At 55.4% G+C, this 57,671-nt stretch carries 47 protein-coding genes, 1 pseudogene and 1 other annotated feature (2 of these 49 cut by a window edge); of the genes and pseudogenes, 30 read left to right on the top strand and 18 right to left on the bottom strand.

Going from position 1 to position 57,671, the window contains the following annotated elements:
• On the bottom strand, positions 1 to 7 hold the 5' portion of the coding sequence (gene yjjX / locus ACMGGE_RS13495; protein ID WP_008502058.1) for an inosine/xanthosine triphosphatase. It extends 509 nt beyond the left edge of the window; 7 of the gene's 516 nt are visible here — the first part of the coding sequence; it begins with the start codon at positions 5 to 7; its stop codon lies off the left edge, out of view.
• A gap of 50 nt (positions 8 to 57) precedes the next feature.
• On the opposite strand from yjjX, the gene gpmB reads away from it, so the two are divergent.
• On the top strand, positions 58 to 705 hold the full coding sequence (gene gpmB, locus ACMGGE_RS13490) for a 2,3-diphosphoglycerate-dependent phosphoglycerate mutase GpmB (protein ID WP_008502057.1): 648 nt from the start codon (positions 58 to 60) through the stop codon (positions 703 to 705).
• Here gpmB and robA read toward each other — a convergent pair.
• The gene (gene robA, locus ACMGGE_RS13485; RefSeq protein WP_045907752.1) at positions 702 to 1,571 is read right to left on the bottom strand and encodes an MDR efflux pump AcrAB transcriptional activator RobA; all 870 of its coding nucleotides are present in this window, start codon (positions 1,569 to 1,571) and stop codon (positions 702 to 704) included. The genes gpmB and robA overlap by 4 nt on opposite strands.
• A 211-nt stretch (positions 1,572 to 1,782) precedes the next feature.
• On the opposite strand from robA, the gene creA reads away from it, so the two are divergent.
• Positions 1,783 to 2,256: a protein CreA gene (gene creA / locus ACMGGE_RS13480; RefSeq protein WP_045907753.1), complete on the top strand. Its 474-nt coding sequence runs from the start codon at positions 1,783 to 1,785 to the stop codon at positions 2,254 to 2,256.
• A gap of 45 nt (positions 2,257 to 2,301) precedes the next feature.
• Here creA and arcA read toward each other — a convergent pair whose 3' ends face one another.
• Entirely contained in the window at positions 2,302 to 3,018 is a 717-nt protein-coding gene (gene arcA / locus ACMGGE_RS13475; RefSeq protein ID WP_003856501.1) for a two-component system response regulator ArcA, read from the bottom strand.
• Between the two features lie 95 nt (positions 3,019 to 3,113).
• Here arcA and yjjY point away from each other — a divergent pair, with 95 nt between their 5' ends.
• From yjjY to ACMGGE_RS13440, 7 genes are all read left to right on the top strand, one after another.
• Positions 3,114 to 3,254: a protein YjjY gene (gene yjjY / locus ACMGGE_RS13470; RefSeq protein WP_085928893.1), complete on the top strand. Its 141-nt coding sequence runs from the start codon at positions 3,114 to 3,116 to the stop codon at positions 3,252 to 3,254.
• 399 nt (positions 3,255 to 3,653) lie between these two features.
• Positions 3,654 to 4,340 carry a tRNA/rRNA methyltransferase gene (locus ACMGGE_RS13465; RefSeq protein ID WP_048028561.1) on the top strand — a complete coding sequence of 229 codons (687 nt, stop codon included), beginning with the start codon at positions 3,654 to 3,656 and terminating at the stop codon, positions 4,338 to 4,340.
• A 211-nt stretch (positions 4,341 to 4,551) separates the two neighbouring features.
• Positions 4,552 to 4,620, top strand: coding sequence for a thr operon leader peptide (thrL, locus tag ACMGGE_RS13460; RefSeq protein ID WP_015572623.1), 69 nt, complete (start codon positions 4,552 to 4,554; stop codon positions 4,618 to 4,620).
• Positions 4,559 to 4,676: a sequence feature (Thr leader region), on the top strand. It overlaps the preceding gene by 62 nt.
• Positions 4,677 to 4,700: 24 nt before the next feature.
• Positions 4,701 to 7,163, top strand: a complete 2,463-nt coding sequence (thrA, locus tag ACMGGE_RS13455) for a bifunctional aspartate kinase/homoserine dehydrogenase I (protein ID WP_111967206.1) — start codon at positions 4,701 to 4,703, stop codon at positions 7,161 to 7,163.
• A 1-nt stretch (position 7,164) separates the two neighbouring features.
• Positions 7,165 to 8,094: a homoserine kinase gene (gene thrB / locus ACMGGE_RS13450; protein WP_045907756.1), complete on the top strand. Its 930-nt coding sequence runs from the start codon at positions 7,165 to 7,167 to the stop codon at positions 8,092 to 8,094.
• A 3-nt stretch (positions 8,095 to 8,097) separates the two neighbouring features.
• On the top strand, positions 8,098 to 9,384 hold the full coding sequence (gene thrC, locus ACMGGE_RS13445; protein ID WP_109845600.1) for a threonine synthase: 1,287 nt from the start codon (positions 8,098 to 8,100) through the stop codon (positions 9,382 to 9,384).
• A 310-nt stretch (positions 9,385 to 9,694) separates the two neighbouring features.
• A complete protein-coding gene (locus tag ACMGGE_RS13440; RefSeq protein WP_420293854.1) occupies positions 9,695 to 9,997 on the top strand; it encodes a DUF2502 domain-containing protein in 303 nt (100 codons plus the stop codon).
• 32 nt (positions 9,998 to 10,029) lie between these two features.
• Here the strand turns inward: ACMGGE_RS13440 and yaaA are convergent, their stop codons facing one another.
• Both yaaA and ACMGGE_RS13430 read right to left on the bottom strand, forming a co-directional pair.
• Positions 10,030 to 10,803, bottom strand: coding sequence for a peroxide stress protein YaaA (yaaA, locus tag ACMGGE_RS13435; protein WP_008502047.1), 774 nt, complete (start codon positions 10,801 to 10,803; stop codon positions 10,030 to 10,032).
• Between the two features lie 66 nt (positions 10,804 to 10,869).
• Positions 10,870 to 12,300, bottom strand: coding sequence for an alanine/glycine:cation symporter family protein (locus tag ACMGGE_RS13430; RefSeq protein WP_045907759.1), 1,431 nt, complete (start codon positions 12,298 to 12,300; stop codon positions 10,870 to 10,872).
• Positions 12,301 to 12,562: 262 nt separating this feature from the next.
• Between ACMGGE_RS13430 and tal the strand changes: the two genes are divergently transcribed.
• From tal to ACMGGE_RS13415, 3 genes are all read left to right on the top strand, one after another.
• Positions 12,563 to 13,516 carry a transaldolase gene (gene tal, locus ACMGGE_RS13425; RefSeq protein ID WP_024907418.1) on the top strand — a complete coding sequence of 318 codons (954 nt, stop codon included), beginning with the start codon at positions 12,563 to 12,565 and terminating at the stop codon, positions 13,514 to 13,516.
• Between the two features lie 110 nt (positions 13,517 to 13,626).
• Positions 13,627 to 14,214: a molybdopterin adenylyltransferase gene (mog, locus tag ACMGGE_RS13420; protein ID WP_008502044.1), complete on the top strand. Its 588-nt coding sequence runs from the start codon at positions 13,627 to 13,629 to the stop codon at positions 14,212 to 14,214.
• A gap of 122 nt (positions 14,215 to 14,336) precedes the next feature.
• Positions 14,337 to 15,659, top strand: a complete 1,323-nt coding sequence (locus tag ACMGGE_RS13415) for an MFS transporter (RefSeq protein ID WP_063620736.1) — start codon at positions 14,337 to 14,339, stop codon at positions 15,657 to 15,659.
• Here the strand turns inward: ACMGGE_RS13415 and satP are convergent.
• Positions 15,636 to 16,202 carry an acetate uptake transporter gene (gene satP, locus ACMGGE_RS13410; protein ID WP_032649862.1) on the bottom strand — a complete coding sequence of 189 codons (567 nt, stop codon included), beginning with the start codon at positions 16,200 to 16,202 and terminating at the stop codon, positions 15,636 to 15,638. The two genes, ACMGGE_RS13415 and satP, sit on opposite strands and share 24 nt — an antisense overlap.
• A 296-nt stretch (positions 16,203 to 16,498) precedes the next feature.
• On the opposite strand from satP, the gene dnaK reads away from it, so the two are divergent.
• The 4 genes from dnaK (at position 16,499) to nhaR (ending at position 21,951) form a co-directional block, all read left to right on the top strand.
• The gene (gene dnaK / locus ACMGGE_RS13405) at positions 16,499 to 18,412 is read left to right on the top strand and encodes a molecular chaperone DnaK (RefSeq protein WP_048028553.1); all 1,914 of its coding nucleotides are present in this window, start codon (positions 16,499 to 16,501) and stop codon (positions 18,410 to 18,412) included.
• Positions 18,413 to 18,499: 87 nt separating this feature from the next.
• Positions 18,500 to 19,645, top strand: coding sequence for a molecular chaperone DnaJ (gene dnaJ, locus ACMGGE_RS13400; RefSeq protein ID WP_008502040.1), 1,146 nt, complete (start codon positions 18,500 to 18,502; stop codon positions 19,643 to 19,645).
• Between the two features lie 172 nt (positions 19,646 to 19,817).
• Positions 19,818 to 20,993 (top strand): Na+/H+ antiporter NhaA, encoded by a 1,176-nt coding sequence (gene nhaA / locus ACMGGE_RS13395; protein WP_047746184.1) that lies wholly within the window; start codon positions 19,818 to 19,820, stop codon positions 20,991 to 20,993.
• Between the two features lie 58 nt (positions 20,994 to 21,051).
• Positions 21,052 to 21,951 (top strand): transcriptional activator NhaR, encoded by a 900-nt coding sequence (nhaR, locus tag ACMGGE_RS13390; protein ID WP_032660752.1) that lies wholly within the window; start codon positions 21,052 to 21,054, stop codon positions 21,949 to 21,951.
• A 59-nt stretch (positions 21,952 to 22,010) separates the two neighbouring features.
• Here nhaR and rpsT read toward each other — a convergent pair whose 3' ends face one another.
• The gene (gene rpsT / locus ACMGGE_RS13385) at positions 22,011 to 22,274 is read right to left on the bottom strand and encodes a 30S ribosomal protein S20 (RefSeq protein ID WP_003856458.1); all 264 of its coding nucleotides are present in this window, start codon (positions 22,272 to 22,274) and stop codon (positions 22,011 to 22,013) included.
• Positions 22,275 to 22,389: 115 nt separating this feature from the next.
• Here rpsT and ACMGGE_RS13380 point away from each other — a divergent pair.
• The 10 genes and pseudogenes from ACMGGE_RS13380 to ACMGGE_RS13335 form a co-directional block, all read left to right on the top strand.
• Positions 22,390 to 22,596 (top strand): annotated as a pseudogene (locus tag ACMGGE_RS13380) (DUF2575 domain-containing protein); the annotation flags it as partial.
• Between the two features lie 7 nt (positions 22,597 to 22,603).
• Positions 22,604 to 23,530, top strand: coding sequence for a bifunctional riboflavin kinase/FAD synthetase (gene ribF, locus ACMGGE_RS13375; RefSeq protein ID WP_045907763.1), 927 nt, complete (start codon positions 22,604 to 22,606; stop codon positions 23,528 to 23,530).
• A 45-nt stretch (positions 23,531 to 23,575) separates the two neighbouring features.
• Positions 23,576 to 26,392, top strand: coding sequence for an isoleucine--tRNA ligase (gene ileS / locus ACMGGE_RS13370; protein ID WP_047746182.1), 2,817 nt, complete (start codon positions 23,576 to 23,578; stop codon positions 26,390 to 26,392).
• Entirely contained in the window at positions 26,392 to 26,892 is a 501-nt protein-coding gene (gene lspA / locus ACMGGE_RS13365) for a signal peptidase II (protein WP_008502034.1), read from the top strand. Before ileS ends, lspA begins: the two co-directional genes overlap by 1 nt.
• A 117-nt stretch (positions 26,893 to 27,009) precedes the next feature.
• Positions 27,010 to 27,459, top strand: a complete 450-nt coding sequence (gene fkpB, locus ACMGGE_RS13360; RefSeq protein WP_003856450.1) for an FKBP-type peptidyl-prolyl cis-trans isomerase — start codon at positions 27,010 to 27,012, stop codon at positions 27,457 to 27,459.
• Position 27,460: 1 nt separating this feature from the next.
• On the top strand, positions 27,461 to 28,411 hold the full coding sequence (gene ispH, locus ACMGGE_RS13355; protein WP_045415580.1) for a 4-hydroxy-3-methylbut-2-enyl diphosphate reductase: 951 nt from the start codon (positions 27,461 to 27,463) through the stop codon (positions 28,409 to 28,411).
• Positions 28,412 to 28,616: 205 nt separating this feature from the next.
• Positions 28,617 to 29,438: a 4-hydroxy-tetrahydrodipicolinate reductase gene (gene dapB, locus ACMGGE_RS13350; RefSeq protein WP_048028544.1), complete on the top strand. Its 822-nt coding sequence runs from the start codon at positions 28,617 to 28,619 to the stop codon at positions 29,436 to 29,438.
• A gap of 454 nt (positions 29,439 to 29,892) precedes the next feature.
• On the top strand, positions 29,893 to 31,041 hold the full coding sequence (carA, locus tag ACMGGE_RS13345) for a glutamine-hydrolyzing carbamoyl-phosphate synthase small subunit (protein ID WP_010427050.1): 1,149 nt from the start codon (positions 29,893 to 29,895) through the stop codon (positions 31,039 to 31,041).
• A gap of 18 nt (positions 31,042 to 31,059) precedes the next feature.
• Positions 31,060 to 34,284, top strand: a complete 3,225-nt coding sequence (carB, locus tag ACMGGE_RS13340) for a carbamoyl-phosphate synthase large subunit (protein ID WP_047072642.1) — start codon at positions 31,060 to 31,062, stop codon at positions 34,282 to 34,284.
• A gap of 181 nt (positions 34,285 to 34,465) precedes the next feature.
• Complete coding sequence (locus tag ACMGGE_RS13335) at positions 34,466 to 34,699, top strand: YgdI/YgdR family lipoprotein (protein ID WP_420293853.1); 234 nt, start codon at positions 34,466 to 34,468, stop codon at positions 34,697 to 34,699.
• A 47-nt stretch (positions 34,700 to 34,746) separates the two neighbouring features.
• On the opposite strand, the gene ACMGGE_RS13330 is transcribed toward ACMGGE_RS13335, so the two are convergent.
• Entirely contained in the window at positions 34,747 to 37,668 is a 2,922-nt protein-coding gene (locus tag ACMGGE_RS13330) for an autotransporter outer membrane beta-barrel domain-containing protein (RefSeq protein ID WP_420293852.1), read from the bottom strand.
• Positions 37,669 to 38,019: 351 nt separating this feature from the next.
• Between ACMGGE_RS13330 and kefF the strand changes: the two genes are divergently transcribed.
• The 3 genes from kefF to folA all read left to right on the top strand — a co-directional run bounded on the left by kefF (position 38,020) and on the right by folA (position 41,002).
• Complete coding sequence (gene kefF, locus ACMGGE_RS13325; protein ID WP_045907770.1) at positions 38,020 to 38,550, top strand: glutathione-regulated potassium-efflux system oxidoreductase KefF; 531 nt, start codon at positions 38,020 to 38,022, stop codon at positions 38,548 to 38,550.
• The gene (gene kefC / locus ACMGGE_RS13320; protein WP_045907771.1) at positions 38,543 to 40,408 is read left to right on the top strand and encodes a glutathione-regulated potassium-efflux system protein KefC; all 1,866 of its coding nucleotides are present in this window, start codon (positions 38,543 to 38,545) and stop codon (positions 40,406 to 40,408) included. The genes kefF and kefC overlap by 8 nt, the downstream gene beginning before the upstream one ends.
• Before the next feature lie 114 nt (positions 40,409 to 40,522).
• Positions 40,523 to 41,002 carry a type 3 dihydrofolate reductase gene (gene folA / locus ACMGGE_RS13315; RefSeq protein WP_008502023.1) on the top strand — a complete coding sequence of 160 codons (480 nt, stop codon included), beginning with the start codon at positions 40,523 to 40,525 and terminating at the stop codon, positions 41,000 to 41,002.
• Positions 41,003 to 41,038: 36 nt separating this feature from the next.
• Here folA and apaH read toward each other — a convergent pair whose 3' ends face one another.
• Genes apaH through lptD form a run of 6 tightly spaced genes read right to left on the bottom strand, consistent with a single transcriptional unit; the run spans position 41,039 to position 47,792 of the window.
• On the bottom strand, positions 41,039 to 41,887 hold the full coding sequence (gene apaH / locus ACMGGE_RS13310; RefSeq protein WP_045907773.1) for a bis(5'-nucleosyl)-tetraphosphatase (symmetrical) ApaH: 849 nt from the start codon (positions 41,885 to 41,887) through the stop codon (positions 41,039 to 41,041).
• Positions 41,888 to 41,891: 4 nt separating this feature from the next.
• Positions 41,892 to 42,269 carry a Co2+/Mg2+ efflux protein ApaG gene (apaG, locus tag ACMGGE_RS13305; protein WP_032644031.1) on the bottom strand — a complete coding sequence of 126 codons (378 nt, stop codon included), beginning with the start codon at positions 42,267 to 42,269 and terminating at the stop codon, positions 41,892 to 41,894.
• Positions 42,270 to 42,272: 3 nt separating this feature from the next.
• Positions 42,273 to 43,094: a 16S rRNA (adenine(1518)-N(6)/adenine(1519)-N(6))-dimethyltransferase RsmA gene (rsmA, locus tag ACMGGE_RS13300; RefSeq protein WP_008502020.1), complete on the bottom strand. Its 822-nt coding sequence runs from the start codon at positions 43,092 to 43,094 to the stop codon at positions 42,273 to 42,275.
• On the bottom strand, positions 43,091 to 44,077 hold the full coding sequence (gene pdxA, locus ACMGGE_RS13295; protein ID WP_420293851.1) for a 4-hydroxythreonine-4-phosphate dehydrogenase PdxA: 987 nt from the start codon (positions 44,075 to 44,077) through the stop codon (positions 43,091 to 43,093). Before pdxA ends, rsmA begins: the two co-directional genes overlap by 4 nt.
• Entirely contained in the window at positions 44,077 to 45,363 is a 1,287-nt protein-coding gene (surA, locus tag ACMGGE_RS13290) for a peptidylprolyl isomerase SurA (protein WP_045907775.1), read from the bottom strand. The genes pdxA and surA overlap by 1 nt, the downstream gene beginning before the upstream one ends.
• Positions 45,364 to 45,416: 53 nt before the next feature.
• Positions 45,417 to 47,792 (bottom strand): LPS assembly protein LptD, encoded by a 2,376-nt coding sequence (lptD, locus tag ACMGGE_RS13285; RefSeq protein WP_069720147.1) that lies wholly within the window; start codon positions 47,790 to 47,792, stop codon positions 45,417 to 45,419.
• Between the two features lie 239 nt (positions 47,793 to 48,031).
• Here lptD and djlA point away from each other — a divergent pair, with 239 nt between their 5' ends.
• Positions 48,032 to 48,847, top strand: coding sequence for a co-chaperone DjlA (djlA, locus tag ACMGGE_RS13280; protein WP_008502016.1), 816 nt, complete (start codon positions 48,032 to 48,034; stop codon positions 48,845 to 48,847).
• A gap of 60 nt (positions 48,848 to 48,907) precedes the next feature.
• On the opposite strand, the gene ACMGGE_RS13275 is transcribed toward djlA, so the two are convergent.
• From ACMGGE_RS13275 to polB, 4 genes are all read right to left on the bottom strand, one after another.
• The gene (locus ACMGGE_RS13275) at positions 48,908 to 52,192 is read right to left on the bottom strand and encodes an autotransporter outer membrane beta-barrel domain-containing protein (protein WP_420293850.1); all 3,285 of its coding nucleotides are present in this window, start codon (positions 52,190 to 52,192) and stop codon (positions 48,908 to 48,910) included.
• Between the two features lie 312 nt (positions 52,193 to 52,504).
• Complete coding sequence (rluA, locus tag ACMGGE_RS13270; RefSeq protein WP_008502014.1) at positions 52,505 to 53,164, bottom strand: bifunctional tRNA pseudouridine(32) synthase/23S rRNA pseudouridine(746) synthase RluA; 660 nt, start codon at positions 53,162 to 53,164, stop codon at positions 52,505 to 52,507.
• A gap of 12 nt (positions 53,165 to 53,176) precedes the next feature.
• Positions 53,177 to 56,083, bottom strand: coding sequence for an RNA polymerase-associated protein RapA (rapA, locus tag ACMGGE_RS13265; RefSeq protein WP_420293849.1), 2,907 nt, complete (start codon positions 56,081 to 56,083; stop codon positions 53,177 to 53,179).
• A 128-nt stretch (positions 56,084 to 56,211) separates the two neighbouring features.
• Positions 56,212 to 57,671 carry the 3' portion of a DNA polymerase II gene (gene polB, locus ACMGGE_RS13260; protein ID WP_248222939.1) on the bottom strand. It continues 898 nt past the right edge of the window, so the window shows 1,460 of its 2,358 coding nt (coding positions 899-2,358); its start codon lies off the right edge, out of view; its stop codon occupies positions 56,212 to 56,214.

Genomic DNA, 57,671 nt, shown 5'->3' with positions numbered 1-57,671 from the left:
GGTGCATAATTAAGCTCGATTCAAAAAAAACTCATCGCAGTATAACGGAAAAAAAGCATGTTACAGGTATACCTTGTTCGCCACGGTGAAACGCAGTGGAACGCCGAGCGACGTATTCAAGGCCAGTCAGACAGTCCTCTCACTGAGAAGGGTGTGCAGCAAGCGTGGCAGGTGGCAGAGCGTGCCAGAACGCTGGGCATTACCCACGTCATTACCAGCGATTTAGGTCGCACACAGCAGACGGCGCGCATCATCGCAGACGCCTGCGGCTGTGACGTCATGCTTGAGCCGCGCCTGCGCGAGCTGGATATGGGCGTGCTGGAAAAACGCCATATCGATACGCTGACGGAAACGGAAGAGGGCTGGCGCCGCACGCTGGTGAACGGTACCGAAGATGGCCGTATTCCTGAGGGCGAATCCATGCAGGAGCTCAGCGTACGTATGCATGCCGCCCTGGCGGAATGCCTGAAGCTTCCGGCGGGAAGCCGTCCGCTGCTGGTGAGTCATGGGATTGCGTTGGGTTGCCTGGTGAGCACCATTCTGGGGTTACCGGCTTACGCTGAGCGCCGTCTGCGTCTGCGTAACTGCTCCATTTCCCGAATTGATTATCAGGAAAGCGCGTGGCTGGCGTCAGGTTGGGTCGTGGAGATGGCAGGGGACATTTCGCATCTTGATGCCCCTGCGCTTGACGAACTGCAGCGTTAACGACGTATTGGAATCAAGAATTCCATACGCAGATTGATAGGGCCTTCTTCCGGTTTCGCATCCTGAGCCGGGTAGTAGAGCTCAATGTCCTGACCTTTACGGCGATTCAGATTCAGCATCGGCATGCAGGTTCCGTAAACGGTCAGGATAAACTCCTGCACCCCCGTTCCCAGCCCTTCATAGGCGAACATCACGTATTCGCCGCCTTCCAGCACGACAGGCTTCGAACCCTGAATGTAGCCATTGGCCATCTCTGGCGTCAGCGCGGTGGTGTAGAACACCTCCTGCTCGTCGTCTTTTTCCTGGCTTGGGTGCGTTTCGTTGAGACCATACAGGATCGGCGGGATCGCCGGCGCGTGGCTCAGGAAGTCGCGCCAGAACTGAACGCGCATCTGATGACGGAACTCGGAAATTTGTTCCAGTGAACAGGAGTAGCTCTGCGTTGTGCCGATCAGATGGGTTTCCGGCAAGGTAATAATTTCATACTTCGGCATCGCGAACTCGCCCAGACGCAGCGGCGGACGCATGCCAAACGAGCTCCAGTCAGGCGAGCGACGATACAGCGCTGGCGTCAACGAGAACTGTTTTTTAAAGGCGCGGGTGAAAGTCTGCTGCGAATCGAAACGATATTGCAGGGCAATATCCAGAATCGGGCGCGCGGTCAGGCGCAGAGCCACAGCAGATTTCGATAAACGACGTGCGCGAATATAGGCCCCGATAGCATGACCGGTGACATCCTTGAACATCCTTTGCAGATGCCACTTGGAATAGCCTGCTTTAGCCGCCACATTATCCAGTGACAAAGGCTGGTCGAGATGACCTTCCAGCCAGGTGAGCAGGTCGCGAATAATTCCAGCCTGATCCATATACTATCCTCATCCTTAAAACAGCAGGTGCCTGATAACAGGTTAGCGGATAATAGCATTTTTTGATGTTTTAGCATTCAGTGTTTTTTTTGCGCATTCATGCTTTTTGCAGGGCATTATGGGCAAATATATTCTAATCCTGTGATCTTGCTACATTTTTGTCTAAAGTGTTGAATAATCGCTCAGTGTAATTTTAAAGAATGGTAACAATATGAAATACAAGACTTTGCTCTTCACCGCGCTGATGTTGATGGTCGGACGCGCTGCACAGGCGGAACAGATTGGTTCCGTCGATACCGTGTTCAAAATGTTTGGCCCGGACCACAAAATTGTCGTTGAGGCGTTTGACGATCCAGACGTGAAAAACGTCACCTGCTATGTCAGCCGTGCGAAAACAGGCGGTATCAAAGGCGGCCTGGGACTGGCGGAGGACACCTCCGATGCGGCGATCTCCTGTCAGCAGGTGGGACCGGTTGAATTGAGCGATAAAATTAAAAACGGCAAAGCGCAGGGCGACGTGGTATTCCAGAAACGGACCTCGCTGGTGTTCAAAAAGCTGCAGGTTGTGCGTTTCTACGACGCCAAACGCAATACGCTGGCCTACCTTGCCTATTCTGACAAAGTGGTGGAAGGCTCGCCGAAAAACGCGATCAGCGCGGTGCCGATTATGCCGTGGCGGGAATAAAAAAACGGCGCAAATGCGCCGTTTTTTAATGCCTTAACTGCGGGATTACTCCTGCAGGTCACCGCAGAAACGGTACCCTTCGCCGTGGATCGTGGCGATGATTTCCGGCGTATCTGGCGTAGATTCGAAGTGCTTACGAATACGACGGATGGTGACGTCTACGGTACGGTCGTGCGGCTTCAGCTCACGGCCGGTCATTTTCTTCAGCAGCTCTGCACGGGACTGGATCTTGCCCGGGTTTTCGCAGAAGTGCAGCATCGCGCGGAATTCACTGCGCGGCAGTTTATACTGCTCGCCGTTCGGGCTAATCAGCGAACGGCTATTGATATCAAGTTCCCAGCCGTTGAATTTGTAGCTATCGACGCTACGACGCTCTTCGCTGACCGTGCCCAGGTTCATGGTACGGGACAGCAGGTTGCGTGCACGAATGGTTAACTCGCGAGGGTTGAACGGCTTGGTGATGTAATCATCCGCACCGATTTCCAGGCCAAGAATTTTATCAACTTCGTTATCACGGCCCGTCAGGAACATTAACGCGACGTTCGCCTGCTCGCGCAGTTCGCGCGCCAGAAGAAGACCGTTTTTGCCCGGCAGGTTAATGTCCATGATCACCAGGTTGATATCATTTTCAGAAAGGATCTGATGCATCTCTGCGCCATCGGTCGCTTCAAAGACATCGTAGCCTTCTGCTTCGAAAATGCTCTTTAACGTGTTGCGTGTTACCAACTCGTCTTCAACGATAAGAATGTGCGGGGTCTGCATGTTTGCTACCTAAATTGCCAACTAAATCGAAACAGGAAGTACAAAAGTCCCTGACCTGCCTGATGCATGTCGCAAATTAACATGATCGGCTTAACGTGACTAAAGTACGTAATTGCGTTCTTGATGCACTTTCCATCAACGTCAACAACATCATTAGCTTGGTCTTGGGTACTTTCCCTTTGGACCCGACAGTGTCAAAAACGGCTGTCATCCTAACCATTTTAACAGCAACATAACAGGCTAAGTGACACCAGACACCCAATAAAACTACGCTTCGTTGACATATATCAAGTTCAATTGTAGCACGTTAACAGTTTGATGAAATCATCGTAGCCGAATGCTAGCCTTTGTCACAATTTTTCAATAAACCAACTAGTTGCGGACATTGATTTATAAACGAAGCGAATCCAATCAGAATAGGGTATTCATGTCGCTATTATCATTATAAAACATAAGGATAATAGTGTTCTGTTAACATTCTAACTGATTGTTCAGACACAGAATAGTTTAGCGTTTTTAATTTGTTATGAAACGCTATTTCGGTGATTTGTGTTGCAATTTTGTAAATTCGCGCTGCGTAATATGTTGAAGTGCATCACATTTTTACCGGCTAACTGATTAAAAAGAGAGCATAAATGCATCTGTCGATTGTACTGGTTGCCCCAGCCAGAGCAGAAAATATAGGCGCAGCGGCGCGTGCCATGAAGACCATGGGTTTTACCGATTTGCGTATTGTGGACAGCATGGCCCATCTGGAACCCGCCGCCCGTTGGGTGGCGCACGGATCGGGAGATATTCTCGATAATATAACCACTTACGCTACGCTTGCCGATGCGCTGCACGATATTTCGTTTACCGTCGCAACCACGGCGCGCAGCCGGGCGAAGTTCCACTACTATGCCACGCCAGCGGAGCTGGTGCCGATGCTCAGCGAGAAAAGCCAGTGGCTGGAGAAAGCGGCGCTGGTGTTTGGGCGTGAAGATTCTGGATTAACCAATGAAGAGCTGGAACTGGCGGACGTGCTGACGGGGGCACCGATGGTCGCGGATTATCCGTCCCTCAATTTAGGCCAGGCGGTCATGGTGTATTGCTATCAATTAGCATCCTTAATACAAATTCCCCCGTCGCAAAATACAGGAACCGATGAAAATCAGCTTGCCGCACTTCGCGCGCGCGTAGAAAACCTGCTCGTGCATCTGGGGGTGGCGGACGATCAAAAAATGGCTGACTGGTTGCAGCAGCGTTTGGGGCGTCTTGAACAGCGGGACACCGCCATGCTGCACCGTTTGCTACACGATATTGAAAAAAAATTGGCCGAGTAAAACACTGCCATAAGTTTTTACTATGGCGAATAAGTCTGTCTGGATGGGTTGCACATGGGGGAATCGGATGAAAATAAATCTGCACACAGCGGGACGTGAGAGTCTCCCGAATTGTGATCAAATTAAAAATTCGTTGACTTAAGGTGCCCGATCCTTTAACCCTAAAAGAATACAGCACAGACAGATAATAATGACAGAGTACACAACATCCATGAAACGCATCAGCATCACCACCATTACCACAACCATCATCATTACCACAGGTAACGATGCGGGCTGACGCGTACAGGAAAAACAGAAAAAAGCCCGCACCTAGACAGTGCGGGCTTTTTTTTCGGCTAAAGGAAACGAGGTAGAACCATGCGAGTGTTGAAGTTCGGCGGTACATCAGTGGCAAATGCAGAACGTTTTCTGCGTGTTGCCGATATCCTGGAAAGCAACGCCAGGCAGGGGCAGGTTGCGACCGTGCTCTCTGCCCCGGCAAAAATCACGAACCATCTGGTGGCGATGATTGAAAAGACCATCGGTGGTCAGGATGCACTTCCGAACATCAGCGACGCAGAGCGTATCTTCGCTGACTTACTGCAAGGGCTGGCGGAGGCGCTGCCTGGCTTCCCGCATGCGCAGCTGAAGTCCTTCGTTGAGCAGGAATTCGCGCAAATTAAACACGTCCTGCACGGCATCAGCCTCCTCGGCCAGTGCCCGGACAGCATCAACGCGGCGCTGATTTGTCGCGGTGAAAAACTCTCTATCGCCATCATGGCGGGCGTGCTGGAAGCGCGCGGCCATAGCGTGACCGTGATCGATCCCGTTGAAAAACTGCTGGCGGTGGGCCACTACCTCGAATCCACCGTTGATATTGCCGAATCAACCCGCCGTATCGCCGCCAGCAAAATTCCGTCTGACCACATGATCCTGATGGCGGGCTTTACTGCCGGTAACGAGAAGGGCGAGCTGGTGGTGCTGGGTCGTAACGGCTCCGACTACTCCGCCGCCGTGCTGGCTGCCTGTTTACGCGCGGACTGTTGCGAGATTTGGACTGACGTCGACGGCGTCTATACCTGCGACCCGCGCCAGGTACCGGACGCCAGGCTGCTGAAGTCGATGTCGTACCAGGAAGCGATGGAGCTTTCCTACTTCGGCGCCAAAGTGCTTCACCCGCGTACCATCTCCCCGATTGCCCAGTTCCAGATCCCTTGCCTGATTAAAAATACCGGTAACCCGCAGGCGCCGGGTACGCTGATTGGCGCGAGCACCGATGAGGACGGTCTGCCGGTGAAAGGCATCTCCAACCTCAACAATATGGCGATGTTCAGCGTCTCCGGCCCGGGAATGAAAGGAATGGTCGGCATGGCGGCACGCGTGTTTGCGGCCATGTCCCGCAACGGTATTTCGGTGGTGCTGATCACCCAGTCCTCTTCCGAATACAGCATCAGCTTCTGCGTGCCGCAGGCTGACTGCCTGCGCGCCCGCCGCGCGCTGGAGGAAGAGTTCTATCTGGAGCTGAAAGAAGAGCTGCTGGAGCCGCTCGCGATTCAGGAGCGTCTGGCGATCATCTCCGTGGTGGGCGACGGTATGCGCACCCTGCGCGGTATCTCCGCCAAATTCTTTGCCGCGCTGGCGCGCGCCAATATCAATATCGTGGCGATTGCCCAGGGCTCGTCAGAGCGTTCAATTTCTGTTGTCGTCGATAACGATGATGCTACCACCGGCGTTCGCGTGGTTCACCAGATGCTGTTTAACACCGATCAGGTCATCGAGCTGTTCCTGATTGGCGTGGGTGGCGTGGGCGGCGCGCTCCTGGAGCAGGTGAAGCGCCAGCAGGCGTGGCTGAAGAAGAAACACATCGACCTGCGCGTCTGCGGGATCGCGAATTCCAAAGCGCTGCTGACCAACGTCCACGGCCTGAACCTGGAAAACTGGCAGGCCGAGATGGAGGAGGCAAAAGAGCCGTTCAACCTGGGCCGCCTGATCCGTCTGGTAAAAGAGTATCACCTGCTTAACCCGGTCATCGTCGACTGCACTTCGAACCAGGCGGTGGCCGACCAGTACGCGGACTTCCTGCGTGAAGGTTTCCACGTGGTGACGCCGAACAAAAAGGCCAACACCTCGTCGATGGATTACTATCACCAACTGCGTCTGGCGGCGAGCAAGTCGCGCCGCAAGTTCCTGTACGACACCAACGTGGGGGCAGGCCTGCCGGTTATCGAGAATCTGCAGAACCTGCTTAACGCGGGCGACGAACTGCAGCGTTTCTCCGGCATTCTCTCCGGCTCGCTGTCGTTTATCTTCGGCAAGCTGGATGAGGGGATGAGCCTCTCGGAAGCCACCCGCGCCGCGCGCGAGCTGGGCTATACCGAGCCGGATCCGCGTGACGACCTTTCCGGTATGGACGTGGCGCGCAAGCTGCTGATCCTCGCCCGCGAAACGGGCCGTGAGCTTGAGCTTTCCGATATCGTGATTGAACCGGTCCTGCCGGCAGAATTTGACAGCAGCGGCGATGTTGGCGCCTTTATGGCCAGGTTGCCGCAGCTTGACGACGCGTTTGCCGCTCGCGTTGCAAAAGCCCGTGATGAAGGTAAGGTATTGCGCTATGTTGGCAACATTGAAGAAGATGGCGTGTGCCGGGTGAAGATTGCCGAAGTGGATGGCAACGACCCGCTGTACAAAGTCAAAAACGGCGAAAACGCCCTCGCGTTTTACAGCCACTATTATCAGCCACTGCCGCTGGTGCTTCGCGGCTATGGCGCAGGGAACGATGTTACGGCGGCGGGTGTGTTTGCCGATCTGTTGCGTACCCTGTCATGGAAGTTAGGAGTTTAACATGGTCAAAGTTTATGCCCCGGCTTCCAGCGCGAATATGAGCGTCGGATTTGACGTGCTGGGTGCGGCGGTGACGCCGGTGGATGGTTCGCTGCTGGGTGATACGGTGACGGTGGAAGCGGCAGACAGCTTCAGCCTGAATAACGTGGGCCGCTTCGCCAGTAAACTGCCGTCTGAGCCGCGCGAAAATATCGTTTATCAGTGCTGGGAACGCTTCTGTCAGGAGATCGGCAAAAACGTGCCGGTCGCCATGACGCTGGAAAAAAGTATGCCGATCGGCTCGGGTCTGGGGTCCAGCGCCTGCTCGGTGGTCGCCGCGCTGGTAGCAATGAACGAGCATTGCGGCAAGCCGCTGAACAACAACCGCCTGCTGGGCTTAATGGGCGAGCTGGAAGGGCGTATCTCCGGCAGCATTCACTATGACAACGTGGCGCCGTGCTTCCTCGGCGGCATGCAGTTGATGATCGAAGAAAATGGCATCATCAGCCAGCAGGTGCCAGGGTTTGATGAGTGGCTGTGGGTGCTGGCCTATCCGGGTATCAAGGTTTCAACCGCGGAAGCGCGGGCGATCCTGCCCGCGCAGTATCGTCGTCAGGACTGTATTGCCCACGGGCGTCATCTGGCGGGCTTTATCCACGCCTGCTACACCCGCCAGCCGCAGCTGGCGGCCAAACTGATGAAGGACGTCATTGCCGAGCCGTACCGCACGAAGCTGCTGCCCGGCTTTAACGAGGCGCGACAGGCATCAATGGATATCGGCGCGCAGGCGTGCGGCATCTCCGGCTCCGGCCCGACGCTGTTCGCCCTGTGCGACAAGGCAGACACTGCGCAGCGCGTGGCGGACTGGCTCTCTAAACACTACCTGCAAAATCAGGAAGGCTTTGTTCATATTTGCCGTCTGGACACGGCTGGCGCACGAGTACTGGGATAATTAATGAAACTCTACAACCTTAAAGATCATAACGAGCAGGTCAGCTTCGCGCAGGCGGTGACTCAGGGACTGGGCAAAAATCAGGGGCTGTTTTTCCCTCATGACCTGCCGGAATTCCAGCTGACCGAGATTGATGACCTGCTTAAGCAGGATTTTGTCACCCGCAGCACCAAAATTCTGTCCGCGTTTATCGGCGATGAAATTCCGCAGGAGCTGCTGGAAGAGCGCGTACGCGCGGCATTCGCGTTCCCGGCGCCGGTTAAGCAGGTTGAGCCTGACGTCGGCTGTCTGGAGCTGTTCCACGGCCCGACCCTGGCGTTCAAAGACTTCGGCGGCCGCTTTATGGCGCAGATGCTGACCCACATCAGCGGCGACAAGCCGGTGACCATCCTGACCGCAACCTCCGGCGATACCGGCGCGGCGGTAGCCCACGCGTTCTACGGCCTGAAAAACGTCCGCGTGGTGATCCTCTATCCGAAAGGTAAAATCAGCCCGCTGCAGGAGAAACTGTTCTGCACCCTCGGCGGCAACATTGAAACCGTGGCAATTGACGGTGATTTCGATGCCTGCCAGGCGCTGGTCAAGCAGGCCTTCGACGACGAAGAGCTGAAGGTGGCGCTGGGTCTGAACTCCGCCAACTCCATCAACATCAGCCGTCTGCTGGCGCAGATCTGCTACTACTTCGAAGCGGTGGCGCAACTGCCGCAGGAAGCGCGCAACCAACTGGTGATCTCCGTGCCGAGCGGTAACTTTGGTGACCTGACGGCGGGCCTGCTGGCAAAATCCCTGGGTCTGCCGGTGAAACGCTTTATCGCCGCCACCAATGCCAACGACACCGTGCCGCGCTTCCTGAAAGACGGGAAGTGGGCGCCGAACGCCACGCAGGCGACCCTCTCCAATGCGATGGATGTGTCACAGCCAAACAACTGGCCGCGCGTGGAAGAGCTGTTCCGCCGTAAGATCTGGCGCCTGGGTGACCTGGGCTATGCCGCGGTGACGGATGAGACCACCAAATCCACCATGCGCGAGCTGAAGGCGGTGGGGTATACCTCTGAACCGCACGCGGCGATCGCCTACCGCGCGCTGCGCGATCAGCTTAATCCGGGTGAATACGGCCTGTTCCTGGGAACCGCACATCCGGCGAAGTTCAAAGAGAGCGTGGAGGCGATTCTGGGCGAAACGCTGCCGCTACCAAAAGAGCTGGCCGAGCGTGCCGACCTGCCGCTGCTGTCTCATGAGCTGCCGGCAGACTTTGCCGCGCTGCGTAAGCTGATGATGACTCGCGCATGATTTTTTGTCGGGTGGCGGCTACGCCTTACCCGACCTACAACCAATGATGACGCGTGCGTGATTGTGTTGCCCGGTGGCGGCTACGCCTTACCGGGCCTACAACGACGAACAAATCGTAGGCCGGGTAAGCGAAGCGCCACCCGGCTTTTTTTATGGAGAAATTAAGGAGGAAAATAGCAGGGAAAAAGTAGAAATTCCCAATAAATGCGGTCACTTAGCGTTTAGGATTGCAGAGAATAACATCCCCCGTTCCCCTCGCGTACTCTCCTTACATCGGCCCACGTTGGGCAAAGATAATAAGGAGTCACCGATGTCTACACTGAAACCTGTGCTGATTGCGCTTTCACTGATGCTGGTCGCTCCCATGGCGGTACAGGCATCCGAAATCACCCTCGTACCCGCGGTCAAACTGCAGATTGGCGACCGGGATAATAACGGGCATTACTGGGACGGCGGCCGCTGGCGCGGCCACGACTGGTGGAAAGCGCATTATGACTGGCGCGATAACCACTGGCGTCCGCATGATGAGCATCGTAAACACGACGATCGTCACGATGACCATCACCACGATGACCGCCGCGACGATCGCGGCCCGGACTGGAAACACCACTAATGCAAAACCCCGCCAGCTGGCGGGGTTTGTTTTTACTGCTCGTGGCGCTTAAACACCAGTTCGCCTTTCCCTGACGATGCCTCGTCAAAGAAGTAGCCTTCACTGTTGAAGGCGGTTAGCTGCTCCGGCTTCGTCAGGCGGTTCTGGATAATGTAGCGGCTCATCAGGCCACGCGCTTTCTTGGCGTAGAAGCTGATCACTTTGAACTTGCCGTTCTTCTCGTCAAGGAATACCGGCTTGATGATGTCGGCATCCAGTTTTTTCGGCTTCACCGACTTGTAGTATTCATCGGACGCCAGGTTAATCACTACGTTATCGCCCTGTGCACGCAGCGCCGCATTCAGCTTATCGGTGATGATATCGCCCCAGAAATGGTAGAGGTCTTTGCCTTTGGCATTCTCCAGACGAATCCCCATCTCCAGACGGTACGGCTGCATCAGATCCAGCGGGCGCAGTACGCCGTACAGACCCGACAGCATGCGCAGATGCTGCTGGGCAAAATCGAAATCGGCTTCGCTAAAATCTTCCGCCTGCAGGCCGGTATACACGTCGCCTTTAAATGCCAGAATCGCCTGACGAGCGTTGGCAGGGGTGAAATCCGGATGCCATTCATGAAAGCGGGTCGCGTTAAGGTCTGCCAGCTTGTCGCTGATGCTCATCAGCGAGGCGATTTGCGGCGCAGAGAGCTTACGCGCTTCGCGGATCAGCTGTTGCGAATAGTCCAGCAGTTCAGGCTGGGTATAGCGTTCGGTGGCGAGCGGGCTCTGGTAGTCGAGCGTTTTTGCAGGTGAAATAAGAATCAGCATATCCAGTCCTTGCAGGAAATTTAGAGCGACTTTAGCAAAAAATCGCCCCGAATTGATCGATAGCTGTTATTGCCGCGGCAAATCATCCCACGTGCCGGGGGCAAGCTGCGCCTTGATATCGGGATAGCGGGCGGGATCAAAGACCGGCGGAACGCCGAGTTTGCGCTGACGCAGATAGTCTCTGGCAATCAGGGTCACCACGGGCGAGAGCAGCAGGATTGCCGTGAGGTTAGTGATCGCCATTAGCGCCATAATGATATCGGCCAGCTGCCAGACCAGCGGCATACTGAGCAGGGAGCCTGCAATCACCATCAGGATAACCCCCAGGCGCAGGGTTCCGATTGCGGCGCGGGAGTCGAGTTTCAGGAAAATAAGGTTATTTTCGGCGTAAAGGTAATTCACCACTATCGAACTGAAGGCAAACAAGATCAGGATGAGCGAGACAAATCCGGCTCCCCAGCCGCCGGTCAGGTTGACCAGCGCCTGCTGGAGAAGCTGTATCCCGACGGTGCCCGACGCGTGCGGTACGGGGCCTGCCAGCAGCAAAATCATGGCGCTGGCGGAACAGATAATAATGGTATCGGTAAAGACGCCAATCATCTGCACAATGCCTTGTGCGGCCGGGTGCGGCGGCCAGGAAGAGGCGGCGGCGGCCGCGTTGGGGGTTGACCCCATACCGGCTTCATTGGAGAACATGCCCCGTTGAAAACCCGCCATCAGCGCCTGGCTGAAGGTGTAGCCCAGCGCCCCGGAGGCCACTTCGCGCCAGCCAAAGGCGCTTTTGACGATGGTGGCAATCACGCCCGGCACCTGGTCGAGATGCAGTGCGGCAACGAACAGGCTCGCGGCAACCCAGAGCAGCGCCATAATGGGCACCAGCCACTGCATCAGGCGAGCGATGCCCTTGAGACCGACCGAGATGGTAAGCAGAACGACGAGGGCTAAAGCGAGACCCGCGATCCACTCGGGGCAGGAGAAGGCATAGCGCAGGGCGTTGGCAACCGAGTTCGCCTGGACGGTATTAAAAATAAGACCGTACGCGAGCAGTAAAAAAACCGAGAACAGGACGCCCATCCAGCGCATCCCTAAGCCACGCGCCATGTACCAGGCTGGACCACCGCGAAACTGGCCGTGCTTATCTTTCTCTTTGTAGAGTTGTGCAAGCGAACTTTCGGCAAAGGAGGTGGCCATCCCGAGTAGCGCCGTCACCCACATCCAGAAGACCGCGCCCGGCCCACCGGCGCTGATAGCCAGCGCAACGCCCGCCAGATTGCCGCTGCCGAGGCGAGCCGCGAGGCTGGTACAGAGCGCCTGGAATGACGTTAATCCGCCCGGCTGAGGCGTGACGCTGTTTTTCAGACTTCTGCCAAACTTGCGAATATAACGAAACTGGATAAACCCACTGCGTAGCGTAAACCAAATCCCTGCTCCCAGAAGCAGGTATATCATTATCGAACCCCAAAGGACTTCGTTAATAAAGAAAAAGAAATCAGGCATTAACGTCCCTCTTGTTGATGCCAATGTGAATATGTAAGCGCTACCACTGATTGGGCATGCTGTTGCTTAGCAGCCTGTTAATATTTCCAGTTTATCATACTCTGCCTAAGCGCACGGTCTGCGGTTGCGCTACCCCTCGGTCGTGTTATCATCAGGGCAGACCGGTTACATCCCCCTAACAAGTAAACCTGTCATTTTTCCGCTGCAGGCATGCTGTCGGTAGCGTGAATTATCCAGGGCACGTTAAAAGAGAAACACTATCATGACGGATAAATTGACCTCCCTTCGTCAGTTCACCACTGTCGTAGCTGACACCGGAGATATCGCGGCAATGAAGCTGTACCAGCCGCAGGATGCCACAACCAACCCTTCTCTGATCCTTAACGCCGCACAGATCCCTGAGTATCGCAAACTGATTGACGACGCAGTGACCTGGGCGAAAGCGCAGAGCAATGACCGCGCGCAGCAGGTTGTGGATGCCACTGACAAACTGGCAGTGAACATCGGTCTGGAGATCCTGAAACTGGTTCCTGGCCGTATCTCTACCGAAGTGGATGCGCGTCTCTCCTACGACACCGAAGCGTCTATCGCCAAAGCGAAACGTCTGATCAAAATGTACAACGACGCGGGCATCAGCAACGACCGTATCCTGATCAAACTGGCTTCTACCTGGCAGGGTATTCGCGCTGCAGAGCAGCTGGAAAAAGACGGTATCAACTGTAACCTGACCTTGCTGTTCTCCTTCGCTCAGGCGCGTGCTTGTGCAGAAGCGGGCGTATACCTGATTTCTCCGTTCGTAGGCCGTATTCTGGACTGGTACAAAGCCAACACCGATAAGAAAGAGTACGCACCGGCTGAAGATCCAGGCGTGATTTCTGTGACTGAAATCTACGAATACTACAAACAGCATGGCTATGAGACTGTGGTTATGGGCGCAAGCTTCCGTAACGTCGGTGAAATCATCGAGCTGGCTGGCTGTGACCGCCTGACCATCGCGCCTGCGCTGCTGAAAGAGCTGGCAGAAAGCGAAGGTACCCTGGAGCGTAAACTGTCCTACACCGGTGAAGTGAAAGCACGCCCAGAGCGCATCACTGAATCCGAGTTCCTGTGGCAGCACAACCAGGATCCAATGGCGGTAGACAAACTGGCGGACGGTATCCGTAAGTTTGCTGTTGACCAGGGCAAACTGGAAAAAATGATCGGCGACCTGCTGTAATCATTCTGCGTGACCGGGCTCCCGGTCACGCGACTGCTTTCGTCCCCTGTCTGAATCCCCTCTCTGCGTGTATCATTCCCTTTAATCAGTACTCTTTGAATGGAATGGATATGAATACCTTACGCATCGGCTTAGTGTCGATTTCTGACCGCGCCTCCAGCGGTGTTTACCAGGATAAAGGCATCCCCGCTCTGGAAGCGTGGCTGGCCAGTGCACTGACTACCCCGTTTGAGATCCAGACTCGCCTGATTCCCGACGAACAGCCGATCATCGAGCAGACCCTGTGTGAGCTGGTGGATGAGATGAGCTGTCACCTGGTGTTAACCACCGGCGGAACCGGCCCCGCACGCCGCGACGTGACGCCGGACGCGACGCTGGCGATTGCCGATCGTGAAATGCCTGGCTTCGGGGAACAGATGCGCCAGATCAGTCTACACTTTGTTCCGACGGCCATTCTTTCCCGCCAGGTGGGGGTGATCCGCAAGCAGGCGTTGATCCTGAACCTGCCGGGCCAGCCGAAGTCGATCAAAGAGACTCTGGAAGGGCTTAAAGCGGAAGACGGTAGCGTCATCGTTCACGGTATCTTTGCAAGTGTACCGTATTGTATACAGCTACTTGACGGCCCGTATGTTGAAACCGATGAGAAAGTGGTAGCAGCTTTTCGTCCTAAAAACGCGCGTCGCGAAACAATCTCCTGAAATTAATCAATATGTGACATAAGCTGAAGCGGCGATAGCGTGGTAACGGTTTTACGGTATAGTAATTTTTTCTTTACGTTTGCTGTAAAAATAAATCCACAATACACGCATAATGGTTCGCTATGTCACATAACACCCGACCTCTGAATCGACAGGATTACAAAACCCTCACGCTCGCGGCCTTAGGCGGCGCGCTGGAGTTTTACGATTTCATTATCTTCGTCTTCTTCGCCGCCGTGGTGGGGGAGCTCTTCTTCCCGGCAGATATCCCGGAGTGGCTGCGTCAGGTGCAAACCTTCGGCATTTTTGCCGCCGGGTATCTGGCGCGTCCGCTGGGCGGCATCATCATGGCCCACTTTGGCGATCTGGTCGGCCGTAAGAAGATGTTTACCCTTAGCATCCTGCTGATGGCCGTGCCGACGCTGGCCATTGGTCTGTTGCCTACCTATGCCTCGATGGGCATTCTCGCGCCGTTGCTGCTGTTGCTGATGCGCGTCCTGCAGGGGGCGGCGATTGGCGGTGAAGTGCCGGGCGCGTGGGTGTTTGTCGCGGAGCATGTTCCCGTGCGCCGCATTGGTATCGCCTGCGGAACCTTAACGGCGGGGCTAACGGTCGGGATCCTGCTCGGCTCGGTGGTCGCCACCATTGTGAATACCAGCATGACGCAGCAGACCGTACACGACTGGGGCTGGCGTATTCCGTTCCTGCTGGGCGGGGCGTTTGGTCTGGTCGCGATGTACCTGCGCCGCTGGCTGCAGGAGACCCCCATTTTCCTCGAAATGCAGCAGCGCAAAGCGCTGGCGCAGGAGCTGCCGGTGAAGGCGGTCGTGGTACGCCATAAAAAAGCGGTGGTGGTATCGATGCTGTTCACCTGGCTGCTCTCGGCGGGCATTGTGGTAGTGATATTGATGTCCCCAGTCTGGCTGCAAAAGCAGTACGGTTTCGCCCCTGCCGTGACGCTACAGGCAAACAGTATCGCGACAATCATGCTCTGCTTTGGCTGTCTGGCCGCCGGGCTGGCGGCGGATCGTTTCGGTGCCAGCGTTACCTTTATTGTCGGCAGCCTGTTACTGGCCGCTTCAAGCTGGGCGTTTTACCATCTGGCAGGCAGCCATCCTGAACAGTTGTTCCTGCTGTACGGCGTGGTAGGGCTGTGCGTGGGCGTTGTCGGGGCGGTACCGTACGTGATGGTGCGCGCGTTCCCGCCAGAGGTTCGCTTCACCGGGATTTCGTTTTCCTACAACGTGTCGTATGCCATTTTCGGTGGGCTGACGCCGATTGCGGTGACGGTCCTGATGGGCGTGTCTCCCATGGCTCCGGCCTGGTACGTGCTGGCGCTGTCGGTGATGGGGCTGGGATTAGGGATTTGGCTTGGGCAGAAGAAGGGATGTCGTGCCCGCGAGGCGGACACGACAGAAGGATCAGTGTTTTTCACCAATCGGTAGCACGGTGCGGTCAAACTGCTCGTTCAGCACTTCACCCATTGCCAGGTAGATAGCGCTTGCGCCGCAAACCAGACCAATCCAGCCTGCAACATGAACGATGCCTTCGTTATCCACCAGGTGACCAATCGCCAGCAGGGCGAACAGGACGGTCAGGCTCAGGAAGACGAACTGCAGCATGCGGTTGCCTTTCAGGGTACCGAAGAACATGAACAGGGTGAAGATGCCCCACAGGCCCAGATAAACGCCCAGGAAGTGGGCGTTTGCCGCGTCTGCCATGCCCATTTTAGGCAGCAGCAGAATGGCAACCAGGGTCAGCCAGAAAGAACCGTAAGAGGTGAAGGCGGTTAAGCCGAAAGTATTGCCTTTCTTATATTCCAGCAGGCCCGCGAAAATTTGCGCGATACCGCCGTAAAAAATGCCCATCGCCAGGATGATGCCATCCATCGGGAACATCCCGATATTGTGCAGGTTCAGCAGAATAGTGGTCATGCCAAAACCCATCAGGCCCAGCGGAGCCGGATTAGCCAACTTAGTGTTGCCCATAAGTCCTCAAAAAAATCATCATTAATATGGTGAAATGGTTAAACCCGCGTCAGTTCTCCCTGACGGGGCGCGGCATCATAATGGGCGCAATCGATGGCGTCTATGATCTCATCAGGGTGAAATTAAAATTTTTTTTATCATTCCCCCTTGATGGATGCCGTCGCGACCCCATCTTGTAGTCAACCGCAGTGTGTGGACCTGAAAAAAATCAAATCTGGGCAGTTGAAAAAGCACGTTCTGCCCTTATTACAGGTACACAACCACATGTTGACTGAATTTTTAGTGGAGACGTTTAGATGGGTAAAATTATTGGTATCGACCTGGGTACAACCAACTCTTGTGTAGCGATTATGGATGGCACTACTGCACGCGTGCTGGAGAACGCCGAGGGCGATCGCACCACGCCTTCTATCATTGCTTATACCCAGGATGGTGAAACTCTGGTTGGTCAGCCGGCTAAACGTCAGGCAGTGACAAACCCGCAAAACACCCTGTTTGCGATTAAACGCCTGATCGGCCGCCGCTTCCAGGACGAAGAAGTTCAGCGTGACGTTTCCATCATGCCTTACAAAATCATCGCAGCAGATAACGGCGATGCATGGCTTGATGTGAAAGGCACCAAAACGGCACCACCGCAGATTTCTGCTGAAGTGCTGAAAAAAATGAAGAAAACCGCTGAAGATTACCTGGGCGAACCGGTAACGGAAGCTGTTATCACCGTTCCTGCCTACTTCAACGATGCTCAGCGTCAGGCAACCAAAGATGCTGGCCGTATCGCAGGTCTGGAAGTAAAACGTATCATCAACGAACCAACCGCGGCTGCTCTGGCTTACGGTCTGGATAAAGAAGTCGGCAACCGTACTATCGCGGTTTACGACCTGGGTGGTGGTACCTTCGATATCTCTATTATCGAAATCGACGAAGTTGACGGCGAAAAAACCTTCGAAGTTCTGGCAACCAACGGTGATACCCACCTGGGTGGTGAAGACTTCGATACCCGTCTGATCAACTACCTCGTTGACGAATTCAAGAAAGATCAGGGCATTGACCTGCGTAACGACCCGCTGGCTATGCAGCGCCTGAAAGAAGCCGCTGAGAAAGCGAAGATCGAGCTGTCTTCCGCTCAGCAGACCGACGTGAACCTGCCGTACATCACCGCAGACGCGACCGGTCCTAAACACATGAACATCAAAGTGACCCGTGCGAAACTGGAAAGCCTGGTAGAAGACCTGGTGAACCGTTCTATCGAGCCACTGAAAGTTGCTCTGCAGGACGCTGGCTTGTCCGTGTCTGATATCAACGACGTTATCCTCGTTGGTGGCCAGACCCGTATGCCAATGGTGCAGAAGAAAGTGGCTGAGTTCTTTGGTAAAGAGCCACGTAAAGACGTTAACCCGGACGAAGCGGTGGCAATTGGTGCAGCGGTTCAGGGTGGCGTACTGACCGGTGAAGTGAAAGACGTACTGCTGCTGGACGTTACCCCGCTGTCTCTGGGTATCGAAACCATGGGCGGTGTGATGACTGCGCTCATCAACAAAAACACCACCATCCCAACCAAGCACAGCCAGGTGTTCTCTACCGCTGAAGACAACCAGTCTGCGGTAACCATCCATGTGCTGCAGGGCGAGCGTAAGCGTGCGGCGGATAACAAATCTCTGGGTCAGTTCAACCTGGACGGTATTAACCCGGCACCGCGCGGCATGCCACAGATCGAAGTCACCTTCGACATCGATGCTGACGGTATCCTGCACGTGTCTGCGAAAGACAAAAACAGCGGTAAAGAGCAGAAGATCACCATCAAGGCATCTTCTGGCCTGAACGAAGCAGAAATCGAAAAAATGGTTCGCGATGCCGAAGCTAACGCGGAATCCGACCGTAAGTTCGAAGAGCTGGTTCAGACCCGTAACCAGGGTGACCATCTGCTGCACAGCACCCGTAAGCAGGTTGAAGAAGCCGGCGATAAGCTGCCAGCGGAAGACAAAACTGCTATCGAAACTGCACTGAGCGCGCTGGAAACGTCTCTGAAAGGCGAAGACAAAGCGGACATCGAAGCGAAGATGCAGGAGCTGGCACAGGCTTCCCAGAAGCTGATGGAAATCGCTCAGCAGCAGCACGCTCAACAGCAGGCGGGCGCTGACGCTTCTGCGAACAACGCGAAAGACGACGACGTTGTCGACGCTGAGTTCGAAGAAGTTAAAGACAAAAAATAATCGCCCTGATGCAGGGTAATTAATCGGCACGGGCGTAGGAGAACTCTCCACGCCCGTGCTCGCATGTTAAGGGGCTTAAAAAAACCAATGGCAAAGCAAGACTATTACGAGATTTTAGGCGTTCCGAAAACTGCGGAAGAGCGTGAAATCAAAAAGGCGTATAAGCGCCTGGCCATGAAATTCCACCCGGACCGTAATCAGGGTGACAAAGAGGCTGAAGCAAAATTTAAAGAGATCAAAGAAGCCTATGAAGTCCTGACCGATGCACAAAAACGTGCGGCCTATGACCAGTACGGTCACGCAGCCTTTGAACAGGGCGGCATGGGCGGCGGTGGATTCGGTGGCGGCGGCTTTGGCGGCGGCGCTGACTTCAGCGATATCTTTGGCGATGTGTTTGGCGACATCTTCGGCGGCGGTCGTGGTCGTCAGCGCGCGGCGCGCGGCGCGGATCTGCGCTACAACATGGATCTGACGCTGGAAGAGGCCGTTCGCGGCGTCACCAAAGAGATCCGTATTCCGACGCTGGAAGAGTGTGACGTCTGCCACGGCAGCGGCGCGAAAGCGGGTACGCAGCCGCAGACCTGTCCAACCTGTCACGGCTCCGGCCAGGTGCAGATGCGTCAGGGCTTCTTCGCGGTACAGCAGGCCTGTCCGCACTGTCATGGTCGCGGTACGCTGATTAAAGATCCGTGCACCAAGTGCCACGGCCACGGTCGCGTTGAGAAAACCAAGACCCTGTCCGTTAAGATCCCAGCTGGCGTCGATACGGGCGACCGCATCCGTCTGGCGGGCGAAGGTGAAGCAGGCGAACACGGCGCACCGGCAGGCGATCTGTACGTACAGGTGCAGGTGAAACAGCACGCGATTTTCGAGCGTGAAGGGAATAACCTGTACTGTGAAGTGCCGATCAACTTCGCGATGGCGGCACTCGGTGGCGAAATTGAAGTACCGACGCTGGATGGTCGCGTCAATCTGAAGATCCCGGGCGAGACCCAGACCGGCAAGCTGTTCCGCATGCGCGGTAAAGGCGTTAAATCCGTTCGTGGTGGTGCGCAGGGCGACCTGCTTTGCCGCGTCGTCGTGGAAACGCCGGTTGGCCTGAACGACAAGCAGAAACAGCTGCTGAAAGAGTTGCAGGAGAGCTTCGGTGGCCCGACGGGTGAGAAAAACAGCCCGCGTTCCAAAAGCTTCTTCGATGGCGTCAAAAAATTCTTCGATGATTTGACCCGCTAATCGATCAGCTGGTTTTCATCCGCAAAAGCCCGGAAGCGATTCCGGGCTTTTTCTTTTTATCGGTATTGCTCGGTTAAACTGAATCTATACTCAATATTAATCTGTTTTCGCCGAGTTATCTGGCTTGGTATTATGGTTTTATCGAGGTATTGTTGTAAAAGAGAGAACTAAAGTGAAATTACTACACCGTTTCTTTAGCAGTGAGGCATCCGGCGGCGTGATCCTGATTATGGCTGCTGCGGCCGCGATGGTACTGGCCAACGTCGGAATGACCCGCGATCTGTATCATGCTTTTCTGGAAACGCCCGTTGAGCTGAAGGTCGGGGCGCTGGAAATCAACAAGAACATGCTGCTGTGGATCAACGATGCGCTGATGGCGGTGTTCTTCCTGCTTGTGGGGCTTGAGGTTAAGCGTGAGCTGGTGCTGGGTTCGCTTGCCAGCCGCCAGCGTGCGGCGTTCCCGGTCATTGCTGCGCTCGGCGGGATGGTGGTGCCGGCGCTGCTCTTTCTGGCGTTCACCTGGCAGGATCCGATCGCACGTCACGGCTGGGCGATCCCGGCTGCGACGGATATCGCTTTTGCGCTCGGGGTGCTGGCCTTGCTGGGAAGCCGCGTGCCGGTAGCCCTGAAAATCTTCCTGATGGCGCTGGCGATTATTGATGACCTTGGCGCCATTGTGATTATCGCGCTGTTCTACACCAGCGATCTGTCGATCCTGTCCCTGAGCGTGGCTGCCGGGGCGATTGCGGTGCTGGCGCTGCTGAACATCTTTAATGTGCGCCGCATCGGTATCTACATCCTCGTGGGGATGGTGCTGTGGACGGCGGTGCTGAAATCGGGCGTGCATGCCACGCTGGCTGGGGTGATCGTCGGCTTCTTCGTGCCGCTGAAGCCGCAGGACGGCAAGTCGCCTGCCAAACAGCTGGAGCATGTGCTGCATCCGTGGGTCGCCTTTATGATCCTGCCGCTGTTTGCGTTTGCCAATGCGGGCGTTTCCCTCGGCGGGGTGACGCTGGACGGGCTAACGTCCGTGCTGCCGCTGGGCATTATTGCCGGGCTGTTTATCGGTAAGCCGCTGGGTATTAGTCTCTTCTGCTGGCTGGCGACGAAACTGAAGCTGGCGTCATTGCCGCACGGCACCACGTTTAAGCAGATTATGGCCGTCGGCGTGCTGTGTGGTATCGGGTTTACGATGTCGATCTTTATCTCGACGCTGGCGTTTGGCGCGCATGCGCCTGAGCTGATCGTCTGGGCGAAACTCGGCATTCTTATCGGGTCATTACTGGCCGCGGTAATCGGTTATACCTTGCTGAAGGTAAAATTGTCCGGACAGGCCGTCCAGGCATAACGGAACACCGGGAGGAGGCGAGCCTTCTCCCGATACACACTCAGGGAGAGAAGACGCGATGTCTCATTTGAATTACAACCATCTTTACTACTTCTGGCACGTCTATAAACAGGGATCGGTGGTCGGGGCAGCAGAGGCGCTCTACCTGACGCCGCAAACCATCACCGGGCAAATTAAGGCGCTGGAAGAGCGTTTGCAGGGCAAGCTGTTCAAGCGTAAGGGGCGCGGGATTGAACCCAGCGAACTGGGTGAACTGGTTTTCCGCTACGCGGACAAGATGTTCACCCTGAGCCAGGAGATGCTGGATATCGTCAACTACCGCAAAGAGTCGAACCTGCTCTTTGATGTTGGTGTGGCGGATGCGCTGTCCAAACGGCTGGTGAGCGGCGTGCTGGACGCAGCGGTGGTTGAAGATGAACAAATTCATCTTCGCTGCTTTGAATCCACTCACGAGATGCTGCTGGAACAGCTAAGCCAGCACAAGCTGGACATGATTATCTCGGACTGCCCGATTGACTCCACGCAGCAGGAAGGCTTGTTCTCGGTGAAGATTGGTGAATGCGGCGTGAGCTTCTGGTGCATTAATCCGCCGCCGGAGAAACCCTTCCCGGCCTGCCTGGAAGAGCGTCGCCTGCTGGTGCCGGGAAGGCGTTCCATGCTCGGACGCAAGCTGCTGAACTGGTTTAATTCCCAGGGGCTGAAGGTGGAAATCCTCGGTGAGTTCGACGATGCGGCGCTGATGAAAGCCTTTGGTGAAGCGCATAACGCCATCTTTGTTGCGCCGACGCTCTACGCGCACGATCTCTATTCGGATGACAAGATTACGGAGATAGGCAGAGTGGATAACGTGATGGAGGAGTATCACGCCATATTTGCCGAAAGAATGATTCAGCACCCCGCGGTACAGCGAATCTGTAACCGTGACTACTCGGCGCTGTTTACGCCACCGGCAATCTGAAGACATAAAAAAACCCGCGTTAAGCGGGTTCTTTTAAAACAAGCAACAACAAGCGGCGATTAAGCCAGTTTGTTGATCTGCGCGGTCAGGTTTGCTTTATGACGCGCTGCTTTGTTTTTGTGGATCAGACCTTTAGCAGCCTGACGATCCACGATTGGTTGCATTTCGTTAAATGCGTTCTGCGCAGCAGCTTTGTCGCCAGCTTCGATAGCTGCGTATACTTTCTTGATGAAGGTACGCATCATAGAGCGACGGCTTGCGTTGTGCTTACGAGCCTTCTCAGACTGTACGGCACGTTTCTTAGCTGATTTGATATTAGCCAAGGTCCAACTCCCAAATATGATCTATGTGGACAATTCAAAGGCCGAGGAATATGCCCTCTATACCTTCTTTTGTCAATGGATTTGTGCAAATAAGCGCCGTTAATGTGGCGACGCTACGTTACGTAGTGATGGCGCAGGATTCTACCAGCTTGTTGTTCGTGAATACAGCTTTTCGGCATAAAAATCGCAGTTCGCGAGCAGATTTTTTCGCTGCGAAAGGTCAGCCTGATGAAATCATTACGGCTTTCTGTTTTGCACGAACAATCGCCGGTTAACCTTAACCGCTGTACAAGGTATACTTTGGCGATTTTCACTGTTTTGAGCCAGACATGAAGCTGATACGCGGCATACATAATCTCAGCAGAGCCCCGCACGGGTGCGTGCTGACCATTGGTAATTTCGACGGCGTGCATCGTGGTCATCAGGCGCTGTTGCAGGGATTGCGTAAAGAAGGGGAGGCCCGCGGTCTGCCCGTTGTAGTGATGATTTTCGAACCGCAGCCGCTGGAGCTGTTCGCGGGCGATAAATCTCCCGCCCGTCTTACACGCCTGCGCGAGAAGTTGCGCTATCTGGCTGAGTCCGGTGTGGACTACGTATTGTGCGTACGTTTCGATCGCCGCTTTGCCGCGCTGACAGCACAAAATTTCGTCAGCGACCTGCTGGTTAAGCGTCTTGGCGTGCAGTTTCTTGCCGTGGGCGATGATTTCCGCTTTGGCGCTGGTCGTCAGGGCGATTTCTTGCTATTACAGAAGGCTGGTCTGGAGTACGGTTTTGACGTCACCAGCGCGATGACCTTCTGTGAAGGCGGCGTACGCGTCAGCAGCACGGCGGTACGCCGGGCACTGGCCGATGACGAACTGGATACGGCAGAAACCCTGCTGGGGCATCCGTTCACCATCTCTGGCCGCGTGGTCCATGGCGATGCGCTGGGCCGCACGATAGGTTTCCCGACGGCGAATATACCGCTGCGTCGTCAGGTTTCCCCGGTTAAAGGGGTCTATGCGGTAGAAGTGGCAGGACTGGGCGATAAACCGTTCTACGGCGTCGCCAATATTGGCACGCGTCCGACCGTCGCCGGTGTGCGTCAACAGCTAGAAGTGCACCTGCTGGACGTTGTAATGGACCTGTATGGTCGCCATATAGATGTAATACTGCGTAAAAAAATACGCAATGAGCAGCGATTTGGTTCGCTGGATGAACTCAAAGCGCAAATTGCGCGAGATGAATTGACGGCCCGCGAGTTTTTTGGGCTTTAGAACCGGCTTAACTGCCTACGTGATAAATACGGAACCGAGAATCTGATGAGTGACTATAAATCAACCCTGAATTTGCCGGAAACAGGGTTCCCGATGCGCGGCGATCTCGCCAAGCGCGAACCGGGAATGCTGGCGCGTTGGACTGATGATGACCTGTACGGCATCATTCGTGCAGCCAAAAAAGGCAAAAAAACCTTCATTCTGCATGATGGCCCTCCCTATGCGAATGGCAGCATTCATATTGGTCACTCGGTTAACAAGATTCTGAAAGACATTATCGTGAAGTCCAAAGGACTCGCGGGCTATGACTCGCCTTACGTTCCGGGCTGGGACTGCCACGGTCTGCCAATCGAGCTGAAAGTCGAGCAAGAGTTCGGCAAGCCAGGTGAGAAGTTCACCGCCGCCGAGTTCCGTGCGAAGTGCCGCGAATACGCAGCCACGCAGGTTGACGGTCAGCGTGCTGACTTCATCCGTCTGGGCGTACTGGGCGACTGGTCGCACCCGTACCTGACCATGGACTTCAAAACGGAAGCCAACATTATCCGTGCGCTGGGCAAAATCATCGGTAATGGCCACCTGCACAAAGGCGCTAAGCCGGTGCACTGGTGCGTGGACTGCCGTTCTGCGCTGGCAGAAGCGGAAGTGGAGTATTACGACAAAACCTCTCCGTCTATCGACGTGGCCTTCCACGCGGTGGATCAGGATGCGGTAAAAGCCAAATTTGGCGTCGCCTCGGTAAACGGCCCGATCTCTCTGGTGATCTGGACCACCACCCCGTGGACTCTGCCTGCCAACCGTGCGATCTCCCTGTCCGGTGAGTTCGAATACGCGCTGGTGCAGATTGACGGTCAGGCGGTTATCCTGGCGAAAGATCTGGTTGAGAGCGTGCTGAAGCGTGCGCATATCACTGACTACACCGTGCTGGGCACCGTGAAAGGTGACGCCCTGGAGCTGATGCGCTTCAAACACCCGTTCCTGGACTTCGACGTTCCGGCGATCCTCGGCGACCACGTGACGCTGGAAGCGGGTACCGGTGCGGTACATACCGCCGGTGGCCACGGTCCTGACGACTACAACATCAGCCTGAAGTACGGTCTGGAAATCGCTAACCCGGTTGGCCCGGACGGTTCTTACCTGCCTGGCACCTACCCGGCGCTGGACGGTATCAACGTCTTCAAAGCGAACGACATTATCGTCGACATGCTGCGCACCAGCGGCGCGCTGCTGCACGTTGAAAAAATGCAGCACAGCTATCCGTGCTGCTGGCGTCACAAGACCCCGATCATCTTCCGTGCGACCCCGCAGTGGTTCGTGAGCATGGATCAGAAGGGCCTGCGCGAGCAGTCTCTGAAAGAGATCAAAGGCGTGCAGTGGATCCCGGACTGGGGCCAGGCGCGTATCGAATCCATGGTGGCTAACCGTCCTGACTGGTGTATCTCCCGTCAGCGTACCTGGGGCGTGCCGATGTCGCTGTTCGTGCATAAAGAGACGCATGAGCTGCACCCGAACACCCTGGAACTGATGGAAGAAGTGGCGAAGCGCGTCGAAGTTGACGGCATTCAGGCGTGGTGGGATCTCGACGCCCGCGACATCCTGGGCGCTGATGCGGATAACTACGAGAAAGTGCCGGATACCCTGGACGTGTGGTTCGATTCCGGGTCTACCCACTCCTCCGTGGTTGACGTGCGTCCGGAGTTTGCCGGTCACGCTGCCGATATGTATCTGGAAGGGTCTGACCAACACCGCGGCTGGTTCATGTCATCTCTGATGATCTCTACCGCCATGAAGGGTAAAGCGCCTTACCGTCAGGTACTGACTCACGGCTTCACCGTGGATGGTCAGGGCCGTAAGATGTCCAAATCAATCGGTAACACCGTTTCTCCGCAGGATGTGATGAACAAGCTGGGCGCAGACATTCTGCGTCTGTGGGTGGCATCGACCGACTACACCGGCGAAATGGCGGTGTCTGACGAGATCCTGAAACGCGCTGCCGACAGCTATCGTCGTATCCGTAACACCGCGCGCTTCCTGCTGGCGAACCTGAACGGGTTCGATCCGGCAAAAGACATGGTGAAACCGGAAGAGATGGTCGTGCTGGACCGCTGGGCGGTAGGCTGCGCGAAAGCGGCGCAGGAAGATATCCTGAAGGCCTATGAGTCTTATGACTTCCACGAAGTGGTGCAGCGCCTGATGCGCTTCTGCTCCATTGAGATGGGCTCGTTCTACCTCGACATCATCAAAGACCGCCAGTACACCGCGAAAGCGGACAGCGTAGCGCGTCGTAGCTGCCAGACCGCACTGTTCCATATCGCAGAAGCGCTGGTACGCTGGATGGCGCCGATCATGTCCTTCACCGCGGATGAAATCTGGGGTTACCTGCCAGGCGACCGCGAGAAGTATGTCTTCACCGGCGAGTGGTACGAAGGTCTGTTCGATCTCTCCAGCACCGAAGCGATGAACGATGCCTTCTGGGACGAGCTGCTGAAAGTACGTGGCGAAGTGAACAAGGTTATCGAGCAGGCGCGTGCTGATAAGAAAGTCGGCGGCTCTCTGGAAGCGGCAGTGACCCTGTACGCGGAGCCAGAGCTGGCGGCGAAGCTGACGGCGCTGGGCGATGAATTACGATTTGTCCTGTTGACCTCCGGTGCGAAAGTTGCGGATTATGCCGAGGCTTCTGCTGATGCTCAGCAGAGCGAACTGCTCAAAGGACTGAAAGTCGCGCTGAGCAAAGCCGACGGTGAGAAATGCCCGCGCTGCTGGCATTACACCACCGATGTCGGTCAGGTGGCGGAACACGCAGACATTTGCGGACGCTGTGTAAGCAACGTCGCCGGTGACGGCGAAAAACGTAAGTTTGCCTGATGAGTAAAACTCTCTGTTCAACAGGACTGCGCTGGCTGTGGCTGGTTGTGGTGGTGCTGATTATTGATCTGGGCAGCAAATTCCTGATCCTCCAGAACTTTGCTCTGGGGGAGACGGTCCCGCTGTTCCCGTCGCTTAACCTGCACTACGCGCGCAACTACGGTGCGGCGTTCAGTTTCCTTGCTGACAGCGGTGGCTGGCAGCGCTGGTTCTTTGCGGGTATCGCTCTCGGTATCTGCGTGATCCTGGCGGTGCTGATGTACCGCTCGAAGGCAACGCAAAAGCTGAATAACATCGCCTACGCGCTGATCATTGGCGGCGCGCTGGGCAACCTGTTTGATCGCCTGTGGCACGGCTTTGTGGTCGATATGATCGACTTCTACGTCGGCGACTGGCACTTCGCGACCTTTAACCTCGCTGATAGCGCCATTTGCATCGGTGCGGCGTTAATCGTGCTGGAAGGCTTCTTGCCTAAACCCGCTGCGAAAGAGCAGGCGTAAGCATCAATGCCGGGTGGCGCTACGCTTACCCGGCCTACAGAATTTGTGGCTTCCCGTAGGCCCGGTAAGCGTAGCGCCACCGGGCAACAGGTGACCCAAAACAAGCGAGCAATTTGCATGTCTAAATCCGTACAGAGCAACAGCGCGGTTCTCGTTCACTTCACGCTGAAGCTGGATGATGGTTCAACGGCTGAGTCCACCCGCAATAACGGCAAACCGGCCCTGTTTCGTCTTGGCGATACCTCCCTGTCTGAAGGTCTTGAGCAGCAGCTTCTGGGCCTGAAAGAGGGCGAGAAAAAAGCCTTTTCGCTGGAGCCGGATGCGGCATTTGGCGTGCCAAGCCCGGACCTGATCCAGTATTTCTCGCGCCGCGAGTTTATGGACGCAGGTGAACCGGAAATCGGCGCGATTATGCTCTTTACCGCTATGGACGGCAGCGAAATGCCTGGCGTGATCCGCGAAATCAACGGCGACTCGATTACCGTTGACTTCAACCATCCGCTTGCCGGGCGTACCGTTCATTTTGATGTTGAAGTGCTGGAAATCGATCCGGCACTGGAGGCCTGAAATGCAGATCCTGTTGGCTAACCCGCGCGGCTTCTGCGCCGGTGTAGACCGCGCTATCAGCATTGTTGAAAACGCGCTGGAGATTTACGGCGCGCCGATTTATGTACGTCACGAAGTGGTGCATAACCGCTACGTGGTCGACAGCCTGCGCGAACGCGGTGCCATCTTTATCGAGCAGATCAGCGAAGTGCCGGACGGTGCGATCCTGATTTTCTCCGCGCACGGCGTCTCCCAGGCGGTCCGTAACGAAGCGAAAAGTCGCGATCTGACCGTCTTCGATGCCACCTGCCCATTGGTGACCAAGGTGCATATGGAAGTGGCGCGCGCCAGCCGCCGTGGTGAAGAGTCGATCCTGATTGGCCATGCCGGCCACCCGGAAGTCGAGGGCACCATGGGCCAGTACAGCAACCCTGAAGGGGGAATGTACCTGGTGGAGTCGCCTGAAGATGTCTTTACGCTGAACGTGAAAAACGAAGCGCGCCTGTCGTTTATGACCCAGACGACGCTCTCCGTCGACGATACCTCAGACGTGATTGACGCCCTGCGTCAGCGCTTCCCGAAAATCGTCGGGCCGCGCAAGGACGACATCTGCTACGCCACCACCAATCGTCAGGAAGCAGTGCGTGCGCTGGCTGAACAGGCGGACGTGGTGCTGGTGGTCGGCTCTAAGAACTCCTCCAACTCTAACCGTCTGGCTGAACTGGCACAGCGAATGGGGAAGGCGGCGTTCCTGATCGACGATGCCACGGATATTCAGGAAGCGTGGGTTAAAGACGCGGCCTGCGTAGGCGTGACGGCCGGGGCATCCGCGCCCGATATTCTGGTACAAAACGTCATTTCCCGTTTGCAGGAGCTGGGCGGCGGCGAAGCGGTGCCGCTGGAAGGACGCGAAGAGAACATTGTGTTCGAAGTGCCGAAAGAGCTGAGAATCGACGCCCGCGAAGTCGAATAGTCCCTTTTCTGATGAAAGGCCAGCACCTCCTGTGCTGGCCTTTTTTTTACCCGTTACTTTATCGTGACGACAAAATCATGTCTTTTACTGATATTTAAGTCGGTTTCACGTTAAATTCTAATTATTGGTGTTTTCAGTTGGCAGTGCTCAGAAAGGCTGGTTAATCTGAAAACGGTTTACATCATTTTAACGTAAGAGAATAACTATGCATGATGCACAGATCCGTGTCGCCATTGCGGGCGCGGGTGGACGTATGGGCCGTCAGCTGATTCAGGCGGCACTTCAGATGGATGGCGTAGCACTTGGCGCGGCGCTGGAGCGTGACGGTTCATCACTTCTGGGGACCGATGCTGGCGAGCTGGCGGGCGCGGGAAAGACCGGCGTCACCGTACAAAGCAGCCTGGACGCGGTTAAAGATGACTTCGATGTGTTCATCGATTTTACCCGCCCTGAAGGGACGCTCGCGCATCTGGCGTTTTGCCGTCAGCACGGCAAGGGGATGGTGATCGGCACCACCGGTTTTGACGATGCGGGTAAGCAGGCTATCCAGGATGCATCCAAAGAGATTGCGATTGTCTTCGCCGCAAACTTTAGCGTGGGCGTTAACGTCATGCTGAAGCTGCTGGAGAAGGCGGCGAAGGTGATGGGCAACTACACCGATATTGAGATTGTCGAAGCTCACCACCGCTATAAGGTTGATGCGCCATCAGGCACGGCGCTGGCAATGGGCGAAGCGATTGCTCATGCACTTGATAAAGATTTAAAAGACTGCGCGGTCTATGCCCGCGAAGGCCACACCGGGGAGCGCGTGCCGGGCACCATTGGTTTCGCAACCGTCCGGGCGGGTGACATCGTCGGTGAACATACCGCGATGTTCGCCGATATCGGCGAGCGCGTCGAGATTACGCATAAAGCGTCCAGCCGAATGACGTTTGCCAATGGTGCCGTTCGATCCGCCTTGTGGCTGAAAGAGAAGAAAAATGGTCTTTTTGATATGAGAGATGTGCTTGATCTCAACAATCTGTAAGCATTATTACCCATCGTGATGTGGTTATTGCAGTCGTAATTCCTTGATTGCATAGGGCAATAATTTATTGCCCTTTTATTTTATCTGTTTCGTGCTAATTTCGTTTATTTAGCCTTGAAAGTATATCTATTCCCCTTAATTATCGTTACTGAAATGTAAATTTTGACCATTTGGTCCACTTTTTGATGCTGTGCCGACTCATTTTTCATTAAAACAGGTGCGCAAGCGTTTTCCGCAGTGATTTACCTGATCTTTTTGTCGCTTAAGCTTCACTCACCTCGTCAGATACGCAAAAGACTAAACAAAATATCGGTTTTAAGTTGACTTTTACCCACCAAATCTCCAGAATGCCGCCGTTTGCCAAAAATCCGCTGGCAACACATTTGCATTGATCCATGACATGGTTATGAATTAATATGCAAATAAAGTGAGTGAATATTCTCTGGAGGGTGTTTTGATTAAGTCAGCGCTATTGGTTCTGGAAGACGGAACCCAGTTTATCGGTCGGGCCATAGGGGCAACGGGTTCGGCGGTTGGGGAAGTCGTTTTCAATACTTCAATGACCGGTTATCAAGAAATCCTCACTGATCCTTCCTATTCTCGCCAAATCGTTACTCTTACTTATCCTCATATCGGCAATGTCGGCACCAATGCGGCTGACGAAGAATCCTCTCAGGTACATGCGCAGGGCCTGGTCATTCGTGACCTGCCGCTGATTGCCAGCAACTTCCGCAATACCGAAGACCTCTCTTCTTACCTGAAGCGCCATAACATCGTGGCGATTGCCGATATCGATACCCGTAAGTTAACGCGTCTGCTGCGCGAGAAGGGTGCACAGAACGGCTGCATCATCGCGGGTGATAACCTCGATGCGACGCTGGCGCTGGAAAAAGCGAAAGCCTTCCCGGGCCTGAACGGCATGGACCTGGCGAAAGAAGTCACTACCGCAGAAGCCTACAGCTGGACTCAGGGTAGCTGGACGCTGGAAGGCGACCTGCCGGAAGCGAAAAAAGAGAGCGAGCTGCCGTTCCACGTGGTGGCCTACGATTTCGGCGCCAAGCGCAACATCCTGCGCATGCTGGTTGACCGCGGCTGCCGCCTGACGGTGGTGCCGGCACAAACGTCTGCTGAAGACGTACTGAAGATGAATCCGGACGGTATTTTCCTGTCCAACGGGCCTGGCGACCCGGCGCCGTGCGATTACGCCATCGCTGCCATCAAGTCCTTCCTGGAAACCGACATCCCGGTATTCGGCATCTGCCTCGGCCATCAGCTGCTGGCGCTGGCGAGCGGTGCGAACACCGTCAAAATGAAGTTCGGCCACCACGGTGGTAACCACCCGGTGAAAGATATCGATAACAATACGGTGATGATCACCGCGCAGAACCATGGCTTTGCCGTCGATGAGGCCTCAATGCCGGCTAACCTGCGCGTGACCCATAAGTCGCTGTTCGATGGCACCCTGCAGGGGATTCATCGTACCGATAAGCCAGCGTTCAGCTTCCAGGGGCATCCGGAAGCCAGCCCGGGCCCACACGACGCCGCGCCGCTGTTCGATCACTTCATCGAACTTATCGAGCAATACCGTAAGACCGCTAAATAATCAGGAGCCGAGAAGACAATGCCAAAACGTACAGACATAAAAAGCATCCTGATCCTTGGCGCTGGCCCGATCGTCATCGGCCAGGCCTGCGAATTCGACTACTCCGGCGCGCAGGCGTGTAAAGCCCTGCGTGAAGAGGGTTACCGCGTCATCCTGGTTAACTCTAACCCGGCTACCATCATGACCGACCCGGAAATGGCAGATGCGACCTACATCGAGCCGATTCACTGGGAAGTGGTGCGTAAAATCATCGAGAAAGAGCGTCCGGACGCGGTGCTGCCAACCATGGGCGGCCAGACGGCGCTGAACTGCGCGCTCGAGCTGGAGCGTCAGGGCGTGCTGGCCGAATTCGGCGTCACCATGATTGGTGCGACCGCCGACGCGATTGATAAAGCCGAAGACCGTCGCCGCTTCGACGTGGCGATGAAGAAAATCGGCCTCGACACCGCGCGCTCCGGTATCGCACACAACATGGAAGAAGCGCTGGCCGTTGCGGCTGACGTGGGCTATCCGTGCATCATCCGTCCATCGTTCACCATGGGCGGCACCGGCGGCGGTATCGCTTACAACCGTGAAGAGTTCGAAGAAATTTGCGAACGCGGTCTGGATCTCTCTCCAACCAAAGAGCTGCTGATTGATGAATCGCTGATTGGCTGGAAAGAGTACGAGATGGAAGTGGTGCGTGATAAAAACGACAACTGCATCATCGTCTGCTCCATCGAAAACTTCGATGCGATGGGTATCCACACCGGTGACTCCATCACCGTTGCGCCAGCCCAGACGCTGACCGACAAAGAGTACCAAATCATGCGTAACGCCTCGATGGCGGTACTGCGTGAAATCGGCGTGGAAACCGGTGGTTCAAACGTGCAGTTCTCCGTGAACCCGAAAACCGGCCGCCTGATTGTTATCGAAATGAACCCGCGCGTGTCCCGCTCCTCCGCGCTGGCCTCTAAAGCGACCGGCTTCCCGATTGCGAAAGTGGCGGCGAAACTGGCGGTGGGTTATACCCTCGACGAGCTGATGAACGACATCACCGGTGGCCGCACCCCTGCGTCCTTCGAGCCGTCCATCGACTACGTTGTGACCAAAATTCCACGCTTTAACTTCGAGAAATTTGCAGGCGCGAACGACCGTCTGACCACTCAGATGAAATCTGTCGGGGAAGTGATGGCGATTGGCCGTACGCAGCAGGAATCCCTGCAAAAAGCGCTGCGCGGTCTGGAAGTGGGCGCGACCGGTTTCGACCCGAAAGTGAGCCTGGACGACCCGGAAGCGCTGACCAAAATCCGCCGCGAGCTGAAAGACGCGGGTGCAGAGCGTATCTGGTACATCGCCGATGCCTTCCGTGCCGGTCTTTCCGTCGACGGCGTTTTCAACCTGACTAACATTGACCGCTGGTTCCTGGTGCAGATTGAAGAGCTGGTGCGTCTGGAAGAGAAAGTGGCCGAGCTGGGCATCAACGGCCTGGATGCTGACTTCCTGCGTGTGCTGAAGCGTAAAGGCTTCGCCGATGCGCGTCTGGCTAAGCTGGCGGGCGTGCGCGAAGCGGAAATCCGCAAGCTGCGTGACCAGTATGACCTGCACCCGGTCTACAAGCGCGTGGACACCTGCGCGGCTGAATTCTCGACCGACACCGCGTACATGTACTCCACCTATGAAGACGAGTGCGAAGCGAACCCATCCGTCGACCGCGACAAGATTATGGTGCTGGGCGGTGGTCCAAACCGTATCGGCCAGGGCATCGAGTTCGACTACTGCTGCGTACACGCCTCGCTGGCGCTGCGCGAAGACGGTTACGAGACCATCATGGTCAACTGTAACCCGGAAACCGTCTCCACCGACTACGACACCTCCGACCGCCTCTACTTCGAGCCGGTTACCCTGGAAGACGTGCTGGAAATCGTGCGCATCGAGAAGCCAAAAGGCGTTATCGTGCAGTATGGTGGCCAGACTCCGCTGAAGCTGGCGCGCGCGCTGGAAGCGGCAGGCGTACCGGTTATCGGTACCAGCCCGGATGCGATTGACCGTGCGGAAGACCGCGAGCGTTTCCAGCAGGCGGTTGACCGTCTGAAGCTGAAACAGCCGGCGAACGCCACGGTGACCGCCATCGAACAGGCCGTAGAGAAGGCGAAAGAGATTGGCTACCCGCTGGTGGTGCGTCCTTCCTACGTGCTGGGCGGCCGCGCGATGGAAATCGTCTACGACGAAGCCGACCTGCGTCGCTACTTCCAGACGGCGGTGAGCGTTTCCAACGATGCGCCAGTGCTGCTCGACCGCTTCCTCGACGATGCGGTAGAAGTGGACGTTGATGCCATCTGCGACGGCGAAATGGTGCTGATTGGCGGCATCATGGAGCATATCGAGCAGGCGGGCGTGCACTCCGGTGACTCTGCCTGTTCTCTGCCTGCGTACACCCTGAGCCAGGAAATTCAGGATGTGATGCGCCAGCAGGTGCAGAAGCTGGCCTTCGAGCTGCAGGTTCGCGGCCTGATGAACGTCCAGTTCGCGGTGAAAGATAACGAAGTCTACCTGATTGAAGTCAACCCGCGTGCGGCACGTACCGTACCGTTCGTCTCCAAAGCCACCGGTATTCCGCTGGCGAAAGTGGCGGCGCGCGTGATGGCAGGCCAGACGCTGGCACAGCAGGGCGTGACCAAAGAGATCATTCCACCGTACTACTCGGTGAAAGAAGTGGTGCTGCCGTTCAACAAATTCCCGGGCGTTGACCCACTGTTAGGGCCAGAAATGCGCTCAACCGGGGAAGTGATGGGCGTAGGCCGCACCTTCGCAGAAGCGTTCGCGAAGGCGCAGCTGGGCAGTAGCTCAACCATGAGAAAATCGGGCCGTGCGCTGCTCTCTGTTCGCGAAGGCGATAAAGAGCGCGTGGTTGACCTGGCCGCCAAGCTGCTGAAGCAGGGCTTTGAGCTGGACGCGACCCACGGTACGGCGATTGTGCTGGGTGAAGCGGGCATCAACCCGCGTCTGGTGAACAAGGTGCATGAAGGTCGTCCGCACATTCAGGATCGTATCAAGAATGGCGAATACACCTACATCATCAACACCACCGCAGGCCGCCAGGCGATTGAAGACTCCAAGCTGATTCGCCGCAGCGCGCTGCAGTACAAAGTGCACTACGACACCACCCTGAACGGCGGTTTCGCAACAGCCATGGCGCTGAACGCGGATGCCACCGAGAAGGTGATTTCGGTTCAGGAAATGCACGCGCAGATTAGCAAGTAATCTGCGTAGGCCCGGCAAGCGGTAGCGCCGCCGGGCAAATGGCGGGTGGCGCTTCGCTTACCCGCCCTGCTTTTTTCTTTATCCATCTTCAGAACCTTCTGGTTTTTCATCCGCATTCAGTGAGTTAGCCTAAAATCATTAGGTCGATAACGAAATTCAACTGAGAGCAGGGGAAAACACCATGCAAAATAAATTACTGATCGCCACCCTTCTTGCCGCCACTGCAACGTTTACCGTCGCGGGCTGTTCCTCTAACCAGGCAGTGAGAACCACCGATGGCAAAACCATTGTCACCGACGGAAAACCAGAGGTCGATGATGATACCGGTCTGGTGTCGTATAAAAATGCGGAAACGGGTCAGACCGAGCAGATCAACCGCGATCAGGTTAAATCAATGGGCGAGCTGGATAACTAATAAAAAAGCCGTGGCGTTTGCCACGGCTTTTAGTCTTTCAGGAACGATTACCAGCGGTGGTTCAGCAGGATATGACCGCCATAAGCAGCATAGCTGTTTTCACCCCACTCGCCGCTGGCGCGCAGGGAGAGCGTGGTGGTGTCGTTCAGGTTACCGGTGACGCCCAGTTCCAGCTGCCCACGATCTTCCGGCGTATCGTTGCTGACAGTCTCGCCGTTAAACGCCAGATCGTTTTGACCCGCACCTTTCAGCCAGTTCACGGCAACGTACGGCTGCCAGGCTTTCACATCTTTCTGTTGGAAGTAGCTTGATTTGACGCCCAGACGACCAAACAGACCGTCATTGTCCAGCGTTGTCACCCGCACGCCGTCGCGATCGGTATGATTTTCCTGATCCAGATAGCTGTAGACGATCTGAGCCTGCGGTTCGATTTTCCAGGTGCGCTCATTCTCTGAATCAACCACCCACGCATGGCCCACTTCGACGGAAGCGGCAAAACCGGTGCTGTCGTAGTCTTCATCGTTGCGATTGCTGGTCACTTTATTGTTGTACCAGCTGTAGGCGGCCCAGGTATCAACGTAGCTGCCCAGGCGCAGCTTCTGATCTTCCTGCCAGGTTGCATACAGGCCGACGTTAAAGCCGTCCACTTTGCCCTGCGCATCACGCACGTTGTGTTTTGCATCAGAGTGGGTTTTCGCCTGACCGGCCCCAAACATGCCGCCCGCACGCAGAATACCGTTGTCCATAGGCTTGCTCATAAAGTCGCTGCCTACCTGAAGCACGGTGGTGGTGGTGTCATAGCTGACTTTGTCGCCGCCTGCATTGTTTTCATGGTAGCGACCTTTGACGTACATCCAGGTGTTGAGGTCTTCTTCATTACGGTAGGTGATCTGGTCGCGATCGTCACGCTTGTGCAGGAACATGCTCTGCGCGGCAAGGTAGTTGCCTAAGTAAGCGCCAACCTCCGGAGCCATGACCTCAGGACCGCTGTTGCTGCCGTTGTCAGTGTTGCCGCCGTTGTCAGTGTTACCGCCGTTGTCAGTGTTACCGCCGTTGTCGGTGTTGCCGCCGTTGTCGGTGTTACCGCCGTTGTCGGTGTTACCGCCGTTGTCGGTGTTACCGCCGTTGTCGGTGTTATCACCGTTGTCGGTGTTATCGCCATCATCGGTATTATCAGACGGTTCATCGGAAGGCGTGGCCTTTGACTCCAGGTACCAGTTGCCGTTGCTGTGCTGATAGAGATTATATTCCCACGCACCGGCAACCACCGGTTTGGCAAGGGTCAACTGGGCTTCGGAGCTGCCGCCAACGCTGACAATTTCCATGCCGTTAACGGTTTGCGCGCCCAGGCCGCCAATGTTGTTAACGCTGACGTCGGACTGGCCAAAGCTGCTGCCGGTAATGGTGAGATGATCGGTTGGCGAGTTGTCTTCACCCAGGGTACTGTTCATCACGATCTGACTGCCCGCAGAGCCGGTATAGTCGCCGTTAATGGTGAAATTATTGCCAACGCTGTTATTGGCGGCGCTGAGTAACAGTGTGCCACCGTTGGTGACGTTGCCGTTGACCGTATCGATACCTGAAACGCTCAGCGTATCGTTACCCTGAATCGCATTCCATGCTGCCAGCGTACCACCCGTGAGGATGTTGATATTGTCGTTTACTTCGCCAGCAGTGGCAAACTGAGCGCCATTTTCGACAGTAATCGTCGCGTTGCTATTCTTTGTACCAAGCGTTGAACCAACAGCGACAAGCGTGGTGCCGCTATGCAGAACGGTATCACCCGTGTAGGTGTTTTTGCCGGTTAGCGTCAGGGTGTTGGAATCCACTTTTTCAACATTGCCGCTACCGGTAATGCCGGTTGCGAACGCCGTATTACTGCCCTGATTAAAAATAAGGGTGCCGTTGTTGGTCAATCCACCGCTCAGCGTCGCCGTTTTCGTGCCATCACCCAGCTGGAGAGAAGCATCTTCGGCAACGAGAGTCGTGCCTGCATTAGACACATTCCCCGACAGGATTAAATCACCGCTGTTAACCAGCAGCGAATTGCCAGAACCGATAATGTCGATATTCCCTGAGAGCGCCCAGCTTTCGCCGTCCATTTCTAAAGAAGCAAAGCCATCGCCTTCCGATAAGCCAACAAAATTGCTGTCTTCTGTGCCGGTTCCTGCCAGGGTTACCGTATTTCCTTTAGAGACGCTAGAAATGACGTCGCCTTTCAGTGACGAGCCTGTATCAAGTACAAATGTATTATTTTTGCTGCTGGCAAACGTAATCGCCGTACCGCCACCGCCAATCGAGCCCTTGTTAGTGATATCAACTTTCGCCGTATCCGTTACGTTGATGCCGTTCTGAAGGCCCTGAACGGTACCCGTGTTGATGATTTTCGAATTGCCATCGCTCAGGATAATACCGTTGTCACTCGTGCCGGTGATTGTACCGCTGTTATCTATACCGGCCCCTGTTTGAGCGCTGATACCGTTCTTACCTTTTATCACTCCCGATGACGTATTGGAAATATTTATTGCAGAGGAAGATTCACTGACAAAGATCCCATTTTCAGAGCCGGAAATATTTCCCTCATTATTTAAGTCACCCAGCATTGACTGGATGTTAATAGCGTTGCCTGTTTTAGATGTAATATTTGCGTTGACATCATTATTAATAATGACGCGCTGCGCGCCAGTATTAATCTCTAGCCCGTTTGCCGTTCCAGAAATATTTCCCTGATTGGTGGCCGTTTTTACGTTAAACCCTGTTACGGAGACGGCCGCCTCATTCCCGGAAGAGGTGATCGTAACGTCTTTACTTATGACGTATTCAGTGTCGGCGGAGAAATCTTGCGGCACGGAGGTGGACTGGTCAATCGTACCGGAAAAGGCTACGGCGGGCGTGAATATCAACAAGGCAGGAAACAGATTGCCCAGCGTTCTGGTTGTTTTATTGAGTCTGAAATAATTGTTGCTCATGTACACATCCATTTGAATAAGAAGGGCGCGATATAACGCATTAAAATAACGTTTATATGCGAAGTAAAAGAATGAGCTCGCGACAAAGAGCATAAAATTATTATTTTTTCAATGTGTTATGTATAGATCGATTTATTAAAAAATTATTTTAGATTTTCTTAAAATATCTCATCTTTATATGGATTAACGGGAGGAATTCATGTCATGGATCTTTTGCGAAGATAAAAACGTCCTGCGAATGATGATTACCAATAGCTGCGCTTTCCTTTTCATGGCCTCTACGCCCCTTTCACCGGGCGGGTTAACTGTCTACACTCACTGCTACAAGAAGAGAAGAAGACAGGCCATTTGATGATACTCATTATTTACGCGCACCCTTATCCGCAGCACTCGCATGCGAATAAGCGGATGCTTGAGCAGGTAAGGACGCTTGATAACGTAGAGATACGTTCTCTCTATCAACTTTATCCCGATTTCAACATCGATATCGCCGCTGAACAGGAGGCGCTTTCCCGTGCCGATCTGATCGTCTGGCAGCATCCCATGCAGTGGTACAGCACGCCCCCGCTGCTGAAGCTGTGGATTGATAAGGTCTTCTCCCACGGCTGGGCGTATGGCCACAATGGTCATGCGCTAAAAGGGAAAAGCCTGATGTGGGCGGTCACCACGGGCGGAGGAGAAAGCCACTTTGATATTGGTTCCTTCCCGGGTTTTGAGGTCCTGGCACAGCCGCTGCAGGCGACCGCGCTCTACTGCGGCCTGAACTGGCTCCCGCCTTTTGCGATGCACTGCACCTTTGTCTGCGATGACGAAACGCTGCAGGCGCAGGCTCGCCATTATAAACAACGCTTACTTGAGTGGCAGGAGGCGCACCATGGATAGCCATACGCTGATACAGGCGCTGATATACCTTGGCGCAGCGGCGCTGATTGTGCCCGTGGCGGTACGCCTGGGGCTGGGCTCTGTTCTCGGCTACCTGATTGCGGGCTGCGTTATTGGGCCGTGGGGCTTTCGACTGGTGACGGATGCAGAGGCGATCCTTCATTTCGCTGAAATTGGCGTTGTGCTGATGCTCTTTGTGATTGGTCTGGAACTCGATCCGCAGCGCCTGTGGAAGCTTCGCGCCTCGGTATTTGGCGGCGGTGCGCTGCAGATGGTGGCCTGCGGCCTGCTGCTGGGTGGGTTCTGCATCCTGCTGGGCATGGACTGGAAAGTGGCAGAGCTTATCGGCATGACGCTGGCGCTTTCCTCGACCGCCATTGCCATGCAGGCCATGAACGAGCGCAATCTGACGGTCTCCCAGATGGGACGCAGCGCGTTCTCAGTGCTGCTGTTCCAGGACATTGCCGCTATCCCGCTGGTGGCGATGATTCCGCTGCTGGCGGCCAGCGGTTCCTCCACGACGCTGGGGGCGTTCGCGCTGTCGGCATTAAAAGTCGTGGGGGCGCTGGCGCTGGTGGTGCTGCTTGGTCGCTACGTCACCCGCCCGCTGCTGCGGTTCGTTGCCCGCTCGGGCCTTCGCGAAGTGTTCAGTGCCGTTGCGCTCTTCCTGGTGTTTGGTTTCGGTCTGCTGCTGGAGGAAGCCGGTCTTTCGATGGCGATGGGGGCCTTCCTGGCGGGCGTTCTGCTGGCGAGTTCCGAATACCGTCACGCGCTGGAAAGCGATATCGAGCCGTTCAAAGGCTTGCTGCTGGGGCTGTTTTTCATCGGCGTAGGAATGTCCGTCGACTTCGGCACGCTGGTGACGCACCCGCTGCGGATCGTCGTCCTGCTGGTCGGCTTCCTGATCATTAAAATGGCGATGCTGTGGCTGATTGCGCGTCCGCTGAAGGTGCCGAATAAGCAGCGCAGCTGGTTTGCGGTTCTGCTGGGGCAGGGGAGCGAATTTGCGTTCGTGGTCTTTGGCGCGGCGCAGATGGCAAACGTCCTCGATCCCGAGTGGGCAAAAGCGCTGACGCTGGCAGTCGCACTGTCGATGGCCGCGACGCCCGTTCTGCTGGTGGTGCTGACGCGTCTGGAAAAATCGGGTAGCGATCAGGAGCGCGAAGCCGATGAGATTGACGAGGAGCAGCCTCGCGTCATCATTGCCGGATTTGGCCGCTACGGGCAGATCGTTGGTCGTCTGTTGCTGTCCAGCGGGGTGAAAATGGTTATCCTCGATCACGACCCCGACCATGTCGATACCCTGCGTAAATTTGATATGAAGGTGTTTTACGGCGATGCAACGCGCGTCGATCTATTGGAATCCGCCGGGGCGGCGAAAGCGGAGGTATTGATTAACGCGATTGACGATCCGGAGACCAGCCTGCAGATGGTGGAAATGGCGAAAGAGCATTTTCCGGATCTAACCATCATTTCCCGCGCGCGCGATGTTGATCATTATATCCGCCTCAGGCAGGCGGGCGTCGCAGCCCCCGAGCGTGAAACCTTTGAAGGCGCGCTGAAGTCTGGCCGCATGGCGCTGGAAAACCTGGGGCTCGGCGCGTATGAAGCCCGCGAACGGGCGGATCTGTTCCGTCGCTTTAATACCGAAATGGTGGAAGAGATGGCGGCGATGGCGGGCAGTACGGCCACGGAGCGTGCGGCAGTGTTTAAACGCACCAGCGCCATGCTGACGGAAATCATCAATGAGGATCGCAATCACCTGTCGCTGATCCAGCGTCACGGCTGGCAGGGCACAGAAGAGGGCAAGCATACCGGGGATCCGTCTGACGAACCGGAGAGTAAACCTTCCGCGTGAAGTGGAGTTGCCAGCAATATTAAAAAATTTCTGTATCTTTACTCTGCCGCCAGTCGACGAAAGATTAAGCTTTCCGTATAGTGGCGGCAATTTTTTGCATCCGGGAAATTTTCAATGATCAGTCTGATTGCAGCGCTGGCGGTGGACCGCGTTATCGGTATGGAAAATGCCATGCCGTGGAACCTGCCTGCCGATCTCGCATGGTTTAAACGTACTACGTTAAACAAGCCGGTAGTGATGGGCCGCCTGACCTGGGAGTCGATTGGTCGTCCATTGCCGGGCCGTAAAAATATCGTTATCAGTAGCCAGCCGGGTACTGACGATCGCGTCGAATGGGTAAAATCCGTCGACGAGGCGATTGCTGCATGCGGCAATGCCGAAGAGATCATGGTGATTGGCGGCGGGCGCGTGTACGAGCAGTTCCTGCCTAAAGCGCAGAAGCTGTATCTGACCCATATTGATGCGGAAGTGGAAGGGGATACCCATTTCCCGGACTACGATCCGGACGAGTGGGAATCGGTATTCAGCGAATTCCACGATGCGGATGCACAGAACTCTCACAGCTACTGCTTCGAGATCCTGGAACGTCGTTAAGTGATTTGCCCTCTCCCGCCCGGGAGGGGGCATGATTCAGGAGGCGACGGCCTCACTTTCCCCTAAGTCCAGCTGTCGGTTGGACGGCTGAACAAAGTAAGCTTTATCTTCCCAGCGTAAGCAGGTTAGCTCTCCGCCCCAGCAGCATCCGGTATCCAGACCGTAAATCCCGTCCGGCGTCCCTTTTCCTTCCAGTGCAGCCCAGTGACCAAATACCACGCTGTACTCGCTTGTCACCGGTCCCGGAATGGCAAACCACGGTTTGAGCGGGGCCGGTGCGCTTTCCGGCGTCTCTTTGGAATACATGTCCAGCTGTCCGTTCGGGAAGCAGAAACGCATGCGGGTGAAGGCGTTCGTGATAAAGCGCAGACGGGCCAGACCGCTGAGATCCTCGCTCCAGTGGTTCGGCATGTCGCCGTACATGGCATCGAGGAAGAAAGGATACGAATCGCTTGCCAGCACTGCCTCAACGTCACGCGCACAGGTTTTCGCTGTTTCAAGATCCCATTGTGGCGTGATCCCGGCATGCGCCATGACCAGCTTTTTCTCTTCGTCGACCTGAAGCAGGGGCTGACGGCGCAGCCAGTTAATCAGATCGTCCGCGTCCGGCGCATCCAGCAGCGGGGTGAGGCGATCTTTTGGTTTATTGCGGCTGATCCCGGCGAACACTGCCAGCAGATGCAGATCGTGATTGCCCAGCACCATGCGCACGCTGTCGCCCAGTGATTTGACAAAACGCAATACCTCAAGAGAGCCGGGGCCACGTGCGACTAAATCGCCCGTCAGCCAGAGCGTGTCCTGTTCTGGCGTAAAGTCGACCTGTTTTAATAATGCGATCAGTTCATCGTAGCAACCGTGAACGTCGCCAATCAGATATGTAGACATTAGATTAATGAATAAGTGTGGTTACGGCGAGACGGAACACGGGAATGGCAACGCGGAAGCCATTGCCATCGACATCGACCATTTCATAATGGCCTTGCATGGTACCCATCGGCGTTTCAATCACCGCGCCGCTGGTGTACTGGTACTCTTCGCCAGGGGCGATGTGGGGCTGTTCACCGACCACTCCTTCCCCCTGAACTTCGATTTCGCGGCCATTGCCGTTGGTGATAAGCCAGTAGCGTCCGCGCAGTTGCACGGGCGTCCGCCCCAGGTTGCGAATGGTCACGGTGTAAGCAAAGACAAAACGTTCTTCGTCCGGCGAGGACTGTGATTCAACATAGACGCTTTGTACATGGACACATACGCGGGGCGAATCAATCATGGCTTAACTCTCCTTCGGCGGCGCATTTTCGCTGATGTAATTAGCCAGCTTGCAGTACTGCTCTACGGAAATGTTCTCCGCACGCATTGCCGGGTCGATCCCCAGTTCAGCTAATACCTCAACGGTGAACGAATTGCTGAGGCTGTTACGGATCGTTTTACGACGCTGGTTAAAGGCTTCAGTGGTAATGCGGCTCAGTACACGCAGATCTTTAACCGGGTACGGTTTCGTTTTGTGCGGCACAAGGCGCACAACCGCTGAATCCACTTTCGGTGGCGGTGTGAACGCTGACGGCGGTACTTCGAGTACCGGGATCACGTTGCAGTAATATTGTGCCATCACGCTTAAACGACCATACGCTTTACTGTTCGGGCCTGCAACCAGACGGTTAACCACCTCTTTTTGCAACATGAAGTGCATATCGGCAATGGCATCAGTATAGCTAAAGAGGTGGAACATGAGCGGCGTGGAGATGTTATACGGCAGGTTGCCGAATACGCGCAGCGGCTGGCCCATTTTTTCCGAAAGTTCGCCGAAGTTCATGGTCATGGCGTCCTGCTGATAGATAGTCAGCTTCGGCCCGAGGAACGGGTGCGTTTGCAGGCGTGCGGCCAGATCGCGGTCCAGTTCGATGACGGTCAGTTCGTCGAGGCGTTCGCCTACCGGCTCGGTCAGTGCGGCAAGGCCCGGGCCGATTTCGACCATCGCCTGGCCTTTTTGTGGATTAATAGCCGAGACAATGCTTTCGATCACGAACTGATCGTTAAGGAAGTTTTGCCCGAAACGTTTACGGGCTAAGTGGCCCTGATGGACTCGATTAGTCATTGAGTATTAACAATCATTTTGATGGCGAGATTAAGCGCCGTAATAAAACTGCCGACATCCGCTTTCCCCTGGCCTGCCAGATCCAGCGCAGTACCGTGGTCAACGGACGTTCGAATAAAGGGTAAACCGAGGGTGATATTCACCCCGCGGCCAAAGCCCTGGTATTTTAGCACGGGCAGGCCCTGATCGTGGTACATCGCGAGCACGGCGTCGGCATTATCCAGGTATTTCGGCTGGAAAAGGGTATCAGCAGGCAGCGGACCGCTGAGGTTCATTCCCTTCGCCCGCATTTCGTTGAGTACCGGAATGATGGTGTCGATCTCTTCGGTGCCCATGTGTCCGCCTTCGCCCGCGTGCGGATTCAGGCCACAAACCAGCACATGCGGCTGCGGGATCCCAAATTTTGTCTGCAGATCGTGATGCAAAATCCCGATGATCTCGCGCAGGAGATCGGGGGTGATCGCATCCGGAATCGCTTTGATCGGCAGATGGGTGGTCACCAGGGCAACGCGCATCGCTTCGGTCGCCAGCATCATCGCCACTTTCGGACTGTGCGATCGCTCTTCGAAGAACTCCGTATGCCCGGTAAACGGTATGCCCGCTTCGTTGATCACGCCTTTGTGGACGGGGCCGGTAATCAGGGCGGCAAATTCGCCCTTCAGGCAACCGTCGCAGGCGCGCGCAAGGGTTTCAACCACATAGTGGCCGTTTTCCGTGCTGAGCTGGCCAGGAATGACCGGCGTACGAAGGGGAACCGAAAGAAGGGTGAGGGTACCGGCTTGCTGCGGTGCAGGCTGTTGGCCTTCAACGTAAGGGATGAGCGTTAAAGGCAGACCGAGCAGCGTTGCCCGGTCCTGTAACAGTGTTGCATCCGCGCAGACAACCAGTTCTACTGGCCAGCTGCGCTGGGCGAGCTGGACAACAAGGTCAGGCCCAATCCCGGCGGGTTCGCCGGGCGTGATAACAACACGATGCTGTTTCATTAGTTGCTCAGCACTTTCACGTAAGCACTGGCGCGTTGTTCCTGCATCCAGGTGGCTGCTTCTTCGGAGAACTTACGGTTAAACAGCATACGGTAGGCTCTGTCTTTCTGCGCCGCATCCGTTTTATCAACATTACGGGTGTCCATCAGCTCGATCAGATGCCAGCCAAACGAAGAGTGGACCGGCGCGCTAATCTGGCCTTTGTTCAGCTTCATCAGCGCGTCACGGAAGGCAGGATCGTAGATATCCGCTGCCGCCCAGCCCAGATCGCCGCCCTGGTTAGCAGAGCCAGGATCCTGCGAGAACTCTTTTGCTGCTTTCGCAAACGAGGTTTTACCGCTCTTAATGTCTGCTGCAATCTGTTCCAGCTTCGCACGCGCCTGATCGTCAGTCATGATTGGTGACGGTTTCAGAAGAATATGGCGAGCGTGAACTTCGGTAACGGAGATATTTTGGCTCTGGCCGCGCAGATCGTTCACTTTCAGAATGTGGAAGCCCACGCCTGAACGGATTGGACCGACGATATCCCCTTTCTTCGCCGTGCTCAGGGCCTGGGCAAAGATGGATGGCAGCTCCTGAATACGTCCCCAGCCCATCTGGCCGCCTTTCAGCGCCTGTTGGTCTGCGGAGTAGGTGATGGCCAGCTTGCCAAAGTCACCGCCGTTACGCGCCTGTTCGACAATTGAACGCGCCTGACTTTCTGCTTCCGCAGCCTGATCGGACGTTGGATTCTCTGGCAGTGGGATCAGAATGTGGCTCAGATTCAGCTCCGTGCTCGCATCGTTCTGGTTACCCACCTGTTTTGCCAGCGCGTCCACTTCCTGAGGCAGGATAGTGACGCGGCGACGCACTTCGTTGTTACGCACTTCCGAAATCAGCATCTCTTTACGGATCTGATTACGGTAGGTGGCGTAGCTGATGCCGTCATAGGCCAGACGGCTGCGCATCTGGTCTAAAGACATGTTGTTTTGTTTCGCGATGTTAGCGATCGCCTGATCGAGCTGCTCGTCAGTGACCTTCACACCCATTTTCTGCCCCATCTGCAGAACGATCTGATCCATGATCAGACGCTCCAGGATCTGATGGCGCAGTGTGGCGTCATCCGGAAGCTGCTGACCCGCTTCGCCCGAATTGAGCTTCACCGATTTCATCAGACCGTCAACGTCACTTTCAAGCACGACGCCGTTGTTAACCACCGCGGCGACTTTATCAACAACCTGGGGGGCCGCGAAGCTGGTATTCGCAACCATAGCGACACCGAGCAGCAGCGTTTTCCAGTTCTTCATACTTTTTCCATTTCAATTAACCGCAAAGCGGATTACGTTGCAAATCAAGCACATTACAAGGAACTGCGGTAAGGCAGAATATTCGAGCGCAGCATTTTCTGCGTACCCAGACCGTAGTTGGAACTCAGGCCGCGTAACTCGAAGTTAAAGCCAATCACGTTATCGTATTTGCTTTGATTGTTTTCCCAGCCGTTAAGCTTACGTTCGTAACCGACACGCAGCGCGTAGCAGCAGGAGTTATATTGCAGCCCCACCATCTGGTCAGCAGCTTTATTCGCGTTAGTGTCAAAGTAGTAAGCGCCTACGATTGACCAACGGTCGGCGATGGGCCAACTCGCTGCCGCACCGACCTGAGAAATACCATCCGAATATTGTGGCGATTTCCAGTAGTTGATGCTGTTCTGATCATTGCTTTTCGGTAGCGTTGCCTGAATATATTCTGGGCTAGCGTAACGATAGCTTACCTGAATCATACGATCTTCATCGCGACGATACTCTATGGCTGCACTACTGTTAGCAACGTTGTCGAGACGCGTGTCATACTGCACACCGCCACGCAGGCCCCAACGGTCAGTCATACGCCAGTAGGTATCTCCCGCCCACACTATCGATCCCGTTTTGTTGTCTTTCTCCCACTGAATATTGTCATCGCCCGTGCGAGACTCTGTGAAGTAGTAGATTTGACCCACAGAAACGTTAAAACGTTCAACGGCGGCATCATCATAAACACGTGTTGTGACGCCGGTCGTTAACTGGTTCGCTGAGGCGATGCGGTCCAGACCGCCGTAAGTACGGTCGCGGAACAGGCCACTGTAGTCAGACTGCAGTAAAGAGGAGTCGTAGTTTTGAATGTTGCTCTGATCGCGGTATGGCACGTACAAATACTGCATACGCGGTTCAAGCGTCTGGGTATACCCATCCGCCAGCAGGGCCATATCACGCTCGAAGATCAGCTTGCCGTCCATTTTAAACTGAGGGAGCGTTCGGTTAACCGACTCTTCCAGATGCGCACTGTTCGTTGCGTTGTAATTATCGAGATTTTTTTGCTGATAGTGCGTCGCCATTAGCTTGGCTTCGGTATTCAGGCTTGCCCAGTCGTTAGACCACGGCAGATTGATCGTCGGCTCAAGGTGAACACGCGTGGCTTCAGGCATGTCCGAATCCGTGTTCACGAAATGCACCGCCTGAGCGTAAACATGGGTGTCGAAGGGTCCCACGTCATTCTGATACCAGTTGACGTCCAGCTGTGGCTCAGCGCCATAGGTAGGCGTGGACTGGTCAGAAAACACCTGGAATTTCTTGGACGAGACCGTTGCGTCAAAGTTCTGCACCGCATAGCCTACGCTGAATTTCTGCGTGGCATAGCCATCGGTACTCGAGCCGTATTTGGACGAGAAGTCATTAAAATAAGCCGAATCGCTGACTTTGGTGTAGTCAACATTAAAGCGCCACACCTGATCCATCACCCCGGAATGCTGCCAGTAGTACAGCCAACGGTGACGGTTATCACCCGAGACGTTTCTGGCGTCGTCCTTGTAAACGTTATCCGACGGCAGATAATCCAGCTCCATCAGACCCGCGCCGGCGTGGGTCAGATAGCGGAATTCGTTCTCCCACATGACGTTGCCGCGCTTATGGATATAATGCGGCGTGATCGTCGCATCCATGTTGGGCGCGATGTTCCAGTAATACGGCAGGTAGAACTCAAAGTAGTTCGTGGTGCTGTATTTGGCATTCGGGATCAGGAAACCGGAGCGACGTTTGTCACCCACGGGAAGCTGCAGATAAGGGCTGTAGAATATGGGGACCGGACCCACCTTGAAGCGGGCGTTCCAGATCTCAGCGACCTGCTCTTCGCGGTCATGGATCACTTCGCTCCCGACCACGCTCCAGGTATTTGAACCCGGCAGACACGACGTGAACGTGCCATTTTCCAGGATGGTGTAGCGGTTTTCACCGCGCTGTTTCATCAGGTCTGCGTCACCGCGCCCCTGGCGACCCACCATCTGGTAATCACCTTTCCAGACGTTAGTGTCTTTGGTATTCAGGTTTGACCATGCTTTCGGACCTTTCAGGATGACCTGATTGTCGTCATAGTGCACATTACCCAGCGCATCCACCGTGCGTACCGGTTCGGCCGCGCCTTCTGGCTGCTTCTGGTGCAACTGCACTTCATCTGCCTGCAGGCGGCTATTGCCCTGATTAATATCGACATTGCCTGTAAACGTGGCATTGTCAGGGTAAGTCCCTTTTGAACTGTCGGCAGTAATGGTTACCGGCAAGCTATTGGTATCGCCACTCACCAGTGGGCGATTATAACTTGGGACGCCAAGCATACACTGCGAGGCGAGATCGGCCGCCAGCCCCTGTTGACTGTACAGGGCGGTGCCAATCATTGTGGCCAGGAGGGTGGGGATACGTTTTTTCATACGTTGTATTTTATTGTTCCGTCATCAGTGGCTACGGCTTACAAACGCTCAGAGACTATCTTACTCATCTGCGCAGTACCAGCGTTAATCCTGCCCGTTTGCGTGCCAGAGTGTTAGGCTCGCTATCGAATGACGAGTATGATAAAGCAAATTATAGGCGATGTCCTTCAATTGACCGTGACTTGAACACAGTGATGATGACGTTGCGTCGGCCAGGAATATGACTATCCGGGGAGTATATGCAGTATTGGGGTAAAATAATCGGCGTTGCGTTCGCCATCATCATGGGGGCCGGGTTCTGGGGAATAGTGCTGGGGCTTATTATTGGCCATATGTTTGATAAGGCGCGCAGCCGCAAAATGGCCTGGTTTGCCAATCAGCGCGAGCGTCAGTCACTCTTTTTCTCCACCACTTTTGAGGTGATGGGGCATTTAACCAAATCCAAAGGCCGCGTTACGGAAGCCGATATTCAGATTGCCAGCGTCTTTATGGACCGCATGAATCTGCACGGTGACTCCCGCCTGGAAGCGCAAAATGCGTTTCGCATCGGGAAATCCGATAACTATCCGCTTCGCGAAAAAATGCGTCAGTTCCGCAGCATCTGCTTCGGCCGTTTTGATTTAATTCGGATGTTTCTGGAAATTCAGATCCAGGCGGCCTTCGCCGACGGCTCGCTTCACCCTAACGAGCGCGATGTTTTATACGTGATTGCGGAAGAGCTGGGTATCTCCCGTATGCAGTTCGATCAGTTCCTGCGCATGATGCAGGGCGGGGCGCAGTTTGGCGGCGGCTATCATCAGCAGTCGTCTGGCGGTGCCTGGCAGCAGGCGCAGCGTGGTCCGACGCTGGAAGATGCCTGTAACGTACTTGGCGTAAAGCCTTCTGACGATCAGACCACGATCAAACGTGCCTATCGTAAGCTGATGAGCGAGCACCATCCGGACAAGCTGGTCGCGAAAGGCTTACCGCCGGAAATGATGGAGATGGCGAAGCAAAAGGCGCAGGAAATTCAGAAAGCGTACGAACTGATTAAAGAGAAGAAAGGCTTTAAATAAGCCCCTCTGTGGAATGAAGAAGGGCCTGGCAGGATGAACTGCCAGGCCCTTTCTACGTGATTACCAGCTGTAGCGTACGTTCAGACTGCCGTTTACATCGCTGTAATCATTATCACCTTTCTGTCCGGACACCTGGGCGATAACGCTCCATTGCTTGTTCACATTCGCCTGAACACCCGCTTTCAGCTCCGCACGATTGGCAGGAATATCCTGTTTGATCTGTGTGTCACCAAAGTTAACTGCCGTTTCTTCAGAGGTATGCAGCCAGTTGACCTCCGCAAACGGCTGGATAACCGCGTCGTTCGCCTTATTCATCTTGCTGTCAACTCGCAGACCTAAACGGGTGGTCCAGCTGTCACCGTTTTGCCCATCAATCGTTGTGCCGCTGCTGTCTTTGATGTCATCGGCACGGTAATCCTGCCAGACGATCTGTGCCTGCGGCGTGAGGCTCAGCGTGTTGTCGCCGAGTGCGACATCGTAGCGATAGCCCGTTTCCAGCGAAACAGCGCTGGCGTTTGAATCGTAATCCGTTGAGCCAACGTCCCCGTTATCTACGCTGTTGTGGTACATCCCGTACTGATACCAGCTGTCGACATAAAAACCCTGATGCTGTCGGGCATCGGCAAACCAGGTGGCATAGACGCCGAGGTTATAGCCATCGACTTTACCGTCAGCGCTGAAGCGGCTGCCGTCAGCACCTCTATTGCCTTTGCTGTCGCTGCTGGCGTTCATATAGCTACCCATAACCCCGACCACCAGGCTTTGTTCGCCGTTGTTCCAGGCTGCAACATCGCCCCCCATCTGGAACTGGGAGTAGTTGCTGTCGATATCAATATTGCTCTCTGCCGCAGTGGACTGGTTCTTACCTGCTTTGAAACGCGCCCATGTCGTGCCGTTTTGCGATTTGAACTGGCTGCCTTCTCGGTCTGAGAGGGTCTGCATCTGCAGATCGCGAGCCAGCCACTGATTGCTAAGGTATGAACCGATATCAGCACGATACTGAGGCGTTACGTCGCCACCCTCACCCGTGGCCTGGGAACGGAGATACCAGTTCCCTGAGTCCTGATACAGACGGTATTCGTAGGCGTTGATTTGGACCTGGTTACCCTGAACAAAGGTACCGTTTGATTCACCGCCGACCTTAATCACTTCAATTCCGTTTTGGGTCAGGGCCCCCTGACCGCCTGCGTTGTTAATGTACAGGGTAGTGTTACCGGACGTATTCCCCGTAATGTTAAGCATATCGGTTGGCGACGTGTCGTCGCCTAACTGCGTATTCAGCGTCAGAGACCCCTGGTTACCGGTATAATCGCCGTTTACGATCAGTGTGTTACCGGTCGTTGTGCCGTCGGTGCCTTCGATATTGCCGCTGATAATGCTGCCTGCGTTGCTCAGATCACCATTGATCGTAAGCGTGTCGTTGAACTGAACGGTGCCTTTGCTGTTAACATTGCCGTTCACCACACCGTTGTCGCCACCAAACGTCGCGCCTGCCGCGACATTCACGGCCTGCTCGCTGTTTTGTACGCCGATAACGCCGGCCTCGCCCAGCCAGAGCGTGCCCTGGTTAACATCTGTTGTGCCGCTGTAACTGTTTGCGGCATTCAGAATCAGCGTACCTTGCCCCTCTTTGGTGAGTGATTTACCGTCCCATCCCGTCGTGGCGTTAGCATTTTGATCGACAAGCGCCGTGCTCAGCGTAAAGCTGCCGTCAGCATTGTTCAGGGTGAATGTGCCGTGAGCCGCCGTTGGCGTTGGGTTCTGGCTGGCATACCAGGCTAATGACGGCGTCAGGACGTAATTCGTCACGTCGGCGGGGTCAACGGTGCCGCTAAAGGTGATGAAGTCAACGGATCCTGATGCCATACCCGCGACGGTGAGGTGGGTAAAATTGCCATTGATTGCATTTTCAGCGTCAATCACCGTGAAGGTGCTATCCGCTGAAAGCGTGCTGGCACTACCGTAACCTGTAATATTCAGCGTGCCATTCAGCGTTGCATTCTGAGCGATAACAGGGGCACTTGTCGCGTTTGCATCGAGGTAGACATCAGTTTGGCTGTTATCCTGAAGGATGAGATTACCGACATTGAGCGTACCGGCACTGCCGTTTTCATCGCCGAGCGTGATGCGCCCGTTACTGGAAAGATTACCGACGCTGGAATCGCCGGTAAGCAGCCACTGGCTGTTTTCATCCAGATTCATGCTGACATTATCACCGCTAGCCTTAACGGCGCCGGACAGCTTGCTGTTTTGAGCGCTCAGGGTGACTGCATCGGCGGTATTGGCCACGGTGAGCAGATTGTCTGCATTCATCGTTTGCACATTCTTCACGCTAATATCGGCAGATCCTGAATCCACGGCAAAAGCACTTCCTCCGGATGCGGTTGCCGTAATGCTTCCGCCGTCAATTGTGGCGGCATTTTTTCCACCGCTGAACGAGAAGACGGCATTGCTACCGGAAATATTACTGTTAGCGATGGCGGCATTGCTGGCGTTTTGCAAGATGATGGCTACAGACTGTTCACTGGTAATCGAGGTGCCGGTTGCATCAAATTCCCCGCCGTTATTGATAACCACCGCCCGTGAATTTTCCCCTGTCGTAATGACAGAACCGTTATTCAGCACGACAGCGCTGGTTGCTTTACTGGAGGATATCGCGTCAGAATTCTGTCCATGCGTGGCAATTTGCGTATCCGAGAGCGCTGCTCGGCCGAAATTGGATAAACCGATAGACTTTTCACCGTAAGTATCAATTTTTGATGAGTCTAAGGTGAACGTTTGGGTGTAATTCTGAATCCCGTAGCTCTCGCTACCGGTTGTACTAATGGTGACCCCGGTGCCGGTCATTTCGCCATTGTTAAATATGCCCGCATTACCAAAATCACCGGTGGTTTTTATAGTAACGTTAGCTAATGTGACCGTTCCTTGTTGATTAACGAGCCCCCTGGCCATGCCATATCCAGAAGTAGTAATGGTGGTGTTGGGATCGTCTAGCGTGACTTTCGCGCCATTGAAAACGTAAAGGCCCATCGCTGAGTCTCCGCTAGTCGATATTGTCAGCGCGCCACTATCGTTAACAACGACATCGGAACCCTGGGCTGTTACCGCTGCGGTAACATTCTCTGTGGTTGAGTATTCGCCGCTGATCTCGTTATCACCTGGGACAGCCTCAAACGTCCTGTCAGTCGCGAGTGCCGAACCCGCAATGCCGGATAAAATAAAGGTCGCGATAGCCCCTCCAGCGCGAACGCGTGAGCGGGTTTTGCTGTCTCCACGGGAAAACTCAGAGGCAACAATGTACATATTTCTGGCGCAATTCCAGATGATGTTGTAAGTCCTGTTCATATACGTCCTTGTAAATTAATGAGTCGATTGTTTCTGAATGTTTTTGACTAGCGAAACAACCTGCCCTGGGAGCCAGTGGGATTAGTATTTCCTTATTTTTTAGGTGGATTTTTAACAATGACCGACGTTAATTCAATTTACTATTTTTTAATATGTATTTTAGTTTTTTTAAATAAATGAGAGAGGCGTTATTATAAGCAATAACTTTTGTGAATATTATTTGTGATGGCTTTAATATTGATGCGGGAGATATGGATTTTGAATATTTGTTATCAGGCGCGTGCCCGATAACAAATATTTATTGAGAGTGGATTAGAAGTCCACCGGAGCTTTAAACGTCATCGCGTTACCGAAGGCCGGATGGGTGATGGTAAGCGTCTGCGCGTGCAGCTGCAGACGTGGCGCTAAGGCCAGCGCTTCAGGCGGCGCGTAAAACCGGTCGCCCAGAATTGGATGACCCAGGGCAAGCATATGCACGCGTAGCTGATGTGAGCGACCGGTAATCGGCTTAAGCAGGACGCGCGCGGTATTATCCGGCGCGTACTCCAGCACTTCATACTCGGTCTGCGCGGCCTTGCCGGTTTCGTAGCACACCTTCTGCTTTGGCCGGTTCGGCCAGTCGCAGATCAGCGGTAAATCTACCAGCCCTTCCGCCTGCGCGGGGTGACCCCAGACGCGGGCGACATACTGCTTTTTCGGCTCGCGCTCGCGGAACTGGCGCTTCAGCTCGCGTTCCGCCGCTTTGTTCAGCGCCACTACAATCACGCCGCTGGTGGCCATGTCCAGGCGATGGACAGACTCCGCCTGAGGATAATCGCGCTGAATGCGCGTCATCACGCTGTCTTTGTGCTCATCCAGACGCCCCGGCACGGACAACAGCCCGCTGGGCTTGTTGACCACCATAATGTGTTCATCCTGATACAGAATGACCAGCCAGGGATCCTGCGGCGGATTGTACGGCTCCATCACCATCTTGCGCTCCGGTTACTGATGCGTCACAACGATAAGACGCAGGGCATCCAGACGCCAGCTAGCCTGGTTGAGGCTTTCCAGCACCTGCTGACGGTTGCTTTCAATCGCCGCCAGCTCGTCGTCACGGATGTTAGGGTTCACGGCCTTCAGCGCTTCCAGACGCGACAGCTCCGCAGACAGTTTCTCGTCGGCTTCCGCGCGTGCGGCATCGATCAGCGCTCTGGCCGCTTTCTCAATCTGGGTTTCGCCCTGCTGCAGAATAGCGTGCACGTCCTGCTGGACCGCGTTAACCAGCTTGCTGCCGGTATGGCGGTTCACCGCGCTCAGCTGGCGGTTGAAGCTTTCGAACTCGACCTGTCCGGCCAGGTTCGTGCCGTTTTTATCCAGCAGCAGACGGACCGGCGTCGGCGGCAGGAAACGGGTGAGCTGCAGCTGCTTCGGCGCCTGCGCTTCCACAACGTAAATCAGCTCCAGTAGCAGCGTCCCCACCGGCAGCGCCTTGTTTTTCAGCAGGGAGATCGTGCTGCTGCCGGTATCGCCGGAGAGGATCAGATCCAGCCCGTTGCGGATCAGCGGGTGTTCCCAGGTGATGAACTGGGCATCTTCACGGGACAGCGCCACGTCACGCTCGAAGGTGATCGTACAGCCATCTTCCGGCAGGCCCGGGAAATCCGGTACCAGCATGTGATCGGACGGGGTCAGGACTATCAGGTTCTCACCACGATCGTCCTGGTTGATACCGACGATATCGAACAGGTTCATCGAGAAGCTAATCAGGCTGGTGTCGTCATCCTGCTCTTCGATGCTCTCAGCCAGCGCCTGCGCTTTCTCGCCACCGTTGGAATGGATCTCCAGCAGGCGATCGCGACCCTGTTCCAGCTGGGCTTTCAGCGCGTCGTGCTTCTCACGGCAGGCCTTAATCAGATCGTCAAAGCCGTCGGTGTTTTCCGGCGCGGCCAGGTAGCCGATCAGATCGCTATGCACCTGATCGTAAATGGTGCGGCCCGTCGGGCAGGTATGTTCAAACGCATCCAGACCTTCGTGGAACCAGCGCACCAGCACGGACTGGGCCGTTTTTTCCAGATACGGCACGTGGATCTGAATATCATGGGCCTGACCGATACGGTCCAGACGGCCGATACGCTGCTCGAGCAGATCCGGGTTGAACGGCAGATCGAACATCACCAGGTTGCTGGCGAACTGGAAGTTACGGCCTTCGGAGCCGATTTCCGAGCACAGCAGAACCTGCGCGCCGCTGTCCTCTTCGCCAAACCACGCCGCGGCACGGTCGCGTTCAACGATGGACATGCCTTCGTGGAACACGGCGGCGCGAATACCTTCACGCTCGCGCAGGACCTGCTCCAGCTGCAGCGCGGTAGCCGCCTTGGCGCAGATCACCAGCACTTTCTGGGAGCGGTGTGCAGTCAGGTAGCCCATCAGCCACTCCACGCGCGGATCGAAGTTCCACCAGGTGCCGGTATCGCCTTCGAACTCCTGGTAGATTTGCTCCGGATAAAGCATGTCGCGGGCGCGCTCTTCCTGCGTTTTGCGCGCGCCCATAATGCCGGAGACTTTAATCGCCGTCTGATACTGCGTCGGCAGCGGCAGTTTAATGGTGTGCAGTTCGCGTTTCGGGAACCCTTTCACGCCGTTACGGGTGTTACGGAACAGCACGCGGCTGGTGCCGTGGCGATCCATCAGCATGTCGATCAGCTCTTTGCGCGCGGATTCCGCGTTGTCGCTCTCGCTGTTCGCAGCCTGCAAAAGTGGCTCGATATCCTGCTCGCCGATCAGATCGCTCAGGGTGTTGAGTTCGTCATTAGAAAGACGCTTGCCCGCCAGCAGCAGGGCGACGGCATCCGCCACCGGACGGTAGTTATTCTGTTCTTCCACAAACTGCTCAAAATCGTGGAAACGGTTGGGATCAAGCAGGCGCAGACGGGCGAAGTGGCTTTCGAGACCCAGCTGTTCCGGCGTTGCGGTCAGCAGCAGGACGCCAGGCACGCGTTCGGCAAGCTGCTCGATAGCCATATATTCGCGGCTCGGCGCATCTTCGCTCCAGACCAGGTGGTGCGCTTCGTCGACCACCATCAGGTCCCATTCGGCATCGCACAGATGCTCAAGACGCTGCTTGCTGCGGCGCACGAAGTCCAGGGAGCAAATCACCAGCTGTTCGGTTTCAAACGGGTTGTCCGCATCGTGCTGCGCTTCGGCGTAGCGTTCGTCGTCGAACAGAGAGAAACGCAGGTTGAAGCGGCGCAGCATCTCAACCAGCCACTGGTGCTGCAGGGTTTCTGGCACCACGATCAGCACGCGCTCGGCGGCGCCGGAAAGCAGCTGTTGATGCAGGATCATACCCGCTTCAATGGTTTTACCCAGGCCCACTTCATCTGCCAGCAGCACGCGTGGCGCGTGGCGACGGCCCACGTCATGGGCGATGTTCAGCTGGTGGGGGATCAGGCTGGTGCGCTGGCCGCGCAGGCCGCTCCACGGCATGCGGTACTGTTCACTCTGGAACTTACGCGCGCGATAGCGCAGCGAGAAGCGATCCATACGGTCGATTTGCCCGGCAAACAGGCGGTCCTGCGGCTTGCTGAACACCAGCTTGCTGTCGAGCAGCACTTCGCGCAGGATGACATTGGCCTCGTCGGTGTCCAGGCGAGTGCCGATGTAGGCGAGCAGTCCATTCTCTTCTTTTACGTCTTCAATCTTGAGCTGCCAGCCGTCATGGCTGGTCACGGTGTCACCCGGATTAAACATCACGCGGGTTACAGGGGAGTCATTGCGAGCGTACAGGCGGTTTTCACCAGTGGCAGGGAAGAGGAGGGTAACCATGCGCGCATCAACGGCAACGACGGTTCCTAATCCAAGTTCGCTTTCTGTATCGCTGATCCAGCGTTGACCAAGTGTAAAAGGCATAGTTGTTCGGCTCTAATCTTTAATTGCAGGCAATAGTTCGACCACCGTCAAAAAAGACGGTCATCGAAAAATGGGTCCGGGAATGGAAAGGGCGCTATGGTACTGGATGGCAGCCATTTCGTCACGTGTCAAAATAGGCCAAGTTGCCCTGTAACCAGTGTAGCAAAGTCGTCGTCGATGAAGGGCAAAATTCCGTCGGCAACCGGCTGAAGCTGACGCGTCAGATAGTGTTCGTAATCCAGAGGCGAATGCTGATAATCCACCGGTTCCGGACCGTTTATCGTCCAGACGTATTTGATGGTGCCCCGGTTCTGATACTGCGGCGCGCGGCCGCGCCGGACGTTTTCGTCGTCCGCAAGGCGCGCGGCGCGCACGTGCGGAGGAACGTTGCGCTGGTACTCCGCGAGCGGGCGGCGCAGGCGTTTGCGATACACCAGCTGCGCGTCAAGCTCGCCCGCCATCAGGCTGGCTATCGTCTCGCGCACGTAGTCCTGATACGGTTCATTGCGAAACACCCGCAGATAGAGCGTTTGCTGGAACTGCTGCGCCAGCGGCGTCCAGTCGGTACGTACCGTCTCGAGCCCTTTAAACACCATCCGCTGCGCGTCGCCGTCCTGAATCAGCCCGGCGTAGCGCTTCTTGCTGCCCTGATCGGTACCGCGAATGGTGGGCATTAAAAAGCGGGCGAAATGGGTTTCAAATTCCAGCTCCAGCGCGCTGGTTAACCGCGCTTTCTGCAGATGTTCCTGCCACCAGTCGTTCACGAAGGCGACCAGCGCTTTGCCGATTTGCGCGGCGTCTTCTTCTGAATGCGCGCCCTTAAGCCACACAAAGGTGGAGTCGGTGTCACCATAGATGACGTCATAGCCCCGGGACTCAATCAGCGCTTTGGTCTGACGCATGATCTCGTGCCCGCGCATGGTGATCGACGATGCCAGACGCGGGTCGAAGAAGCGGCAGGCGCTGGTACCCAGCACGCCGTAGAAGGCGTTCATGATGATTTTCAGCGCCTGTGATAGCGGTTTGTTGCCGTGGCGCTTGGCCTCATCGCGGCCGTGCCAGATGTTTCCCACGATGTCGGGCAGGCAGTGTTTTTCCCGCGAGAAGCGTGCGCCGAGGAAGCCTTCGGTGCTGTGTTCATCATCCGGCTGGGCCAGGCCCTCAACCAGCCCGACGGGATCGATCAGGAAGGTGCGGATTATCGACGGGTAGAGGCTTTTGTAGTCCAGCACCAGAACGGAATCATACAATCCTGGCCGGGAATCCATGACGTAGCCGCCGGGGCTGGCCTGCGGCGGCACCTCCCCGAGGTTAGGGGCGACATATCCTGCCCGGTGCATTCGGGGAAAGTAGAGATGGCTAAAGGCGGCAACCGATCCACCATGCCTGTCGACCGCAAGGCCGTTCACCGTCGCGCGCTCCAGCAGGAAGGGCATAATTTCGGTTTTGTGGAAAATCTGCGTGACCAGCTCGCAATCTTTCAGGTTATAGGTGGCGAGCGCGGGCTTGTCTTCGTTAAAGCGCCGGTCGATCTCGTCCATTCTGTCCCAGGGGTTGTCGATGGATTTGCCTTCGCCAAGCAGCTCCT

The organism is Enterobacter sp. BNK-22 (genome assembly GCF_048684805.1).
GTDB lineage: Bacteria > Pseudomonadota > Gammaproteobacteria > Enterobacterales > Enterobacteriaceae > Enterobacter > Enterobacter quasiroggenkampii.
Note: the sequence above shows the minus strand (reverse complement) of the source record. Positions and strands in the feature narration are given on the sequence as shown.

Coding starts and splice junctions, on each gene's coding strand:
- gpmB (WP_008502057.1), top strand. CDS start 58: ATGTTACAGGTATACCTTGTTCGCCACGGTGAAACGCAGTGGAACGCC.
- robA (WP_045907752.1), bottom strand. CDS start 1,571: ATGGATCAGGCTGGAATTATTCGCGACCTGCTCACCTGGCTGGAAGGT.
- creA (WP_045907753.1), top strand. CDS start 1,783: ATGAAATACAAGACTTTGCTCTTCACCGCGCTGATGTTGATGGTCGGA.
- arcA (WP_003856501.1), bottom strand. CDS start 3,018: ATGCAGACCCCGCACATTCTTATCGTTGAAGACGAGTTGGTAACACGC.
- ACMGGE_RS13465 (WP_048028561.1), top strand. CDS start 3,654: ATGCATCTGTCGATTGTACTGGTTGCCCCAGCCAGAGCAGAAAATATA.
- thrA (WP_111967206.1), top strand. CDS start 4,701: ATGCGAGTGTTGAAGTTCGGCGGTACATCAGTGGCAAATGCAGAACGT.
- thrB (WP_045907756.1), top strand. CDS start 7,165: ATGGTCAAAGTTTATGCCCCGGCTTCCAGCGCGAATATGAGCGTCGGA.
- thrC (WP_109845600.1), top strand. CDS start 8,098: ATGAAACTCTACAACCTTAAAGATCATAACGAGCAGGTCAGCTTCGCG.
- ACMGGE_RS13440 (WP_420293854.1), top strand. CDS start 9,695: ATGTCTACACTGAAACCTGTGCTGATTGCGCTTTCACTGATGCTGGTC.
- yaaA (WP_008502047.1), bottom strand. CDS start 10,803: ATGCTGATTCTTATTTCACCTGCAAAAACGCTCGACTACCAGAGCCCG.
- ACMGGE_RS13430 (WP_045907759.1), bottom strand. CDS start 12,300: ATGCCTGATTTCTTTTTCTTTATTAACGAAGTCCTTTGGGGTTCGATA.
- tal (WP_024907418.1), top strand. CDS start 12,563: ATGACGGATAAATTGACCTCCCTTCGTCAGTTCACCACTGTCGTAGCT.
- mog (WP_008502044.1), top strand. CDS start 13,627: ATGAATACCTTACGCATCGGCTTAGTGTCGATTTCTGACCGCGCCTCC.
- ACMGGE_RS13415 (WP_063620736.1), top strand. CDS start 14,337: ATGTCACATAACACCCGACCTCTGAATCGACAGGATTACAAAACCCTC.
- satP (WP_032649862.1), bottom strand. CDS start 16,202: ATGGGCAACACTAAGTTGGCTAATCCGGCTCCGCTGGGCCTGATGGGT.
- dnaK (WP_048028553.1), top strand. CDS start 16,499: ATGGGTAAAATTATTGGTATCGACCTGGGTACAACCAACTCTTGTGTA.
- dnaJ (WP_008502040.1), top strand. CDS start 18,500: ATGGCAAAGCAAGACTATTACGAGATTTTAGGCGTTCCGAAAACTGCG.
- nhaR (WP_032660752.1), top strand. CDS start 21,052: ATGTCTCATTTGAATTACAACCATCTTTACTACTTCTGGCACGTCTAT.
- ribF (WP_045907763.1), top strand. CDS start 22,604: ATGAAGCTGATACGCGGCATACATAATCTCAGCAGAGCCCCGCACGGG.
- ileS (WP_047746182.1), top strand. CDS start 23,576: ATGAGTGACTATAAATCAACCCTGAATTTGCCGGAAACAGGGTTCCCG.
- lspA (WP_008502034.1), top strand. CDS start 26,392: ATGAGTAAAACTCTCTGTTCAACAGGACTGCGCTGGCTGTGGCTGGTT.
- fkpB (WP_003856450.1), top strand. CDS start 27,010: ATGTCTAAATCCGTACAGAGCAACAGCGCGGTTCTCGTTCACTTCACG.
- ispH (WP_045415580.1), top strand. CDS start 27,461: ATGCAGATCCTGTTGGCTAACCCGCGCGGCTTCTGCGCCGGTGTAGAC.
- dapB (WP_048028544.1), top strand. CDS start 28,617: ATGCATGATGCACAGATCCGTGTCGCCATTGCGGGCGCGGGTGGACGT.
- carB (WP_047072642.1), top strand. CDS start 31,060: ATGCCAAAACGTACAGACATAAAAAGCATCCTGATCCTTGGCGCTGGC.
- ACMGGE_RS13335 (WP_420293853.1), top strand. CDS start 34,466: ATGCAAAATAAATTACTGATCGCCACCCTTCTTGCCGCCACTGCAACG.
- ACMGGE_RS13330 (WP_420293852.1), bottom strand. CDS start 37,668: ATGAGCAACAATTATTTCAGACTCAATAAAACAACCAGAACGCTGGGC.
- kefF (WP_045907770.1), top strand. CDS start 38,020: ATGATACTCATTATTTACGCGCACCCTTATCCGCAGCACTCGCATGCG.
- kefC (WP_045907771.1), top strand. CDS start 38,543: ATGGATAGCCATACGCTGATACAGGCGCTGATATACCTTGGCGCAGCG.
- folA (WP_008502023.1), top strand. CDS start 40,523: ATGATCAGTCTGATTGCAGCGCTGGCGGTGGACCGCGTTATCGGTATG.
- apaH (WP_045907773.1), bottom strand. CDS start 41,887: ATGTCTACATATCTGATTGGCGACGTTCACGGTTGCTACGATGAACTG.
- apaG (WP_032644031.1), bottom strand. CDS start 42,269: ATGATTGATTCGCCCCGCGTATGTGTCCATGTACAAAGCGTCTATGTT.
- rsmA (WP_008502020.1), bottom strand. CDS start 43,094: ATGACTAATCGAGTCCATCAGGGCCACTTAGCCCGTAAACGTTTCGGG.
- pdxA (WP_420293851.1), bottom strand. CDS start 44,077: ATGAAACAGCATCGTGTTGTTATCACGCCCGGCGAACCCGCCGGGATT.
- surA (WP_045907775.1), bottom strand. CDS start 45,363: ATGAAGAACTGGAAAACGCTGCTGCTCGGTGTCGCTATGGTTGCGAAT.
- lptD (WP_069720147.1), bottom strand. CDS start 47,792: ATGAAAAAACGTATCCCCACCCTCCTGGCCACAATGATTGGCACCGCC.
- djlA (WP_008502016.1), top strand. CDS start 48,032: ATGCAGTATTGGGGTAAAATAATCGGCGTTGCGTTCGCCATCATCATG.
- ACMGGE_RS13275 (WP_420293850.1), bottom strand. CDS start 52,192: ATGAACAGGACTTACAACATCATCTGGAATTGCGCCAGAAATATGTAC.
- rluA (WP_008502014.1), bottom strand. CDS start 53,164: ATGGTGATGGAGCCGTACAATCCGCCGCAGGATCCCTGGCTGGTCATT.
- rapA (WP_420293849.1), bottom strand. CDS start 56,083: ATGCCTTTTACACTTGGTCAACGCTGGATCAGCGATACAGAAAGCGAA.